The 57,671-nt window shown below is 58.5% G+C and carries 51 protein-coding genes and 3 pseudogenes (2 of these 54 cut by a window edge); 18 read left to right on the top strand and 36 right to left on the bottom strand.

The window, feature by feature from the left end; all coding sequences use genetic code 11:
- From IF204_RS17950 to IF204_RS17920, 7 genes are all read right to left on the bottom strand, one after another.
- Positions 1-129: the beginning of a DUF6878 family protein gene (locus IF204_RS17950; RefSeq protein WP_194098501.1), read on the bottom strand. It extends 363 nt beyond the left edge of the window; 129 of the gene's 492 nt are visible here — the first part of the coding sequence; the start codon lies at positions 127-129; its stop codon lies off the left edge, out of view.
- A gap of 102 nt (positions 130-231) precedes the next feature.
- Complete coding sequence (locus IF204_RS17945) at positions 232-750, bottom strand: DNA repair protein RadC (protein WP_068242596.1); 519 nt, start codon at positions 748-750, stop codon at positions 232-234.
- Positions 751-859: 109 nt separating this feature from the next.
- The gene (locus IF204_RS17940) at positions 860-1,300 is read right to left on the bottom strand and encodes a JAB domain-containing protein (protein ID WP_068242599.1); all 441 of its coding nucleotides are present in this window, start codon (positions 1,298-1,300) and stop codon (positions 860-862) included.
- A gap of 125 nt (positions 1,301-1,425) precedes the next feature.
- Positions 1,426-2,625: a hypothetical protein gene (locus IF204_RS17935; RefSeq protein WP_068242602.1), complete on the bottom strand. Its 1,200-nt coding sequence runs from the start codon at positions 2,623-2,625 to the stop codon at positions 1,426-1,428.
- A 173-nt stretch (positions 2,626-2,798) separates the two neighbouring features.
- Positions 2,799-3,938, bottom strand: a complete 1,140-nt coding sequence (gene tcmP, locus IF204_RS17930) for a three-Cys-motif partner protein TcmP (protein ID WP_068242605.1) — start codon at positions 3,936-3,938, stop codon at positions 2,799-2,801.
- Positions 3,939-3,950: 12 nt separating this feature from the next.
- Positions 3,951-4,706, bottom strand: a complete 756-nt coding sequence (locus tag IF204_RS17925; protein ID WP_068242608.1) for a DUF5131 family protein — start codon at positions 4,704-4,706, stop codon at positions 3,951-3,953.
- Positions 4,707-4,946: 240 nt separating this feature from the next.
- A complete protein-coding gene (locus tag IF204_RS17920) occupies positions 4,947-5,351 on the bottom strand; it encodes a single-stranded DNA-binding protein (protein WP_068242612.1) in 405 nt (134 codons plus the stop codon).
- 424 nt (positions 5,352-5,775) lie between these two features.
- Between IF204_RS17920 and IF204_RS17915 the strand changes: the two genes are divergently transcribed.
- Complete coding sequence (locus IF204_RS17915; RefSeq protein WP_194098500.1) at positions 5,776-6,096, top strand: H-NS histone family protein; 321 nt, start codon at positions 5,776-5,778, stop codon at positions 6,094-6,096.
- A 215-nt stretch (positions 6,097-6,311) separates the two neighbouring features.
- Here the strand turns inward: IF204_RS17915 and IF204_RS17910 are convergent, their stop codons facing one another.
- From IF204_RS17910 to IF204_RS17870, 9 genes and pseudogenes are all read right to left on the bottom strand, one after another.
- Positions 6,312-9,662, bottom strand: coding sequence for a DEAD/DEAH box helicase (locus tag IF204_RS17910; protein WP_068242617.1), 3,351 nt, complete (start codon positions 9,660-9,662; stop codon positions 6,312-6,314).
- A gap of 396 nt (positions 9,663-10,058) precedes the next feature.
- Complete coding sequence (locus tag IF204_RS17905) at positions 10,059-10,223, bottom strand: hypothetical protein (RefSeq protein ID WP_165595903.1); 165 nt, start codon at positions 10,221-10,223, stop codon at positions 10,059-10,061.
- A gap of 386 nt (positions 10,224-10,609) precedes the next feature.
- A complete protein-coding gene (locus tag IF204_RS17900) occupies positions 10,610-11,083 on the bottom strand; it encodes a hypothetical protein (protein ID WP_068242620.1) in 474 nt (157 codons plus the stop codon).
- Between the two features lie 100 nt (positions 11,084-11,183).
- Positions 11,184-13,367: pseudogene (locus tag IF204_RS17895) on the bottom strand (ParB/RepB/Spo0J family partition protein).
- A 178-nt stretch (positions 13,368-13,545) separates the two neighbouring features.
- Positions 13,546-14,628 (bottom strand): helix-turn-helix domain-containing protein, encoded by a 1,083-nt coding sequence (locus IF204_RS17890; RefSeq protein ID WP_322743311.1) that lies wholly within the window; start codon positions 14,626-14,628, stop codon positions 13,546-13,548.
- 122 nt (positions 14,629-14,750) lie between these two features.
- A complete protein-coding gene (repB, locus tag IF204_RS17885; protein WP_068242626.1) occupies positions 14,751-15,821 on the bottom strand; it encodes a plasmid partitioning protein RepB in 1,071 nt (356 codons plus the stop codon).
- Positions 15,821-17,008, bottom strand: a complete 1,188-nt coding sequence (gene repA / locus IF204_RS17880; protein ID WP_068242629.1) for a plasmid partitioning protein RepA — start codon at positions 17,006-17,008, stop codon at positions 15,821-15,823. Before repA ends, repB begins: the two co-directional genes overlap by 1 nt.
- Before the next feature lie 282 nt (positions 17,009-17,290).
- On the bottom strand, positions 17,291-18,172 hold the full coding sequence (locus IF204_RS17875; protein ID WP_068242631.1) for a recombinase family protein: 882 nt from the start codon (positions 18,170-18,172) through the stop codon (positions 17,291-17,293).
- Positions 18,173-18,592: 420 nt separating this feature from the next.
- Positions 18,593-19,732, bottom strand: coding sequence for a tyrosine-type recombinase/integrase (locus IF204_RS17870; protein WP_228069615.1), 1,140 nt, complete (start codon positions 19,730-19,732; stop codon positions 18,593-18,595).
- Positions 19,733-19,852: 120 nt separating this feature from the next.
- Here IF204_RS17870 and IF204_RS17865 point away from each other — a divergent pair, with 120 nt between their 5' ends.
- From IF204_RS17865 to IF204_RS17855, 3 genes are all read left to right on the top strand, one after another.
- The gene (locus tag IF204_RS17865; protein ID WP_194098499.1) at positions 19,853-21,499 is read left to right on the top strand and encodes a Mu transposase C-terminal domain-containing protein; all 1,647 of its coding nucleotides are present in this window, start codon (positions 19,853-19,855) and stop codon (positions 21,497-21,499) included.
- Positions 21,490-22,209, top strand: coding sequence for a TniB family NTP-binding protein (locus tag IF204_RS17860; RefSeq protein ID WP_228069609.1), 720 nt, complete (start codon positions 21,490-21,492; stop codon positions 22,207-22,209). Before IF204_RS17865 ends, IF204_RS17860 begins: the two co-directional genes overlap by 10 nt.
- A gap of 78 nt (positions 22,210-22,287) precedes the next feature.
- A complete protein-coding gene (locus IF204_RS17855) occupies positions 22,288-22,578 on the top strand; it encodes a metal/formaldehyde-sensitive transcriptional repressor (RefSeq protein WP_194098498.1) in 291 nt (96 codons plus the stop codon).
- 150 nt (positions 22,579-22,728) lie between these two features.
- On the opposite strand, the gene IF204_RS17850 is transcribed toward IF204_RS17855, so the two are convergent.
- The 8 genes from IF204_RS17850 to IF204_RS17815 all read right to left on the bottom strand — a co-directional run bounded on the left by IF204_RS17850 (position 22,729) and on the right by IF204_RS17815 (position 33,544).
- Positions 22,729-23,199, bottom strand: coding sequence for a c-type cytochrome (locus tag IF204_RS17850; protein WP_194098497.1), 471 nt, complete (start codon positions 23,197-23,199; stop codon positions 22,729-22,731).
- A gap of 280 nt (positions 23,200-23,479) precedes the next feature.
- The gene (locus IF204_RS17845; RefSeq protein ID WP_194098496.1) at positions 23,480-26,137 is read right to left on the bottom strand and encodes an excinuclease ABC subunit UvrA; all 2,658 of its coding nucleotides are present in this window, start codon (positions 26,135-26,137) and stop codon (positions 23,480-23,482) included.
- A gap of 99 nt (positions 26,138-26,236) precedes the next feature.
- Complete coding sequence (gene uvrB, locus IF204_RS17840) at positions 26,237-28,213, bottom strand: excinuclease ABC subunit UvrB (RefSeq protein WP_194098495.1); 1,977 nt, start codon at positions 28,211-28,213, stop codon at positions 26,237-26,239.
- Between the two features lie 151 nt (positions 28,214-28,364).
- Complete coding sequence (locus IF204_RS17835; RefSeq protein ID WP_228069607.1) at positions 28,365-29,681, bottom strand: DUF3422 family protein; 1,317 nt, start codon at positions 29,679-29,681, stop codon at positions 28,365-28,367.
- A gap of 4 nt (positions 29,682-29,685) precedes the next feature.
- On the bottom strand, positions 29,686-31,023 hold the full coding sequence (locus tag IF204_RS17830; protein WP_228069606.1) for an NAD(P)/FAD-dependent oxidoreductase: 1,338 nt from the start codon (positions 31,021-31,023) through the stop codon (positions 29,686-29,688).
- Positions 31,020-31,850 (bottom strand): S-formylglutathione hydrolase, encoded by an 831-nt coding sequence (fghA, locus tag IF204_RS17825; RefSeq protein ID WP_194098494.1) that lies wholly within the window; start codon positions 31,848-31,850, stop codon positions 31,020-31,022. Before fghA (IF204_RS17825) ends, IF204_RS17830 begins: the two co-directional genes overlap by 4 nt.
- Before the next feature lie 152 nt (positions 31,851-32,002).
- Positions 32,003-32,401, bottom strand: coding sequence for a VOC family protein (locus IF204_RS17820; protein ID WP_194098493.1), 399 nt, complete (start codon positions 32,399-32,401; stop codon positions 32,003-32,005).
- A gap of 33 nt (positions 32,402-32,434) precedes the next feature.
- On the bottom strand, positions 32,435-33,544 hold the full coding sequence (locus IF204_RS17815) for an S-(hydroxymethyl)glutathione dehydrogenase/class III alcohol dehydrogenase (RefSeq protein ID WP_194098492.1): 1,110 nt from the start codon (positions 33,542-33,544) through the stop codon (positions 32,435-32,437).
- Between the two features lie 428 nt (positions 33,545-33,972).
- Here IF204_RS17815 and tnpA point away from each other — a divergent pair, with 428 nt between their 5' ends.
- From tnpA to tnpC, 3 genes are read left to right on the top strand one after another with little or no spacing between them, the layout of a single operon-like run.
- Positions 33,973-34,383 carry an IS66-like element accessory protein TnpA gene (gene tnpA / locus IF204_RS17810; protein ID WP_194098491.1) on the top strand — a complete coding sequence of 137 codons (411 nt, stop codon included), beginning with the start codon at positions 33,973-33,975 and terminating at the stop codon, positions 34,381-34,383.
- Complete coding sequence (gene tnpB / locus IF204_RS17805) at positions 34,377-34,730, top strand: IS66 family insertion sequence element accessory protein TnpB (protein WP_076623781.1); 354 nt, start codon at positions 34,377-34,379, stop codon at positions 34,728-34,730. The genes tnpA and tnpB overlap by 7 nt, the downstream gene beginning before the upstream one ends.
- A 54-nt stretch (positions 34,731-34,784) precedes the next feature.
- Positions 34,785-36,335, top strand: coding sequence for an IS66 family transposase (gene tnpC / locus IF204_RS17800; RefSeq protein WP_194098490.1), 1,551 nt, complete (start codon positions 34,785-34,787; stop codon positions 36,333-36,335).
- A 1,171-nt stretch (positions 36,336-37,506) separates the two neighbouring features.
- Here tnpC and IF204_RS17795 read toward each other — a convergent pair.
- The 5 genes from IF204_RS17795 to IF204_RS17775 all read right to left on the bottom strand — a co-directional run bounded on the left by IF204_RS17795 (position 37,507) and on the right by IF204_RS17775 (position 41,610).
- Positions 37,507-37,827, bottom strand: a complete 321-nt coding sequence (locus IF204_RS17795; RefSeq protein WP_228069604.1) for an antibiotic biosynthesis monooxygenase family protein — start codon at positions 37,825-37,827, stop codon at positions 37,507-37,509.
- A gap of 170 nt (positions 37,828-37,997) precedes the next feature.
- On the bottom strand, positions 37,998-39,092 hold the full coding sequence (locus tag IF204_RS17790; RefSeq protein WP_228069602.1) for an ABC transporter ATP-binding protein: 1,095 nt from the start codon (positions 39,090-39,092) through the stop codon (positions 37,998-38,000).
- Positions 39,055-39,855, bottom strand: a complete 801-nt coding sequence (locus IF204_RS17785) for an ABC transporter permease (RefSeq protein ID WP_194098489.1) — start codon at positions 39,853-39,855, stop codon at positions 39,055-39,057. Before IF204_RS17785 ends, IF204_RS17790 begins: the two co-directional genes overlap by 38 nt.
- Positions 39,848-40,672 (bottom strand): ABC transporter permease, encoded by an 825-nt coding sequence (locus IF204_RS17780; RefSeq protein ID WP_194098488.1) that lies wholly within the window; start codon positions 40,670-40,672, stop codon positions 39,848-39,850. The genes IF204_RS17785 and IF204_RS17780 overlap by 8 nt, the downstream gene beginning before the upstream one ends.
- 23 nt (positions 40,673-40,695) lie before the next feature.
- Entirely contained in the window at positions 40,696-41,610 is a 915-nt protein-coding gene (locus IF204_RS17775; RefSeq protein ID WP_194098508.1) for an ABC transporter substrate-binding protein, read from the bottom strand.
- A 169-nt stretch (positions 41,611-41,779) separates the two neighbouring features.
- Between IF204_RS17775 and IF204_RS17770 the strand changes: the two genes are divergently transcribed.
- The 3 genes from IF204_RS17770 to IF204_RS17760 are packed head-to-tail and all read left to right on the top strand — an operon-like array spanning position 41,780 to position 45,085.
- Positions 41,780-43,414 (top strand): Mu transposase C-terminal domain-containing protein, encoded by a 1,635-nt coding sequence (locus IF204_RS17770; RefSeq protein ID WP_028288640.1) that lies wholly within the window; start codon positions 41,780-41,782, stop codon positions 43,412-43,414.
- Positions 43,374-44,297, top strand: a complete 924-nt coding sequence (locus tag IF204_RS17765) for a TniB family NTP-binding protein (RefSeq protein WP_245897677.1) — start codon at positions 43,374-43,376, stop codon at positions 44,295-44,297. Before IF204_RS17770 ends, IF204_RS17765 begins: the two co-directional genes overlap by 41 nt.
- Positions 44,294-45,085, top strand: coding sequence for a TniQ family protein (locus IF204_RS17760; protein ID WP_038147409.1), 792 nt, complete (start codon positions 44,294-44,296; stop codon positions 45,083-45,085). Before IF204_RS17765 ends, IF204_RS17760 begins: the two co-directional genes overlap by 4 nt.
- 52 nt (positions 45,086-45,137) lie before the next feature.
- Here the strand turns inward: IF204_RS17760 and IF204_RS17755 are convergent.
- Positions 45,138-45,449: pseudogene (locus tag IF204_RS17755) on the bottom strand (phytanoyl-CoA dioxygenase family protein); the annotation flags it as partial.
- Positions 45,450-45,529: 80 nt separating this feature from the next.
- Between IF204_RS17755 and IF204_RS17750 the strand changes: the two are divergent.
- Positions 45,530-46,408, top strand: coding sequence for a LysR family transcriptional regulator (locus IF204_RS17750; RefSeq protein WP_040181364.1), 879 nt, complete (start codon positions 45,530-45,532; stop codon positions 46,406-46,408).
- A 154-nt stretch (positions 46,409-46,562) separates the two neighbouring features.
- On the opposite strand, the gene IF204_RS17745 is transcribed toward IF204_RS17750, so the two are convergent.
- Positions 46,563-47,699, bottom strand: a complete 1,137-nt coding sequence (locus tag IF204_RS17745) for a DmpA family aminopeptidase (protein ID WP_040181251.1) — start codon at positions 47,697-47,699, stop codon at positions 46,563-46,565.
- A gap of 182 nt (positions 47,700-47,881) precedes the next feature.
- Here IF204_RS17745 and IF204_RS17740 point away from each other — a divergent pair, with 182 nt between their 5' ends.
- A complete protein-coding gene (locus IF204_RS17740) occupies positions 47,882-48,748 on the top strand; it encodes a MurR/RpiR family transcriptional regulator (protein ID WP_082035343.1) in 867 nt (288 codons plus the stop codon).
- Between the two features lie 104 nt (positions 48,749-48,852).
- On the opposite strand, the pseudogene IF204_RS17735 reads toward IF204_RS17740, so the two are convergent.
- The 4 genes and pseudogenes from IF204_RS17735 to IF204_RS17720 form a co-directional block, all read right to left on the bottom strand.
- Positions 48,853-49,188 (bottom strand): annotated as a pseudogene (locus IF204_RS17735) (transketolase); the annotation flags it as partial.
- Positions 49,189-49,228: 40 nt separating this feature from the next.
- Entirely contained in the window at positions 49,229-49,930 is a 702-nt protein-coding gene (locus IF204_RS17730; protein ID WP_194098487.1) for an IS6 family transposase, read from the bottom strand.
- 234 nt (positions 49,931-50,164) lie between these two features.
- On the bottom strand, positions 50,165-51,070 hold the full coding sequence (locus IF204_RS17725; RefSeq protein WP_040182691.1) for a bestrophin family protein: 906 nt from the start codon (positions 51,068-51,070) through the stop codon (positions 50,165-50,167).
- A gap of 31 nt (positions 51,071-51,101) precedes the next feature.
- Positions 51,102-51,971 (bottom strand): LysR family transcriptional regulator, encoded by an 870-nt coding sequence (locus tag IF204_RS17720; protein ID WP_040182693.1) that lies wholly within the window; start codon positions 51,969-51,971, stop codon positions 51,102-51,104.
- Between the two features lie 138 nt (positions 51,972-52,109).
- Here IF204_RS17720 and IF204_RS17715 point away from each other — a divergent pair, with 138 nt between their 5' ends.
- The 6 genes from IF204_RS17715 to IF204_RS17690 all read left to right on the top strand — a co-directional run bounded on the left by IF204_RS17715 (position 52,110) and on the right by IF204_RS17690 (position 56,929).
- The gene (locus IF204_RS17715) at positions 52,110-53,225 is read left to right on the top strand and encodes an S-(hydroxymethyl)glutathione dehydrogenase/class III alcohol dehydrogenase (RefSeq protein WP_172976612.1); all 1,116 of its coding nucleotides are present in this window, start codon (positions 52,110-52,112) and stop codon (positions 53,223-53,225) included.
- A gap of 58 nt (positions 53,226-53,283) precedes the next feature.
- Positions 53,284-54,123: an S-formylglutathione hydrolase gene (fghA, locus tag IF204_RS17710; RefSeq protein WP_040182696.1), complete on the top strand. Its 840-nt coding sequence runs from the start codon at positions 53,284-53,286 to the stop codon at positions 54,121-54,123.
- 39 nt (positions 54,124-54,162) lie between these two features.
- Positions 54,163-54,501 (top strand): HIT family protein, encoded by a 339-nt coding sequence (locus IF204_RS20155; protein WP_228069601.1) that lies wholly within the window; start codon positions 54,163-54,165, stop codon positions 54,499-54,501.
- Between the two features lie 42 nt (positions 54,502-54,543).
- Positions 54,544-55,245 (top strand): IS6 family transposase, encoded by a 702-nt coding sequence (locus IF204_RS17700; protein WP_194098487.1) that lies wholly within the window; start codon positions 54,544-54,546, stop codon positions 55,243-55,245.
- A 41-nt stretch (positions 55,246-55,286) separates the two neighbouring features.
- Entirely contained in the window at positions 55,287-56,054 is a 768-nt protein-coding gene (locus IF204_RS17695) for a TniB family NTP-binding protein (RefSeq protein ID WP_322743310.1), read from the top strand.
- An 83-nt stretch (positions 56,055-56,137) separates the two neighbouring features.
- Positions 56,138-56,929: a TniQ family protein gene (locus IF204_RS17690; protein ID WP_040183014.1), complete on the top strand. Its 792-nt coding sequence runs from the start codon at positions 56,138-56,140 to the stop codon at positions 56,927-56,929.
- 10 nt (positions 56,930-56,939) lie between these two features.
- Here IF204_RS17690 and IF204_RS17685 read toward each other — a convergent pair whose 3' ends face one another.
- Positions 56,940-57,671 carry the end of an ISL3 family transposase gene (locus tag IF204_RS17685; RefSeq protein ID WP_418287803.1) on the bottom strand. It continues 885 nt past the right edge of the window, so the window shows 732 of its 1,617 coding nt (coding positions 886-1,617); its start codon lies beyond the right edge, outside the window — the gene reads right to left on this strand; the stop codon is at positions 56,940-56,942.

Raw genomic sequence — 57,671 nt, 5'->3', positions numbered from 1 at the left:
GCGGTCCTTGTTGCCCGGGCGAAGGGCGAGGATCCGGGCGGTGCGTTCGGCATGCGCGGCAAGGATCGCCCCGAAATCGACGGTGGAAGGCCGCAGCGGGGCGGCCAGAGTGGGTTCAGTCTGGGTCATGGATAACTCCGTTCGGTGAGGACAGGTCAGACCCCCGGGTGGCGCACTCCTCTGCCCCCCGAAGGCTCAAACCCATCCCATCCCTCCTCTGTCTCTCGGGCGTCACGCCGCGATCTGCAGCGCCCGGGCGGCAAAGGCGCGCCAGAGCGGGTCGACCAGACGCGCATCCAGCAGATCGGCACGGTGATGCAGTCGCTGCGCCAGTTCAGGCTCGTGCCAGTCAATGGCACGTCCAGCCTGGGCGCGAAGTTGAACAGCCTCGGTCACGACGGCCCGCGCCTCAAGAGCATTGGCGACAGGGTGGCACCAAGCCACAGCGCCATGACTGGCGGCCCCGGCAAGAACCAGGCGCTGGTCGCAATCAAGGATGGCCAGAAGCTGCGGCGCTGCATCGGAGCCGTTGTCCTCGGCAAGCTCAAACGCCCCCTGCATGGCATCGGCCAAGATCGCAAAACGCTCAACGACCACGGGGGCAGCGGTGCCCGACATCAGGGCTGCAGGCGTCCGGTGCATCCGCGTCAACGCGAAAGGCAGGCTGGGATCAGGAGCGACAGCTGGGCCATTTGGGACGGGGCCCATCGGGCGCGGGCTCGGCTGAATCGGCAGGGGAAGATCAAACATAGCAATGTCTCCAACGGCGCGGGAAGCCACTCTCCCCGCCTCATCCGTCAAAGACCAAACCGCCGCCCTCTTGCTCGAAGGGGCGACGGTAGCAAGTCTGGTGCCACGATCAGAGCTTGCCGAGGGCCCGCAGGCTCAGCTCCGTTCCGGCACCGACGATGATGTGGTCATGCAGCGTCAGGCCGAGATACTTGCAGCCCTTCTGGATCTCCTTGGTCATGCTGAGATCGGCCTCGGACGGCGTCGGATCGCCCGACGGGTGATTGTGGATCAGGATCAGGGCGCTGGCGTTCAGCATCAGCGCCCGCTTGATCACCTCGCGCGGATAGACAGGGACATGATCGACTGTGCCGGTCGACAAAAGCTCATCGGCGATGATGCGGTTCTTGCGGTCGAGATAGAGGACATGGAATCGCTCGATGGGACCTCGGACGGTCAGAGCGCAATAGTCCATCAGCGCCTGCCAGCTCCCGATGACCGGGTTCTGGCTAAGGTAACGGCCGAGGATATCGCGGGCCTCGAGGACGATGGTTTCTTCCTGGGGGGTCATGGGGGTCTCGCTGAAATGCGCAGGCCGAAGCCCCCCTGCCCTCTCGGGCGGGGCCAGTGGCATGCATTTGGAAGGGGAAAGCGCGACCGCCGCCGATGCAGGCGGTCGCGTTGTCGAGCCCGGCGTCAGCCGACCCGGTCGAGGAGCTTCTTGGCGCGCCCCTCCATGTCGAGGCGGGCATCCTGCTGGGTCTTGTCGCGCGCAAGCCGCGTGATGCCCTGCACGAAGTCGAAAATACTCTCGGGCGGGCGGCCCTCTTCCATCAGCACTTTCTCGATGATCTTCCCGGACTCCGCCTTCGAGAAGCCCCGCTTGCGCAGGAAATCCGCGCGATCCTCGTCGCTGCGCGCTACGATCTGCTGCCGCGCTGCCTTGATGCCGTTCACGAAGCCCTGCGGCGAGGAATTGGCGAAGCGCGTCAGCGCCGGTGCCGCCTCATGGGCAAAGCGGGAAGCGGCGTATTTCGAATGGCGGATGCGGATCTCCTGGAAATCCTCGACGCCCCACAGATTCCTGTTTTGACACACCGCCCGCAGGTAAAAGCTCGCCATGCCGAGGGTCTTGGCACCAACTTCGGAGTTCCAGCAGTAGAAGCCGCGGAAGTAGAGATCGGGGGAGCCGTCCGGTAGCTTGCCCGCTTCGATCGGGTTGCGATCGTCGACCAGGAACAGGAAGACGTCGCGGTCCGAGGCATAGAGCGTGGTCGTGTCGCGGCTGATCTCGACATCGGGGTTGTAGACCCCGGTCGACCAATCGAGCACGCCCGGCACCTTCCAGCGCGTGTCGCCGGTGCCATTGCCCGCGATGCGCTGCACCGCCTCGACCAGCTCGAAATCGTGGATGCGGCCGTAATCGGGGCCGGTCACGGCGCGCAGTTCTTTGCGGCCATCTTCGGTCTCAAAAGTCTTCACCTGTTCGGCGCGGTGGTTGGTCAGACCATATTGCAGGTTGATCCCCGCCAACGGCGCGGGCAATTGCCGCAGATAGGAGGCCGGGGCGCCGACGATGCTGGCAAGCTGGCCGAACGCCCAATGCGTGGGCGCGACCGGTTCTTGCGCCTTCGGCAGCATCAGGTGCAACCGCTCGGGGTTGTCGCGCGCGGCCTCGACGCGGATATCCGCCGTCTGCACCACGCGGCTACGGCTGCGCTCCGACCGGCCTTTCACATTGGCCCAGAGATCATCGAGTGACAGATACCGCTCGTCATCCGGCCGGTTGAACCATTCGGACGACACCCGCCCGTTCCGCTCACCCCGGCTCACATCCACTTTCCAGCCACCCGCCCGCGCCGGTGCGACCGGATCCAGAACTTCCACAACACCCATCGGTATTCCTCCGTGACAGGCGCCGGAAGCCACTCTCCCAGCCTTTAACCTGTCGCGAAAGCAACCAGCCTTTCTCTCACTCTAAATCGGTTTGGGAAGAGGGTGGGCGTCTGATGAACATGCGAAGGCCAGCTTGCGCTTGGCGCGAGCCGCTATTCGTGGCTTTAGGTCTCTCAGACCAAGAAGATTGCGGTATCCGGCTGGGGAACTCGCTTTCTCGGCGGAAGTTCGAAATTGATGACGCCCCGCTCCCGCATATCCAAAAGGACACTGTTCAGATGCTTGCGGCGAATTGGAACTTCCTCCATCGCCTGATTGAACATCGGGCCAGGAAATGCCCGCATTCGGCCTTTCAGGAAACTCACGATTATCTCCTCAGCCCGTTTTCTATTCGCTTTGCACCCGACGCCTTTCTGTTCCTGCTGGATCGCTGCGATGTCGGCAGAAGAGAACAAGCTGACTTGCGGGCTGTCACCTTCGCGGAGGTTGTGACGCATCACTAGTTCCTGCTTCTCGACCTTCTCTTGAACGTCGCGGAATACTTCCAACCCGGACGGGCTCTGCGTACCGAGTATTAGACGCATCTTCACTCGCTCGCGCCTCGGCACCATGATCGAGAAATCGGGTAGATATGATGCCACTTTGTTCGAGCGCATCGCGGCCTTCATCAGGTACAGCATCTTCTGCTCGTTGCTCCAGCCGGCGGGTAGGTGCGCGAACTCATCAGCCCATGCCGCGTCCGCTAGGAACCGCCCGAAGGACGCCTCAACCTCGTGATATTCAGCATGTCGGTTGATGTGGTCCGACATGAAATTCAGCATGAACTCGCCATTCTGTTCACGCAGGAAGCGGAACACCTCTTCGTTACGAATGTTCCATCCGGTCGGGTCAATGAAGGTGAACGTGAAACCGTCAGTCACTTTGGTGGCGATCGCATTGAGGTTGTCTTCGAATGCACCTTCGAAAACGTGTATCTCGAACCGCCCTTTCGAAGCAGCGTACTCCCGAAGGCGCGCAACCGCTTCTGGACGCTGTTCGCAGAAACAGAAGCGAATTTTCAGTCCACCGACGCCGCGCTTTTCTAGATCAGCGCGAACAGCTTCCAAAGTGTTGATTGCCTGATCGAACGACGCATCTGAATACTTAGCGTCATCAGATATGCGCCAAGGTCCGGCAAAGGCATCTACGAAATTGAATGTAGGAGAATGGCCTTGCAGCGTCTTGTATGCCGCTGCTTGGAGGTATTTCGTCAGGAACTGGTGCTTAATGAATGATTGTTCGCGGTCGCGGTAAAGGTCTAAATCTGCTTCCATACGTGTTTCTCGCTATTGCAATTCGGCCATGATCGCCTTCGGCACGATTTGCCACGGGAACCCGTTCCATTCTTCGCCTTCGAGCAGACGACCGCCGGATTTCGGCCGCGCACCGCCCCACTGTTTGAAGAAGAAAGCAACTTCGTATCGCTCACAGGCAACGCGCAATTCGGTCGCCCACGCCGCTTCCATCGGACGAGCGCCGGGCCCACTTTCGCCGCCGACAATCGCCCAAGCAACACTTGTCAGATCGACCTCGCCAATCGGGCCTAGCAGCGGTTCGAATGAGATGAAGCGCGCATCCGAGTTGATCTGCCGAAGGTGTTCAATCCGCCCTTTGTGTGCGGCATCCTCGACGGACACGCCAAGCCAGATATGCGACGGCACTCGCCCACCGTTGTAGCGGCGGCGCACGTAGTTGCGCATCAGTGATGAGCGCTTGGTCAGGACTTGATAGACATGCCAGTCGGCGGCCTCCATCGCATCGAACACGTGGTCGATGAACTCACGCGGAATATCCTTGTGGAACAGGTCGCTCATCGAGTTGACGAAGATCATTCGCGGCTTCTTCCACTGTGCGAGCTGCCCAAGGCGTGACGGCCATAGGCGCAAGTCGAAACCTTGTTCGTATGGATGTCCTTGAATACCGCGCCAGCGTTCAGCGAACCTTTCTGCGTAGCAATGGTCGCAGCCGGGACCGACCTTCGTGCATCCCGTCACAGGATTCCATGTCGCATCCGTCCATTCGATTTCAGATTTCTGTGCCATCCTGCTCCACCTCTTTTTGTGGATAACTCTAATGGCATATACACAGATGAGGAACTCCTAAGTTTGTTGAACATCGATCTACGGAAACCCGCGATGCAAACTTTCAATCTTGGAAATGTTGTAAGTTGCGTCAGCGGCAGGTCGCTAGAGGTCAATTTGTATAGGCGCCAGACCGGTTTGAGCCAAGATTGGCCAATCCCGGCGGGTTTCCCCGCCGGGCCTAAGGGGAAGGCCCCGTTCTCAGAACGGGATCTCGTCGTCGCGGTCAACCAGCTCGGGGTTTTCGTTCTCGGCCGACTTCGGGCGGCTCAGGAAGTCGACCTTCTCGGCGATGATCTCGCAGCCGTAGCGGTCGTTCCCCATGCTGTCGATCCACTTGCTGTAGTGGATGCGGCCATGGACGAGGACCTTCATGCCCTTTTCGCAATGCTCCGCGACCGTCTTGCCGAGACCGTTGAAGCAGGTGATGCGGTGCCATTCCGTGTCCATGACCCGGTAGCCGTTCTCGTCGCGCAGGACGCGACCTTCCGAGAGGCGGGGGCGGGAGGTGGCGAGGCTGAAGTTGGTGATGTTGGTGCCGCCTTGGGTGGTGCGGACTTCGGGGGTCTGACCGATGTTGCCGGCGAGGATGACGATGTTCTGCATGATAAGCTCCTGTGTGTCCTGTCTTCGGGACCGTCCCTTCGACAAGACCCGGAAAAAGCCCGTCGGGCGACGCGAGCACGGTGGACAGCATGGACGCCGGAAACCCCCAGAGGACCGGGGTGGAGCGGGCAGCCCCAAAGGGGCAACTCGGCCCGGACTGACGCGGGGTTGCGCGCGAGAGCCCGAACGGGATTAGGGGATTGTCAGTCGAAGGGATGGCCCGGGAGACAGAGATGCGCGGGGAGCCCATGCCAGAACCCGTCACCCGGCCAATCGAGACCGCCTGACCCCAAGTTCAGCACCTGCCTGGCGGCAAAACGACGGTCACCAGCCTTTGCCACCCCTGCCCCAGCCTTCCGGGAGTTGCGGCGCCCTGCATCGACGGGCTATCGATACCGGGACATTCAGGACACGGACCGCACAAATGGCTGATTGCGATCTCGAGCCACTGTCGCTCGGCGAGCTGAAGAAAATGCAGAAGGACGTCGCCAAGGCGATTGCCACATTCGAGGATCGGCAGAAGGCGGAAGCCCGCGCCAAGGTAGAACCTGTCGCCCGGGATCTGGGCTATTCACTGGCCGAACTCGTCGGGACAGATAGCAAGACCAAGCGCGCTCCAGTCGCACCAAAATACCAGCACCCTGAGAACCCGGCCGTCACCTGGTCTGGTCGCGGGCGGAAACCGCAGTGGTTCGTAGACGCGCTGGCTGCTGGCACAACGGCTGGTGATCTGGAAATTCGCTGAAAGATTACCAACCCTGTGGCTAAAGAGTCCGAGGCGGATCGGTGCCCGACCCAGTCATTCGGGCCTGGCGCCGCGTATGATCGGTGCGGCTTCACTTTGGCCGCCAATGTCGTGCCGCGGCCCACATCGAAAAACTTTCAGAGTTGCCGATATTTGCTGCAAACCGTCTCAATGCCGGCTCATAAAAATATCCAACACTTGCTTCGCTGAGTCACCTAATTGGAACAATAGAACTTCAGCCGCGTGCTTGCTCTGGCACAGGCCGTCTGCATGGCATCCCAATGCATCAGGAACTGCCGCAGGCGGTTCGGCCAACGCTCTTGGTTCAGGCCCTCCACAAGCGCTTGCCTGCGCGCCATCTTCGCTCCGACAATCCAGATTTCACGATCAAAGGACGGATTTCGACACGACGCGTGGAGCAGATCGTTGAGTTGAGCAGATGTGAGACCGTTAGGATTCCGAAAGATGCGGCTACGACCATGTAGCCTGACTTGATTAGCCTGTACGTCGGTTTCCCATCGATCGGGCGTCCAGACCGTGGATGGCTGTCCGCGCGAGATAAACCCGAGGCTTGCGAGTGCTTGCCGACCGACATCCTGTAGTCCGCCGACATGATATCCGGTGCCGCCCCGCCCCACATCGCCGACCTTTGCGTGAACAAACACGATCTTCCTGTTATCAGGATCAAAACCTATGAAGTCCGCGGCTTCACGGCTATCGTCATCACACAACCAGACCGGTATGGCTTCAATTTCGGCGGTAAGTTTGTCATCCGCGATCCCGTTGGCAGCGCGCTGGCCTTCGCATGTTACCGAAAAAAGCCCGAAAATGGATTGCCTGTACCAATGTGCACGATTTGCGGCGTATTGATCGTCGCCCTTCTCGGTCAGGACATCATCGAGCGTGGGCGATGCGTGGATATATTCGAGAACCGGTTTGACGCCACCGTCCTGAACCCACTGCATCTTCGGTTCGTAGAAATTGCCCTCCGAATACACGACGCTGTCACGCTGTGTGAGAATTCGGAAGGCCTGCCCTTTGTTAAGCCGCTGTACGAGCGTCAAGGCCTGACGCCTATCCTCTCCTGCCTGCGCGGGAGCAAGCTCATCCAGCCTTGGGCTGGTAACCCTGTATTTGCGGGTTTCCGAAACGAACTCGACGCTACACGGCACATCCTCGTCGCCGATCTGGATCGTGAATCCGCCTGTTGCGCCATCCACCTCGGCACATAGATCAAAGTAATCGATGTCCTCAAGGAGAACCCAGGCCGCACCACCGGCCTCGTCGTCGCGCATGTCGTCAAGCGATGGGTCAAGCAGGATCGAAACCGGCTGGGCTTCTTGGTCATCGATATCTTCGACCAAGGCAGCATATCGATTAAAGACATGGCTTCGTTCCCGATCGGCATCCGCCAGCTCGGCGGCGATTTCTGTGGTCCATGTAACATAGTCTGCAACCGAAACATGGCGCTCCGAAGCATCGCGCAGGCGCGAGCGATTAAAGCCAACATACCGGGCGGTCCCGTTTACAAAACCGGCGGCAGTTGCAGGAACGAGCGAAGGATCAAGCAAATCGGTAAAAGCATCTGCAAAAGAACGAGTCCGCAGAGCCATTGCCCGGATCGCATGTTGGGACATGTCGAGAGAGGAGAAGGACATGCGGGAAAGTCGGGACGGATTGTCGTCACTCTCGGGGAAGGCCTTTTCCATGACCGACCTGCCCGCTCGTTTGAGGCTTAGGCCGTCCATATCCACCACAAGGCCTTCTGTATCGTGCATGAAAACGAGTTCACCCTGTTGGACAGCAAGGAAAACCCCAAGCTTCCATTCAGAAAAGAACCGGTCGATCAGGTACGGCGAGTTTCGCCACGCATAGTAGGAAAAACCGATCGAACCATCCGGCATGCCTTCAATCGGCGTGATCTTAAACCGGTCCTTGTCCATGATTGCTTCTTCGATCACCGTGGCGAACACACGGATGTCGGGAAGCGGTGCGGCAGTTCTCAGAACAGCGGCGGTTCGGGGAAGCTGGATGTCGCCTGCGGCGAGTGGCTGTTCGAACTCGAAGCGCCCCCGAAATTCACCGCCAATATATTGATACTCGGCCATGTATTCGAGCAGGCGGTCCGGAAGCGTAACCTCGTTCGTGACGATATGCGCGGTGTTCCGCGCCGCATAATCCTCGTAGCCTTGGTATCTCTCCCAAGTAGTCCGAATACGCTCGGCATTGGCAGGAGTGGAAAGAATCCAACCTGCCTGGGGTATACCATCCTCACCCCGCGAATATCTGGTCGCACGTCCAATCTGCTGCACGAGTTGTCGTGCATTGCCCATGAGATCGAAGATGGCGACGGCAACGAATGACGGATCGTCAATCCCCTCCATGAGCTTGTTCTGGTGAATCCAGAACTTCGCGTCAGGGCGGGACCGAAGAGCGGACGCGACGCTGGTGAACATGTCCCGGTTCTGCTGCGTCTTCTTCGCGCGGTCATGGATCACGACAGCTTGCGTTTCGAAGACGCGGTTAATCTCGGTCTGTAAGAGCGTGAGGGTCTCAAGGTCATCACCGCGCACCATGACTTTTGGCGTTACGCCGTTCAAAAACCAGCGTTCGGCCTCCCGCAGGCGCTCGAGCAATTCCTTGTGCAGAATGCCGACAAACTGTGGGATTGCAGCTTCCCGCACAACTGGTCCGACGTCGCCTTCTGGCACGATGATATCGGCGGGACGGATAATACGCCCGTCAACTGCCTGCCTGTAAGGGAAGTTGAAGAGATAACGTCCGCGCACACGAAACGACTTGTAGTCGTTCCTGTAAGGCGTTGCGCTCAATAGAAGAGTCGGCAGATTGAATTCTCGAACGCCGCGTGACCACGAGATAGCAGGCTCGTAATGACCTTCATCGACGATCACGAGATCAAACTCGTCCCGGATATGCGCTAAAATAGCTGCTGCAACTGCCGAACCGCCATCATCAGGATCTTGTGCCGTCTTGCGGATGTCGCCGAGCGCCTGATGCGTGCCGACCAGAATGGCGCGATCAGTGGCCTGATCGCCCAGATGCTGCACCACCATGCCGACATTCTTGGGCAAGAATTGTTCGACATACACGTTGTCAAGCGTGGTGCCGAACACGTCGGCCTCCGCGGTGAAGAGCGCCGAGCCGTTTGCCTCATACCCAAGGTGAGACCAGAAACGGTAACGGATGTCCGCCAGGAGTTGCTCAGTCAGCGCAGTGCGTGGCGTCAATACGAGAACACGGCGGACCTCCGGCAGACACCGCGCAAGGATCGCAATGATGCCAGACTTGCCTGTGCCGGTGGGTAGCTTTAGGAGCGCAGCTTCTGTGTGCTCGGGCCGCTCCGGTATCTGCTTGTCCCCGTGCAGATAGGCAACGACCGTGGCGATAGCTGCTTGCTGGTGCCCCCAGAGGTGTGGCGCATCGTCGACACCCTCCCAGAAGTTGTAGCTTCGAAGGTGCCGGAGGGTCCGCGAATAGGCTCTGTTATCGATTCCCTGTCCCGTAATCGACGTCCGCTCATCCGAAATTAGTTCTTTTAGATTCACTTTTTGTTTTCCTTGGCCGGATGGCAGTACGTCGATCGGCTTGCATACTTCGCCTTATAGTTGAAGCGTAACCACTTATTTTTTTGGCGGAAAGAGCTCTTACGAATATTCTAAGTCATTCAACTATCAAAGCATATGACATTGCAAAGGCCGCTTCGAACGCTGCATGCAGCACCGAAAGATAGAATTAATGTTCGGTCCGGCCCGGACATGTCGATATTCTTGGCGTTGTGGCAGTCGCGTTGCAACTGGCACCTCTACAGCTTCAGGCCATCTGGCGCTGCGCCATCGGCGGTCCACTGTTCCGAATATTTCACCGGCACCGTGCGAGAGCGCAACGACGCAGCAGAAGACGCTTCTGCGCCTCCGCGTGAGCCTGCCGGGGTAACCGTGGGCCTAAGCCCACGGGTCAATCTCAACCAGCACCTGAACCTCGTCGCCGTCGATTTCATCGGCGGGGACGGCGCCGAAGGATCCATCCCCTGCCTGGAAGACGACGATCGAGACCATGAGCGTGGCGGCGAGGGAGGCTGCGAAGGCGTGTGCATCTTTGCGGGACATCTGTTTGGCTCCTGTCTTGGAGGCGGGGGACCATCCCCCGCGCGACAGGACCTCGAAGGCCCGAATACTGGCTGACATCACCGGGTGCGTTCGGCTCGTCCGAATCCACCCGGCGGCACGGGCTTGCCCGTAGTCCGACCCCTCGCGGGTTGATCTCGAAGACAGAATTCGGGGCAAGGAAGGGAATGGCGAGCGGGGGATGGTCCCCCAACGTCAGGAGCGGATTGTCCCGCTGATGCTTCTAACGCCGCCAGCCTCCCGGCCACGCTCTTGGTTGAAGACTCCTTCTTTGGGGATGGATCCTTTGGTGCCCCGCGAACTCAAAGGACAAGGTTGTGATGGATGAGAGGCCCACGCTTGGGCGGGCCCCTCGATTTCAGTTGGGCTCAGGCGGCCAGGTCCGCGCACCCTGCCCTATCACCGTCCTCAGTGCCGACGATCTCGAGCCGCGCATTGCGGTATCCTTCCTTGGCGATCCAAAGCTCGGCCGCAGTGACGGACTCCGCCAGATACAGCAGCTCAGTGTTGCCGGCGAAATCGAGAAGCACGCGCACCTGCCCGGGCTTCGGATCCTCGGCCACCTCGAAGACGAGGGCGCTGTCAGCGGAATGGCTGCGCATGATGGTGACGAGGATCACCCCGTCCGAGGAGAAATTGCCCTCATGCAGCGTGAACGACGCGGGTGCCGTCCATGTCGGGTAAGGTCGGGGTGGCTCCTTTTTCACAAGACGGCCAACGCCGTTCGAGCGCTCCCAAGCCGCGAGCTTCTTGGTGAAGCGTGCAGGAGGCTTGGGGCTGCCGTCGGTGTAGCGAATGAGCGCCCCAAGGGGCGCGGTGTCGATGATGGTTGTTGCAGACATGATTCCTCATTCCGAATGCGAGTAATCGCACTCATCTTATTGATATTGTTATGTTATAGGGTGATTGGGGGCGGAATGCCCGCCCCCCTGCTGGAACACGTTACTCTGCGGCCAGCATCGACGCGCCTTCAGCAGGCAGGTCATCCGTCAGGAATGCAGGAAGGTCAGCCTCACTGACGCTGTCGGCCACTTCGGCATCGACATCCGCCCCCTGCCCTTCGGCATGGCCCTCACCGTCCAGCGCCACGAGATCGTTCCGGCGCAGGACCTCGGGCAACCAGCCGCTGCCCTTCAGCAAGCGCTCGGCCTCACTGGCCATCTCGCCTTTCTTCAGGTGATCGAGGAGTTGGGCAGTCCCCTCCCCTTTCGCCTCGCGCACGGCCTCGAGGATGCGGGCCTTGGGCACGCGGTTGAGATAGGTGTCCACCGTCGGCTCCCATCCCGCCTCCACCATATCGAGACCTGTCGCGCGCGCCACGAGATCGGCATGCGCCATACGACGGGTCAGTCCGCCTGCGGAGATGCCTGCCCCGTATGGGTTCACCTTCTCATGCAGCGCATTGACGCCGAAGCTGAGGCAATGCGCCAGCAAGGCCAGCCGACTGCCCTGGTCGAGGACCGTCAGATAGTCCCAGAGTGCTGCATCATCGCCAAGCGGCAGATCGGCTTCCCATTCCGCGTGACGCTCGTCGACCAGCTTGGCCACCACGCTGTCCTTGAGATCGGGCGCCTGCGCCGACATGTAGACGTGACGCACTGAGGCTTCGAGACAGCTGCCCGAAGCAGAGGAGGTGCGGAAGGTGTCCGTCACCAGCTTCAGCAGCAGCAGCGTCAATGCCACGTCGGGAGAGCGCCCGATCGCTTCACGCAGCGCCAGCGTCCGGTGGGCCGTCAACTCAATGACCAACCGCTCGGGCAGTGGCTTCAACGCCCCGTCATCCTCATCCTCTGGCAGGTCGCCACCAATTGGCTGACCACCCGACATGATGATGGTTCCGACATGAGCGGCACTGTCATAGCTATCGATGGGATCACGATCATCCCCCTGCCCCGCCACCGCAGGATCAGTACCGTCCTGGACCGCGGTCTCGTCAACGGGCTCATCCTCTGGACGCACATACCCGCGATAGACTGCCAGAGCGCCGTAACGGTCGAGCGTGACGAACGCCCCGGCTCGCCCGATCTCCTCCGCATGGAAGATCAACGGCCGGGTCTCGATCTTTTCCATCTCCGTTTCCAACACGCCAAGTCGCGTGTCGACCTCGTCGGGGATTTCATCCTGACCCGCGTATTCCTCCTCGAGCGCCCGGTACTCGGCGAGCAGCTTGGCATGGGCCGCACCTTCGTCATCCGTCATAGGTGCCGGATCGCCGGACAGGGATCGCAGGCCATGGCTGTAGCCGTAGGGCAGGTCGAGTGCAACCTCGATCCACTTCCAGCCCTCAACCGCAACTGTCTCAGCCTCGGCCTGGAGTTTTTCCGTCACCAGCCGATCGAGCAGGGCTGGGTCCTCGAGCCACCCACCGTCATCGCCCTGGAAGAGATCATGCAGCATCGTGCCGCCCGCCGCTTCATAGGCATCAACACCCACGAAGACCGCACGCCGGTCTGACGCCCGGACCGAGGTCTCGGTCAGCATGCGTCGGATCTGGAATGGCTCCTTGTTCCAGGATGAATGGATCACATCCCAGACCTGAACCTGACGCGCGTGATCAGGGTTCACGGTGAAGGCCATGAGCTGCTCCAGCGTCATGCCATCCTCGGCATAGATCTCAAGCAGGGCAGGGGCGACGGAAGCGAGTTTGAGGCGCTGCTTCACGATCTGCGGCGTCACGAAGAAGGCTGCAGCAATCTCTGCATCGCTCTGCCCCTTGTCGCGCAGCGCCACAAATGTGCGGAACTGGTCGAGCGGGTGCAGGGCGACGCGCTGCATGTTCTCGGCCAAGGAATCGTCCTCGGCCAGGATGTCGGACGCAGCATCCCGCACGATGCAGGGAATGGGCGTGGTCTTTGCCAAACGCTTCTGCTTCACCAGCAGGGACAAGGCTTGGAAGCGACGACCCCCGGCCGGGATCTCGAAGTTGCCGGTCTCGGTCCCATCGTCAGCCAACACGGGCCGCACGCTCAGGCTTTGCAAGAGACCGCGGCGGGCGATGTCCTCGGCCAGTTCCTCGACGGACACGCCAGCCTTGATGCGCCGCACATTGGACTAGCTCAGCACCAGCTTGTCGAAAGGGATATCCCGTGAAGGGGACAGGGTGATTTCCTGGACAGCTTTGGTCATCAGATCTTCTCCACGACGGGCGCCGGAAGCCACTCTCCCGATCTCACTTCCCGTCACCCTCAAACCAACACTCCTTTCCCTCTCGATGACCTTATGGTTGGAACTATCCGGGAAAATTTGCCGGAGGATCGAAGACTACGCTCAATTACAAACTGGTTGAGTGAGCGTGATAAGACCATCACGTCCCTTGCCTCATCATAGCGTCGAGGTAGGCGTTGTTGTTTTTCACCTGTCCTGTGCTGGCTCTCAAAATTAATTCGTCGAGTGCAATAAGGAGCTGCCCTGGACCTCGTTCTCTAAGGTGTTTCATGATCCTGCCCTGTTCTATTCTTAGCAATCTTCCGACATCGGCCAATATTTCGAGAACTGATTGATGATCTCTTGGTTCATGCGGGAAGAAGTCCGATACGTTTTTCAGGTCCGTCCATGCCATAATTGTTGGATCTCGGCGTTCCTGAAAACCAGATGTGCAGTGTGCATCTGCTCTATCTTTTTTTATATTCAATCTTGTGGGTTCTACGTGCCGGACATTTTGTCCGTCGTCGCCGGACATTTGGTCGGGCATTGTTTCCTGAGCGTCATGGTTTCCGGCCGGAAACTCTCTGATGGTCGCTCCGACCAACTCTGCCAGCCTCTTGATAAGCTCTATGATTTCGTCGGCTTTGAGAGTTGCACGGCGTAGGATGTTTCGTACGTTCTGGAGAAATGAGACAGTCTCAACATCCTTTGCTTGGCGCAAAGCCTCGACACGAAGAGCCAGTGCCTCCGCCTTGAGTGACCGTAGCTTTTCCTGATCGCCCACAAGCTGTTCTGCGTGTTCGGTGAGCTCTCTTTCCCGATTATACATTGGCTGCAGATCGAAGCCAAAGGCATCTCTGATCAATCCACCGTAGCGAAGAGGGAACCGTTTGCGGGTTGCGCTATCCCTGCGCTGGATCAGCCCGGCATCCACGAGGTGTCCGATACACCGTCGAATCGTTCTCTCGTTCAGGCCGTTCGTTCTCTCAGACAATGATGCGTTTGAGGGAAAGACGATAGTCATTGGAGCTGTTTGTCCGGCCTTCTTCGGCATGAAGCTGATCAAGGCCTGCAGTGTTACCAGGTCATTTGGTGTCAGACCGAGTTCTTTGCGAAGCGCTCGGATCGGCTCGATTACCCTGTACGGGTTCGTACCGGGTACAGACGATCGTTCCGCCAAGGCGGGTGTGTGAGAAAATACCTGTCTCATGATGATTTCGGCTGAAAAAGCTTCCCCGTTCACCGCGAACGGTGTTGAAAACGATTCGGCTTCGGGGTATCAATCAGGTGTCTAAGCTAATCGAGGCCCTTCGGAAGCACTGCTTTCGGGGGGTCTTTCCTTTTCTGGCCTGTCCTCCTTTCTGCTCAGTTTTTGTTATCGTCTATGTCAGGACCATCAAGATCCTGATCCCTGCCGGAGACTGGGTTACCTATGGGTTCCATTTTCTCTGGGGTAATGATCTGCCCTGGACCAGCGGCCTTCGCGTTCGCCAACGCTAGAAGAGCGGCCTCTGGATTCTCAGAGATCCACTTATGAAGCCCGTCATCTCCGTTCTTGACGGTGATGATCACGTTTCTTTTGGTGACCTTCACCATCCCGAGTTTTGTCTTGATCGCCGATGGGGCAGGGGGCTTGTGCTGTTTCAGGAGCCCTTCGAAGATCGCAAAGCGTTCGTCGGAGGTCTTGCCTGAACCTCTGGATTCCATGAGAGCGTCATGGAATTCTCGGTTTCCGGCCGGAAACCCTTCATCTCCAGAGAAGCCAAGGCTCTCATAAGACTTTGCGGCAGCATACCAACGATCCCGTCCAACCCCGGGTGCCGCCCCGATCTTTTGGATGAGTTCAGTCGGAATACAGGAAGTGACTTGTTTCATGCGAGCAAGTCCCGTGAGCTTGTCACCGGCTTTCCTGGCTTTCTGATCGATGTTGAGGGCGTCACAGACCAGTCCCTCATCCTTGCCGGACTCTATGAGAGAACGTGCAAACAGGGCTTTCTCGATCCAGCTGAGGTCTTTTCGGAAGCTGTTCTCTTGGCCTTGTGCAAGAATCGCTTGATCCTCATCCAAGCCTCTGATGAGAGCCTTTGCGGGCTTGCCAATAAGTCGAAGGGCCGCTAATCGCCTGCGCCCATAGATGATCCTGTACCGGCCCCCTTCGGGACTCAGAAGTATCGGGATAAGCTGTCCCTGCTTGTCAATGCTTTCAGCCAGTTCCCTGATGTCATCTTCGTCATCCAGGGCCAGACGATCCTGGAACTCGGAATCATCAATAAGGTCGGTACTGATTTCTTGAATTGAAGATTGTGCCGCATCCTGAAGAGAACGGGCCATTCCCGAAAGGGCAGGGGCTCGTGACTGGGTTCGAGTCGGAGAAATCGACGAGCTCTGCTGCTTTTCTTCATCCTCGGGAATGTCGAATGTGACTTTGCGGGCCATTACTTACGCCCCCATGCCGTTTTGATGAGCCCTTCGACCTCCGCCACAACCCCGTTGATGGACTCGATAGCCCGATCGTACGTCTGGCGATGAAAATCCGTTCTAGCGATCTCGAACAGTGTCTGTTGCGTGAGCCCAGCGTCAGAGACTGCAGAGGATTTCAGGAAAGGCTGAGTAAGAACGTCATCCGTGAACATGGTCCGCAGGAATGCCGCCATCTGGGTTTGAGGGCCGTCATTGGGCTCGAAACGAGTGATTAGAAATCTCATGAAGTCCCAGTCGGGCGATGCGCCCACATCAGCAATTGTTGCCATGAGGCTGGATGTGAGCTGCAGGAATTGGGCCATCGAGGCGACGTCAAGCATGCTTGGAATGACAGTGACGACTAGGGATGTCGACGCCACCAAAGCCGATAGTGTGGTAAACCCGAGTTGCGGTGGGCAGTCGATGACGACAATATCGTAGTCTGGCTCAACTTCATTAATGCAAAGGGCAAGCCGCTGATAGAACGGCGGCCTGATATTGTTTCGAAGGGCGTGTGCGGTTTCGGTCTCGAACTCAGAGAGCAACAAGCCGGCCGCGGCTAGATCGAGGTTGTGGAAATACGTTTTGCGCACAACGTCTCTAAATGGGATAGGGTCCTCGTACCGAAGGGCATCGTACACCGTTCCGGCCTCAGGGAAGTCGATTTCCGGCCGGAAACCGAACATGGTGGTCATTGAGGCTTGTGGGTCGAGATCGATTGCCAGAACTCGATAACCATCAAGGGCAAGCTTTTGGGCCAGATGGATCGCCGTTGTCGTCTTCCCAGCGCCCCCTTTGAAGTTGGCGATCGAAATGATCTGGATATGCTCCCCATCCCGACGACGAGGAACGATATGCTGGAACTTGGTGCTTGACCGGGCTATTTCGTGGCGCGCTATATCGATTTGCTCTGCAGTGTAGAACCTGCGGCCGCGGGCGTCTGTCTCGATATCACCGAGATCGAGCTTGTCCTCGAAAAACATCTTCCGCAAAAAATCTTGGCTTACACCGAGGATCTGGGCAACTTCCGTGGATGAGAAGCGTCTGAGAGCCTTTCGTTCATCAGGTAGAAACGACTTGCGCATATTCACATCAAGCGATTTGCTTAGACGTGTCGCCATCGTCTGGATCTTTTGATCCATTCTGATCCGCTGCTCGTTCATGCCCGTCCCGCCGCCCGTCTTCCGGGTCTATCTTGAGAAGGAACGCAAAACCGCCGGAAACTGATGGTTAGCGTTCTTCCGCAAAAATGTCAGGAAAGCGTTTGACAGGCAAGGATTTTTTCAGATGGTGGGCCGGTATCCGGTGAAATCATTTATTTACAATGACTTATCTTATTTCTCGGATCCAGCGCGTCAAGTGCTTGTGTCGCTGCCATCACTTAAACGCAAGATGTACCCGATTCACATAGGCGGTTTTGCTTCCAAAGAACGAATCTGAGTCTCTTAAATCATTCCCAGTCTCTCAGCCCGTTCCAGCAGCATCTTGACCGATGAGGGCTGCCATCTCGTTCGGCCACGTGGTGTGCGTTCGCGCATAGATTCCAGCCGTTCACAGATCGCTTGAAGCGTGATGTCGGGATCTGCGCCCTTGATGCCAGCAATAATTGCGGGCAGGCGGTCGTCGGTTTCGCGGCGCCCGGCGCGGGCCAGCACCTCGGCAGGCAGGAAGCCGTCGCGGACATAGGCCTTCACAGCGCGCAGCAGGCGGCTTTGGGTCCAGCGACGCGCCTCGGGCAAGGGGCCGTTGACGATGCGCACCACGTCTTCCCAAGCCAAGTCGGGGCGTAACCGGCGCACATGGGGCACCCAATCTTGTGCCGTCTCGTTCAGACGCTCCATGTAGCCGTCCTGTCGCGCCAGCCGCACCTTGCGAAGAGCGGTTGGGTCTTTGGCCCGCAGCCCAGGGTTCCCGCCCACGCGGCCCTTTGTGCGCGCGCTGGCGAGGCCGGCCTTGGTTCGTTCCCGGATAAGGGCGCGCTCAAACTCGGCCGCAGCCCCCAGCACTTGCAAAGTGAACTTGCCCTGCGGGGATCCGGTGTCGATGGGGTCTTGAATGGAACGAAAGAAAGCACCCTTGGCCTCCAGCCGCTCGATCACCTCCAGCAGATGTGACAGGGACCGCGCGAGGCGGTCGATCCGTACGACAACCAGCGTGTCGCCCTTGCTAATGCGCTCCAGCAAGCGGGCAAGCACCGGCCGGGCACGATTGCCGCCTGAGGCGTGCTCTTCGAAGATCTCGACGCATCCCGCAGTTTGCAGGGCCTCAGACTGGGGCAGGGGGGTCTGATCCTCTGTGGATACGCGCGCATAGCCTATCAGGGGCATGAAAATCGGCCGTTTGCAATTTCATATACCGTTACTAAACGACCGTTTGTAAACGAATGCAAGCAACTACTCTCTCGTTGTATTCGTCCATAATCCCTTGGTTTCCTTGCGCTGAGCGCGATCTGAGAGGTTTCACCGGCAGTCGCGCGCGCATACTATATAAAGAGCGTCGGCAACCGCCACATAATTACTTGAGTAATGTGCAAAAGATTAGTATTTTGCACATATGAAACCCCAACCGTCCGCATTGACTGATGATTTCGATGACCCCCTCATCACAATCGAGGAGGATGAAGAGTCTCACGAAGAGGATCTCTGGTTGTCGCGTTTAGTTCCCGATTTCAATTGAAGCCGTAAGCTGAAACTGAAGCGCCGGAATTTCACCTTAGCGCTTCATCAACACGTCAAGAATCCTGAGCGTCACAGCCCTGCGGCTTTGGTCAGGTTCACCCGGAACCTGTCGCGGCGGCGCTGATAACGGCGGGTCATTTCGGCCGACGCATGTCCGAGTTGCTTTTGAACATAGCGCTCATCAACCTCTGCCGACGAGGCGAGTCCGGCACGTAAGGAATGGCCGGAGAACATCGCTAGCCGTTTGGCTTCCGGCAGATCGGCCCTGACACCGCTCTTCAAAACGGTCGCCTTGATCAGCCGTGCGATGTGCTTGTCGGAAAGGCGGGCCTCGAGCGCATGTTTGCCATCACGCGATGTGCGCACGAAGACCGGGCCAAAGTCAATCTTGGCGAAGTGTAGCCATTTCTCCAGCGCGTGGACGGGACAGGTCTGGTCGCTTGAGCCACGCCCGACCTCGACCTCGCGCCAGCCAGTCTTGGCATTGAGGGTGAGCAGGGCGCCGCCGTCGAAGACCTCGACCCAACCGCCGGAATCCAGTGTATCGTCCTTATGCACATCGAGGCAGACCACCTCCGACCGGCGCAGGCCACCTGCATAGCCCAGAAGCAAGATCGCCCGGTCTCGGAGCCCGCGGAGATCGTAGGGAAGGGTGGCCACCATGGCCTGGATGTCCTCAGGCAGGATTGCTTCTTTCTGAACCGGTGGGCGCGCATGCTTGCGTTTGATCCCAGCCAGAACGGTAGCGATGTGGCGGTCCTTACGATCAAGAGTGAGCCCGCGCTGCCTGTAGTTCCAAGCGAGGCCGGAGAGGCGGCGCTCAATGGTGGAGACCGAGAGAGCAGGGGACGCCCCGGTCGCGGCGGCCAGATCTGCCACATAGAGCCCGACCATCTCGGGCGAGGGGGGCAGGGGATCCGTGCCTTTCAACCGGCACCAGCGGGTGAAGTGTTTCCAGTCGACCGCGTAGGCCTTGTTGGTGTTCTCGGCCGTCGAGGCTTCGGCGTAGTCGCGGGCGGTGTCGATCAGCCGGTCGAGCGCGCCGGAGCCGGCCACATGAGCGGGCAGGGTGATTGAGACTTGGTCCCGAGAGGTTCTCACGTCGCGCTCATCACTGTTCGGCACGGCATGGGGTGCTGAGCTTGAAATGTCAGACTCAGTTCCGCTCGAACCCACAATTTTGGTGCCGTTATTCGTGAGACTGCTCATGTCGTTCTTGTTCCATGAGTGGACACTAACGTATTGATATCATTGCGTTCATGTTCTTGTTTCATTCCCGGATTATAGTTTCATTATCGGACATAAGACACTTATTTTCCGGGTTTGGCCATGGTGGATCGATCAGACATCAACGCCGTCGACGATGCTGCGTGGGAACAGGCGGTTGCGCGGGAAGCTGTGATCCGCCGCCTTGCAAGCAAGGCGTCACCGAACCGTGCCGAATTCCTAAAGGCCTGCCGCGATCTTGGTCTCAAGCGCTCTCGCCTGTACGAATTGATCTCAGCGTACAAGGCGCGCCCGGTCGCCAGTTCCTTGCTGGCGGCTCAGGTTGGGACACCGACGGGCAGCCGCCGGCTGCCTGACGAGATCGAAGCGGTGATTTCGGGGGCGATCGAGGAATTCTACAAGTCCCTCCAGAAGCCAAGCATCAACGCCCTGCAAAAGGAGGTGCGCAGGCTGTGCAGTCAGAGGGGTCTACGTCCCCCGTGCTGGACCACGCTGCGGGACCGTGTGGCGGCGATAGATCCGGCGGAGCTCACGGCAGCACGTGAGGGCGCCAAGGCCTCTCGCCAGCGCCATCACCCGGTGCCGGGCAGCTATCAGGTCGAACGGGCCTATGAGGTGGTTCAGATCGACCACACGCTTGTGGATGTCATCGTCGTGGACCGAGTTCATCGGAAGCCTTTGCAACGGCCCTGGCTGACGCTCGCCATCGACGTCGCGAGCCGTATGGTGGCAGGGTTTTATCTGACGCTGGAGCCACCGTCGGCCTTGTCGGTGGCGCTGGCCATTCAGCACCTGGTGCAACCCAAATTCGACTGGCTGGAGGGCCTGGGTATCGACGCGGACTGGCCCGCGGAGGGATTGCCGGAGACCATTCACCTCGACAATGCCAAGGAGTTCCGCTCGAAGGCGATGAAACGCGGGGCGGAAGAGCACGGGATTTCGCTGCAGTACCGGCCGATTGGGGCGCCGCATTACGGCGGTCACATTGAGCGGCTGATCGGCACAATGATGGGAGCGGTCCACCTGCTGCCGGGATCGACCTTCAGCAGCATCAAGGACCGTGGCGACTACGATTCCGTGGCAAAGTCGACGATGACGCTTGACGAGTTGGAGCACTGGTTGGCGCTGGAAATCACCCGTTATCATGCTGAACGGCACCGTTCGCTCGGCATTCCGCCAGTCGCGGCCTGGAACGAGGCCTATGGGCGGCGCGAGGCACCATTGCGCCTGCCTTACGACGCGGAGGGGTTCCGGGTCGACTTCCTGCCGAGCACGGAACGCATGGTGCGCCGCGACGGCATCCATCTCTTCGGCCTGCGGTATTGGGACGATATCCTGAGCCTCTGGGCGGGCCGGCAGGACCGGCAATTGCGGGTGTCCTACGATCCACGCGACCTCTCCACAATCTTCGCGCGGAGTCCTCAGGGCCAGCGCTATCCTGTCCGGTTTGCCGATCTGCGCCATCCGTCGATCACGCTTGCGGAGCATCGCCGTGCGCAGGCGATTTTGCGCGAGCGCGGGCGGGCGCTCGAGGATGAAGCCCTCATATTCGCGGTGATCGAGGAACAGCGCGCCCTGGTTGATGCTGCCAGCAGCAGGACACGGGAGGCAAGGCGGTTTTCCGAGAGACGGGACCGAGCGCTTGATGGGGTAGGGGCCTACGAGGCTGTAGATGCCGGTACGGAGCCCAAGGAAAGCGAGAATGTGCTCAGGGACCACCCGGGGTTCGAAGTTGAGGAATGGTCGTGACCGAAGGCAGCGCATTTGCACATCTCGATCCGACCTACCGCCGGTTTGCGGCGCTGCCGGATGATGAGCGCATTGCCTGGATCCGGGCCGACCGCTGGATCGGTTTCGATCAGTCCGGGACCGCTCTGGCACGTCTGGAGAACCTATTGACCTATCCGCCGCGGGACCGGATGCCCTGCCTGCTGATCTACGGTGACACCGGCATGGGCAAGACCAAGATCGTCCGCAAGTTCGAACGCGACCACCCGCCGAAGTTCAGCCAGATTACCGGCGTTGACCACCGCCCGGTGGTTGTTGCGCAAGTGCCATCCGAGCCCATCGAGCGCGATCTTTACCGCGAACTTCTGGCCGCCATGGGCGCGCCGGCGATGACAGGCTGCACGCTCGCCCGTGAGAAGGATATCTGCCGGTCGTTGCTGCGGACCGTGGGCGCGAAGATGATCATCCTCGACGAGGTGAACGGCATGCTGGCCGGTACCTTCCGTCAGCAGCGGATTTTTCTCAATGCGATCCGGTTTCTGGCCAATGACCTGCGGATTCCACTGGTTTGTGCCGGAACGGACTTGGCCCGGCAGGCACTGCTGACCGATGCGCAACTCGCCGAGCGCTTCGAGGCGTTCCATCTCAAGCCCTGGCACTTCCGCGTTCATCACTTTACATATTGCGGGCGACATGCGCCCAAAAAGCTGTCAACGGCAAATGACGCCTGATCCAAAACACGTTCAGTTGAAGCGGTTGAAACTCCCCTCCTGTATAGTATGATCTAAATTTGTTTCAGGAGCGTACGAATGCCACATTCACCAGAAGAAAAGAAGCGGGCCATAACCCGCCTGCGCCGCATCAAGGGCCAGGTAGAGGCCCTGGAACGCGCGATCGAAGCTGGCACTGACTGCGCCCCACTGCTCCAGCAAATCGTGGCCATGCGTGGCGCCACAAACGGTCTGATGGCTGAGGTCATGGAAAGCCATCTGAAAGAGACCTTCGTACCTGGGGTGAAGCCGGATGGCGAAAGTGGTTCTGGCGCCAATGACGACGGCGTGCAAGGTGTTATGAAGATCTTGCGTACCTACCTGAAGTAGACCGCGACATTACGCTGTGCCCCTCCCCGGGAAAGGAACCGTTCACAGCTGCTTGCCGTTCGAAACTTGCTTGTTCTCGGAAGGGGTCTGCGTTCCACCCCCTATCTATTCTCCGACCCTTTCTGCTTCCGTCCGCGCTGAGGTCCACCTCTACCAAATCAATCCAGGCTCTCCATTCGGGCTGGCGCTGAAGACTTCAGGCGCCAGATCGATCGCACGCCGCTGTTCGCGGAGATCTTCTTTTTGCCAATGCGACTTGATCCAATCCAATAGCTCACGCGCGTCTCTTTCAGAAAAGCTCTTGTACATGGACGGTCCTGCATGACCCTTTCCACGGATTGCCATGCTCTGAATGGTCTTCAAGAGCTCGTGGTCAGTGTGTTGCATCGTATGCCCCGTCCCGTTGAGTGGTGGCGCAGCGGAACGGTAGTCGAACACGGCTTCTTGCCATCCCTGTTGGCCTTCAAGAGAAGTGCCGTGGCAGCCAGCGCATTCGCGCCAGTAGAGCTTTGCCGAACGGGCGGCGCGCTCCTCTGCGCCCCAAGTCAGACCGGACGTACGGGCGATCGCGACAATCCCCACGGAAACCGCCGCGGCCACGAATATGATACGTGTCGCCATGGCTCTATCTTTCGGGAGCGAAATGCTTGAATTTCCAAGATCCGTATGGTCTTGGCGCGTTTTCGGTCTTGCAGGTCATTGATGATCCGTTTGATCGCCCAGGTGTCTTGTCCAGTACTTCGATCATGTGCCTTCTGTGCTTTCTGGAGGTGACACCATTTCCTTCCTCAAGAACCTCGCCGCACCGACCGAGAGATTTCCCGGACGTGTCCCAAACCGTGATTTCGTAGGCACCTCGTGCGACCTTCCCGGCTCGCTTCACCGCGGCTGTAGGGGCCAGCTATAGCGCCGCCTTAAGGTATTGTGCGGTGAAGCTGCCCGGTGTGCTAGCAACAACACTAGGGATGCCACTGGCAATGACACGCCCGCCCTCGTCTCCGGCCCCAGGGCCCAAATCGATGACCCAGTCTACTTGGGAGACGATGCGCATGTCGTGTTCGACGATCACGACCGTATTTCCTACGTCCACAAGGCTCTGAAGATGCCTCATGAGCCGATCCGCATCCGATGGATGCAGTCCCGAAGTGGGCTCATCGAGGATGTAGATCGTGTTGCCGCGCTGCGCACTCTGGAGTTCCGTTGCGAGCTTGATGCGCTGCGCCTCACCACCAGACAGTTCTGTGGCAGGCTGTCCGAGCTTGAGGTATCCGAGACCAACGTCTCGCAGCACATCCAACGAGCGCATGATGGATGCCTCCCCCGAGAAGAAATCGCACGCGGCATCCACTGTCAGCTCGAGGACCTGGGCGATATTGCGACCGTTCCACTCTACTTCCAGCGTCTGAGGGTTGTAGCGGCTGCCGTGACAGGTCGAACAGGGTGCGTAGACGCTGGGAAGGAAAAGGAGCTCGACCATCATGAAACCCTCTCCTTCACACACGGGGCAACGGCCCTGCGCCACATTGAAGGAAAATCTGCCGGGCCGATAACGACGTTGACGCGCAAGAGGGGTCTCCGAAAAGAGCTTTCGGACATGGTCGAACAAGCCGCTGTAGGTCGCTAAGTTTGAGCGCGGCGTCCGCCCGATCGGTCGCTGATCGACCTGCACCAACCTCCGAATATGCTCCATTCCAGCGACGATGCGCCCTTCCGTCTCTTCAGCCACTTCGTCCGTCAAAGGATCACCATCCTCGTCTTGAGCCAGTGGCGAGGGGCTGCCAAGATGTTCGGCAACGAGCTCGGGCAGCGCCTGGCTCACCAAGCTGGACTTCCCAGACCCTGATATTCCCGTGACCGCAGTGAAGCAGCTCACCGGGAAGGCTGCATCCACACCCCGCAAATTGTTGCGCGTTACACTTTCGAGACGTAGCCATGCCCTGGCCTCGCGCGGCGTTCTCTCTTCGCGGACTGTATCGGCGTACAGGTAGCGGCGCGTGGCAGACTCCTCTACATCGGCCAACCCTTGAGGCGGCCCACTATAGATTACCTTGCCGCCATACTCTCCAGCACCCGGGCCGACATCAATCAGCCACTCGGCATGACGGATCACGTCGAGGTCATGCTCGACGACAAAGAGCGAGTTCCCAGCCGCCTTGAGCCGCTCAAGGATCGAGAGCAATGCTTCGCCATCCGCTGGATGCAAACCCGCTGAGGGTTCGTCCAGCACATAGACCACTCCGAAGAGTTGCGACGACAATTGCGTGGCGAGGCGCAGACGTTGAAGCTCCCCAGAGGAAAGCGTTGGAGTGCTGCGATCAAGAGAAATGTAACCAAGGCCAAGGTCGACAAGAGGCGCGAGGCGTTCAAGCAATTCGGCCGCGAGGAGTTGGGCGGCAAGCCTCTTTTCCTCCGAGAAATTGGGCGTACGACGCACATCTGGAGCGCTCTTGTGCGCCGAACCACCGGCCGCAACCCGACGTTCGAGCGCTGCGTCACGGACGGCCTTGTCGAGAATGTCGCCGTGCCCGCTATCCGGCTCTGCACCAAATTCACCCGCAGCAATTGGTGAGAGCAAGTCTCGAAGTCCAAGCAGAGACAGATCGCCGAATTCGGCGATATCCAACCCCGCGAATTTCACCGTGAGGGCCTCGCTCTTGAGACGTTTGCCATGACAGCTGGGGCATTCGTCACCGAGGATGTATTGCGACACACGCTTCTTCATCAGCGCGCTCTTTGTATTGGCAAATGTTTCCAAGAGATAACGACGCGCACCAATGAAAGTGCCCTGATAACTGGGCTCCAATCCGCGCTTCTGCGCCAGCCTAGTCTGATCAGGCGTCAAGCCGGCAAAGACCGGCACCGTCGGTTGTTCGTCGGTGAAGAGAATCCAGTCCCGATGTTCCCGCGGCAGATCGCGCCAAGGAATATCCACGTCGTACCCCAGCGAAACGAGAATATCGCGCAGGTTCTGTCCGTGCCATGCAGGAGGCCAGGACGCAATTGCGCGTTCGCGAATGGTTAGCGAAGCGTCCGGCACCATCGTCTTTTCGGTTGCCTCATAGACGCGCCCGATACCCTGGCAAGTCGTGCAGGCCCCTTCAACAGTGTTGGGTGAAAAATCCTCGGCGTAAAGCATCGGTTGGTCAGCAGGATAGTCACCGACGCGCGAGTAGAGCATACGTACCAAACTTGAAAGGGTGGTTATGCTGCCTACCGACGATCGCGCATTGACAGAACCTCGCTGCTGTTGAAGTGCCACCGCAGGGGGTAGACCCTTGATCTCATCCACCTCCGGCACACCGGCCTGGTCAATCAGCCTGCGCGCATAGGGAGCAACGGACTCGAGATAACGGCGTTGCGCCTCGGCATACAGCGTCCCAAAAGCAAGAGATGACTTGCCTGAGCCCGATATACCCGTGAACACGACAAAAGCGTCACGCGGAATATCGACAGTGACATTCTTCAGGTTATTCTCACGCGCTCCGCTAACCTGAACACATGAAGCTCGATCAGGAGTGTCAAAACTCGAACTGATCGCGTCAGGCGCTTGGTTCTTCATATTCAATCCACTTTCTCACGCCCGCCGCCTAGATTTTACCCTAGGCGCCATGGGTATAGCGGCCCCAATATGGTCCATGGAGCCGCCATATCTCTTGACTTACAGGTAGATGAACTGCCGGTAGAGACCATCCAGCCGACTTCTGATATCTTCCACCTGAATGTCGTCACCGATATCCACGGCTTCCAGAAGCCGATGCTCTGCTGAATTGATCTGATTGCACAGATCAGAGAGGTTTTCACAGAATGCATCGGAATGGACTGAGGTCACATCTGATGCCGCCTCCTCGGAGCTGAGCTTTCTCACCGAGGAAGTCGGCGTAACATGATGCTCGTTGTTGAAGGCTATCTGCCGCTCACGTCGATCATTGGTCTCCGCCATAGCCCGCCGCATGGACGGCGTGGTCGAATTTGCGTACAGCACTGCTTTGCCGTTCTGGTTTCTGGCCACCCGTCCAATCATCTGAATGAGAGCCGGCGGCGTCCGCAGGAAACCAGCCCGATCTGCTTCGAGAATTGCGATCATGGATGCTTCTGGGATGTCCAACCCCTCGCGGAGGAGGCTGATACCAATAAGTACGTCAAACTCACCTGCCCGCAGCCCGTTAATGATCTCGACCCGATCTTCGGTCTTGATATCCGAATGCAGATATCGCGCCCTGACACCTTTGCTTTCTAGGAACGCGTGCAGCTCCTCGGTCGCGACCTTGGTCAGCGCCGTCACCAGGACTCGCTCATTTTTTGCAGCGCGCTCCCTGATCTCTTTCAAGAGATCATCAATTGCACCCTCCGATGGCCTGACTTCAACTTCCGGGTCCAGAAGGCCCGTCGGCCTCAGAATCTGTTCGACCACATGTTCTTTTGAAACGTTCAATTCATATGAACCGGGCGTGGCGGAGACAAATATGGTTTGCGGCTTGATGGATTCAAACTGCCTGAAATTCAAGGGGTGGTTGTTTTTAGAAGATGGCAAGCGGAAACCAAACTCGATGAGTGTATCCTTTCGACTCTGATCACCACTGAACATGGCCGTAATCTGCGGAATCATCACATGAGATTCATCAACGAAAAGCAGGCCGTCTTTGGGAAGGTAGTCCAGAAGGGTGATCGGAGGGAGCGAAGGGTCACGTCCATTCAGGTAGCATGCGTAGTTCTCCATCCCTGAGCAATAGCCCACGTCCTGAAGCATCTCGATATCGTGCGTAATTCGCTCGTAAAGTCGAGCCGCTTCCACAAGGCGCCCTTCTCTGTTGAGCTGAGCGACGCGCTCTTCCATCTCGCTAAGGATCGCCTTAGCAGCAATTTTCGCCTGGCTAGCTGAAGTCGCGAGAACGGTTTTTGGTGACACGCGATAATCGTCGATGGGATCCAAGATTTCACCAGTGGCCGCGTCAATCCAGTGAAGGGCACCAATGGCGCCATTCTGCAAGCCGATCCTGATGGCCTTGTATTCGGAATCCGCCGGGAACACCTCGACAGTATCCCCTTCCACCCGATAGGTACCCCGCTTGAGCTTATTTTCCGTGCGATCGTATTGAAGCTTTGCAAAGCTCTGCAGGAGCGAGTCCAGACTTGTCCTGTTTCCTGGGGCAAGATGAACTTGTAGTGCCCGATAGTCTTCCGGGTCGCCCATTCCATAAATCGATGAAACGGATGCGACGACAATTGTATCACGTCGCTCAATGAGAGATTTCGTGGTAGACAGGCGCAACCTCTCGAGATGATCGTTTATTGCCGAGTCCTTCGGTATAAAGCGATCGCTACCCGGCAAATACACCTCGGGCTGGAAGTAGTCATAGTAGGAAACGAAGTACTCCACAGCATTCTCAGGGAAGAATTGTTTCATCTCGCTGTAGAGCTGAGCGGTCAGCGTCTTGTTCGGCGCCAAGATTAGAGTTGGACGCTTCAGGCGATGAATCACGTTCGCCATCGTGAAGGTTTTTCCAGACCCAGTAATCCCCTTCAGGGTTTGATGGTGCGCGCCACTTTCAATGCCGGAGATAAGCCTAGCTATAGCTTCCGGTTGATCCCCTGACGGGGTATAGCCAGAGTGCAGAATGAAAGTATTGGTCGACACGAGAGTACCTCCAGCTATTTTTAATTTGTAGTGCGCCGAATAACCACCCACAGGATCGCCGTTTCTGGAGACAGGAATCGGAGCACATTCGATACTCCCGTCTCCAAATAAGTTCACCGATCTCCCCGGGCGGAAAGGCGCTGATCCATATCTATTCAGTATCGACGGACTGTTCGTGAAGGCTATGAGCCTGCCGGATCCGACGGACGGTCCACCAGACCCCGATACAAACCAAAGGAACGAGAACCGAGATTACCAACTCGGGCTTCGCGACGTCATAGAAGCCCGGAATACCCTTAATGAGGTAAGACAGCAGACCGATGACATAGTACGAAATAGCGGCAACCGACAGGCCTTCCACAGTCTGCTGAAGTCGCAGCTGCAACTTCGCTCGATCATTCATCGACGCCAACAATTCGCCATTTTGCCGTTCGAGCTGAACATCGATCCACGAGCGAAGCAAAGTGGTGGCACTGGCCAACTTCTCGGAGAGACTGGCTTGCCGCTCCTCGATAGACCTACAGGTGCGCATTGCCGGAGCTATCCTGCGATGCAGGAAGTTGCGCCAGCGATAACAGCCAGGAACAAAGGTCTCACCCAGAGATGTCAGGCGTTCCTCTACGATCTCGTAATAGGCTCGACTAGCCCCAAAACGGTAGAGACTCGAGGCCGTGTCTGCCTCGAGTTCTGCTGACAGGTCAGTGAGCTCTGCAAGAAGCGTTTCGCTGTCGCGGCGTGCGGTTTGCCGCATTTCATCGGTGATAGCGGCAAGGCGCTTTTCGATATCGCGCAATTGCGGCCCAAGAGCGCGCGTCATGGGTATGCTCAGCAACGCCAACGTACGGTAGGTCTCGATTTCCAGCAGTCGCTGAGCGAGTGCCCCGAGTCTCGTCGGGCTTAAACCGCGATCAAGGATCAGAATGCGCGTGAGCCCATCATCATCTTGGCGGAAGTCCGTGACAATTTCGGCCGATCCTTCTTCGACCAGCGAGTGACAGCGACTGATCGGATCAAATCGATCAATGTACTTCGCAGTCTCCTCTGTCCACTTGACTACATCCAACCGGACGCCGCTTACGACAGCGCCCGGAGGAGTAAATCCGGTTTTGAATGGATTGTCTCCAATCGGACTTTCGGTATCCATGTCTCTGGGCGCGCACCACAAATACGTGGAGAACTCGGAGTGCTTCTCGCAGTGCAGATCACCCTCTTCGAAAGTTAACTCGTGACGCAAAGCATCTTGCGCCGGGAGCGAAGCGCCCATTCGCTTTGAAACTTCCTCGAGAGTTTCCCGATCTTTGTTCAGATTGCCCTCGTTCATGAACGCTAGCTGCACGAGCGTCCGCGGGGCTTCGACGAAAGGGAATGGGCGTGCATGGACTTCATCAACGGCAATCTGCCTGAGCGAATAGGCCGGAAACCCATAGACCTCCAGATTGCCGTTCGTTGTGCTGCTGGCGTCAGTCAATCGATCAATCTTCCTTATCGTGTGCCGGCTCCTCGCCGCGCTCTCCCGAGCTACGGTTGGTGATCAGGCGGGAACCTCGGTATCCGATACCATGAGTCCACATCCAACTGAGTGCAACGCTAAGTCGGTTTTGTACGCCGATCAAAAAGTAAATGTGGACGAGTTTCCACATCCACCACGCCAAGGCGCCACGAAGCTTGAAGCGCCCCATGTCGACAACTGCCAGGCTGCGACCGATCGTTGCGAGATTGCCTTGGTGCTTGTACTGGAACGGCGCTGAAACCCGGGAGCCACTCAGGCGCTGACGAATAACCTTCGCAACATATTGCCCCTCCTGTTTGGCGGCCGGAGCGAGGCCTGGGACCGGCTTCCCATCTGCCCCCTTTGCAGCGGCGGTGTCGCCGATCACAAAGACGTCGCTGCGGCCCGGGACAGTGAGGTCCGGACCAACGACGACACGACCTGCGCGATCCGCCTCTGCATCCAGCCAGCGCGCCGCCGGTGACGCCTGTACGCCGGCTGCCCACAGGATCGTTTTGGCCGGCACCAGTTCGCAATCGACGATGACCCCCTCGGATGAGCAGGCCGTGACCGGCTTTCCGAGCTTGATTTCGACACCAAGCTTCTCGAGCGCCTTGCGGGTGTAGTCAGATAGGTCTTCAGGAAAGACCGAAAGAAGCCGCTGCCCGGCCTCAATGAGTACGACCCGGGTCTCGCGCGGGTCTATCGAACGGAAGTCGCGCTTAAGCGTCAGGTGCGCAAGCTCAGCGATGGTGCCCGAGAGTTCTACTCCGGTTGGACCGCCCCCAATGATCACAAAAGTCTGCAGGGCGGCACGGCGCGCAGGATCTTCTTCGCGCTCGGCCTCCTCGTAAGCCAGAAGCACACGCCGACGAATGGTCGTGGCGTCCTCTAGCGACTTCAGGCCTGGAGCGAACGGCTCCCACTGGTCATTTCCGAAATAGGAATGCCGGGCGCCCGTGGCGATAACGAGAGTGTCGTACCCGATCGTGGAGCCGTCTTCCATTTCCACGGTTTTCGAGTCCGCATCTACGTTGACAACCTCCCCCAGCAGAGTCCGGACATCGTCCCGCTTGCGGAAGATCGATCGGATCGGCCAGGCAATTTCAGAAGGCGCAAGGGACGCCCCCGCCACCTGATACAGGAGAGGTTGAAACAGATGATGGTTTCGGCGATCGATCAGAGTAATGTCAGCACCGCTGCCTGCGAGACTTTGAACGAGATCAAGCCCACCGAAGCCAGCTCCCACCACAACCACTCGATGGTTTGTGTCGTTCGGGGATTTTCCCTTGCGGCCATTCTTAGACATGAGCCCGTTCATTTTTTCAGCTCCGCAGCATGATGAGCGATATGGTCGCCAATGAAGCTGGCGATAAAATAGTAGCTGTGGTCGTAGTCTGGCACCTTGTGAAGCGTAAGCGGGTTGCCTGCCTCGCTGCAGGCAGCCTCGAGAAGTTCGGAGCGGAGTTCTCGCTCCAGAAATTCGTCCGAGAGCCCCTGATGCACCAGGATTGGCAAACGTTCACGTGCGGATTTGATGAGCTCGACGCTATCGTACTCAAGCCATGTATTCCGGTCAGGGCCGAGATACGCGGTGAACGCCTTCTCACCCCAGGGAACCTGGCTCGGCGCAACGATCGGCGAAAAAGCGGATACGCTGCTATAGCGCCCAGGGTTTCGAAGCGCCGCGACGAGTGCGCCGTGCCCACCCATGGAGTGACCAAAGATCGAGCGTTTACGACTTGCTGGGAATTGACTCTCTATCAGATCGGGCAGCTCTTCCACGATGTAGTCGTACATCCGGTAATGCTTGGACCAAGGTTGCTGCGTCGCGTTCACGTAGAAACCGGCGCCTTGACCGAGGTCATATGAAGGGTCGTCGGCGACGTCATCCCCTCGCGGACTGGTGTCCGGAGCGACGAGTATTATGCCGTGCTCAGCCGCAAAGCGCTGAGCGCCCGCCTTGGAAAGGAAATTTTGCTCGGTACATGTCAAACCCGACAGCCAGTACAGCACAGGCGCCGCCCCATCCTTGACTTGCGGGGGCAAGTAGACGCCGAATTTCGTCGGACAACCCAAGCTGATTGACTCATGCTCATACACGTCCTGCCAGCCGCCATAGCTGGCGTGATGTTCGACACGTTCCATGTTGTCTTCCTTGCTTTTCCGTTCCTGGGACGGCGTGGGACTTCTATGGATGCCCTGCCATATAGAGGCGGGATCATTGTCGCCGGCGCCTCTTTTGGCGCCGGCGACCGTTGCTCATCTCTCAGCGAGAGTTGCCCTGGTCCTTGTGAGGATCAGACGAAGGCGTACGAGCACACTTTGTTGCCTGCGGGGTCGCGGAGATATGCCGCGTAGGCACCCGGCAGGTGATCGCGGGGACCGGGCTTACCTTCATCGGTGCCGCCAGCCTTAAGACCGGCAGCGTGGAATGCATCCACTTCGGCCGGGGAGGCCGCCGCGAAGCCGATGGTCGCGCCATTGCTGGAGGGCGCCTCGCCATTGCCCGGAGGAGCAATAATGAACGCGGGCTTATCGCGACCATACAGAACCCAGTTTTTGGCAAACGGGCCGAGGTTCTTGATTCCCAGGGCGCCCAGGGCGGCATCGTAGAATGCGACCGATTTTTCGAGATTCTCGGCGCCAAGGAAGACATGCGAGAAGATGCCGTTGCCCGAAATTACAGGATCAGCCATTGGTAGTTCCTTTCAAGTTAGATAGTAGTCGTATTAGTAGTGGATCACGGTGCGGATCGACTTACCCTCGTGCATCAGGTCGAATGCCTCGTTGATATCGTCGAGCCCCATGGTGTGGGTCACGAAGGGTGCCAGATCGATCTCACCCTTCATGGCATCTTCAACCATACCGGGAAGCTGGGTCCGACCTTTGACGCCCCCGAATGCCGAGCCTTTCCAAACCCGACCGGTGACAAGTTGGAACGGACGGGTGGAAATCTCCTGCCCGGCGCCAGCGACGCCAATGACGATCGATTGACCCCAACCGCGGTGAGCAGCTTCCAGAGCAGATCGCATGACGTTTACGTTCCCGATGCACTCGAAGGTATGGTCCACACCCCAACCCGTCATCTCGATCAGCACTTGCTGGATCGGCTTGTCATAGTCCTTGGGGTTGACACAGTCCGTTGCACCGAACTGACGCGCCAGGTCGAACTTAGTCGGGTTGGTATCGATCGCGATGATACGACCGGCCTTAGCCTGACGAGCGCCCTGGATAGCGGCGAGGCCGATACCCCCCAGGCCGAACACGGCGACGGAGTCGCCAGGTTGCACCTTGGCGGTGTTGTGAACAGCGCCGATGCCGGTGGTGACACCGCAGCCGAGCAAGCAGACGTGCTCGTGGTTCGCATCGGGGTTGATCTTTGCGAGCGAGACTTCTGCGACAACGGTGTATTCGCTGAAAGTGGAGCAGCCCATATAGTGGTACAGGGGCTGGCCATTGTACGAGAAGCGCGTGGTGCCATCAGGCATAAGGCCCTTACCCTGCGTCTCACGTACTGCAACGCATAGGTTGGTCTTACCGGAACGGCAGAACTCACACTCGCCACACTCAGCGGTGTAGAGCGGGATGACGTGATCGCCAGGCTTTACGCTGGTGACACCTTCGCCGACTTCTACGACGACGCCCGCACCCTCGTGACCCAGAACGACCGGGAAGATGCCCTCCGGATCATCACCCGACAACGTGAATGCGTCGGTGTGGCAGACACCGGTGTGGCTGACTTTGATAAGCACTTCGCCCTTACGGGGCGGCTCCACGTCGATCTCAACGATTTCGAGTGGCTTGCCAGCTTCAAATGCTACGGCGGCTCGAGATTTCATTTTCTTGATCTCCCACAGTGATGGAACGGATGGCCAGCGGAATGGGTTGCTGAAGTTTTCGACTCAACCCGATACTGGGTAGGAATATGTTTACGATACCCCCCCACAGTATGCAAGCAAAGATTTTGAGGAGTGTGAGTTTGGATGAGTGCAGCTAGCCAGAGAAGGCACTTCGATAGCGCTAGCTCTCCAGTAAAGTCTGCGTCGCAGAGCGCCATGGCGATCTGCTCGGGCCCATGTGAGCCGGCAACTCTACAGTACCTACCCCCGTCGAAGCAGAGAGATGGCTGCATCCTGCGGCAGGCATTTACCATCTTGATAGGTCAATTCAGGCAACCCATGCGTAAACGCTGTCGCCGCCCCACATTGCCGACGGGATCAGCCATTGCGAGTTGATACGCATTCAAAGAGAAGGAGTGCGTTTCGCAATGTTCGCAAAGAGTTCGTTTCTCACGGCGCTTGGTGTTGAAGTCTTCGCTTCCGGCCAGAGGCGTTGGCCGGATCACGTTAAGGCGCAGGCGGTGGCCGAGACGCTGGAGCCCGGGGCGACGGTGTCGGGTGTCGCGGGGCGCTACGAGATCATGCCGAGCCAGCTGACGGCGTGGCGGCGGCTGGCCAAGGAGGGCAAGCTCGTCTTGCCCGCGGTGGAGGTCAACGAAGCTGTCTTCGCACCTCTGGTGGTCTGCGACGAGATCACGGCGGCCTCTGAAGCTGAACCGCCAAGCGCCGGGACGCCGATCAGGATTGTGCGGGGTATGGTCATCATCGAACTCGCGAAGGATGCGCCCGCCGCCCGGATCGCCGAGATCGTCCACGCCTTGGAGGCGCATCCATGTTGATGCCCTCGCAGGGTGTGCGGATCCTGGTGGCGACGAAGCCGGTCGACTTCCGCAAAGGCCATGATGGCCTCGCGGCGCTGGTGCAGTCGATGCTGGCCGAGGACCCGTTCACTGGCACGGTCTTCGTGTTCCGCTCGAAGCGCGCCGACCGGTTGAAGATCCTGTTCTGGGACGGCAGTGGTTTGGTCATGGCCTACAAGCGGCTTGAGGAAAGCACATTCACCTGGCCTTCGATCCGTGACGGGGCCATGACCCTGAACCGCGCACAGTTCGAGGCCATGTTCGCCGGCCTGGACTGGCGCCGGGTGCGGTCACTGGAGGTCCGCCGTCCGGCTGTGGCAGAGTGACTCACCGCGCTGAATAGCCGGACATCGGCACCCCGGGCGCAGTATCATCCGCCCATGTCCAGCGCCCCGCCCATCGACCTGTCCGCGATCCCCGAGAGCCAGCGCGCCGCCGTGCTGGCGCTGTTGCAGGAGAACGGCGCGCTGAAGGACGCCAACCGGCGACTGGAGCACCTCGTCGCTGAACTGAACCATGTCGTGCATGGCAAACGCTCCGAGAAGCTGAGCGAGGACGACCGGCAACTGGCCTTCGAAGACCTGGAAACAGCTGTCGCCGAGGTCGAGACCCGCAAGGAGCAGGCCGCGCCGTCTACCACGACGCCGCGCCGGACGCGTCAGCGCAACCTTGGCCATTTGCCCGCGGGCTTGCCGCGTATCGAACGGGTCCTCGAGCCGACCAGCCTCGATTGCCCCTGCGGTTGCGGCCGGATGCACCGGATCGGCGAGGACCGCACCGAGCGCCTGGACATCGTGCCTGCGCAGCTCCGCGTGCTGGTCGACATCCGGCCGAAGTATGCCTGCCGCATCTGTTCGGATGGCGTCACTCAGGCACCTGCCGCGCCCTGGCTGATTGAAGGCGGTCTTCCAACTGAGGGTGCCATTGCACATGTGTTGGTCTCGAAGTTCGCGGACCACCTGCCATTTTACAGGCAGAGCCAGATCCTGGCGCGCTCCGGCATCCAGGTCGACCGCAGCACACTGGCGGACTGGGCCGGCACTGCAGCCTTCCATCTTGGCCCCGTGGTCGATTGGCTAACCGAGCATCTCAAATCCTCGGGCAAACTGTTCATGGACGAGACCACGGCCCCGGTGCTGGATCCAGGCCGAGGGCGAACCAAGACGGGATACTTCTGGGCGCTTGCCCGAGATGACCGCGGATGGGGCGGAGAAGACCCGCCCGGTGTCGTGTTCACCTACCATCCCAGCCGCGCCGGGGCGCATGCAGAGCAGATCCTCCAGGGCTTCGACGGCACCCTCCAGCTCGACGGCTACACCGGTTACGACCGCCTCACACGCACGTCCCGCAAGGGCGGCGCGCCGATCACGGTTGCCCACTGCTGGGCACACGCTCGCCGCAAGCTGAAGGAAGTCTTCGACCGGGATGGATCCGAGATCGCCGCCGAGGGGCTGCGCCGCATTGCCGAGCTCTACCGCATCGAGGCCGAGATCCGCGGCATGGGCCCGGGCCAACGCCTGTCGGCCCGCCAGACCCGCAGCGTGCCCCTCGTGGCCGAGTTCGGTGATTGGCTGCAGGCACAGCGCCTGCGTATCTCGGCCAAGTCGCGCCTGGGCGAAAAGCTGACCTACATCCATCGCCAGTGGGGCGGCCTGCAGACCTTCCTTCACGACGGCCGCGTCGAGATCGACTCCAATGCCGTCGAGAACCTGATCCGCCCGATTGCGCTCACGCGGAAGAATGCTCTCTTCGCCGGCCACGACGAGGGTGGCCGCACCTGGGCCCGCATCGCCTCCCTGATCGCCACCGCGAAGATCAACGGCGTCGAGCCCTTCGCCTACATCAAGGCGACCCTCGAAGCCATCGCCGCCGGTCACCCCGCCAGCAGGATCGACGAGCTCCTGCCATGGAACTTCAACCCGTCAAGCTGAACAGGCGTGCCGCGGTGACAGCGCTTACACCCATGCGATAAACATCGCAAACCAATCATCGCCCGATAGGCTCACAAGCTCCAAAACAATATGGAGCGAACAAAAAATAAGGCCCTTAAACCGGTAGACTTCTTTAAATGGCGTCTCCGAGAATGCATCCCTTTGATCAAAGCGGATACACGCTTTAAACGCTACGATAGCGCGTTGAGCGCCCTACCCCCGACCTCCCCACGTCGGAACCATCGTCTGCCTTCACCAGGTGAAGGTATGGGCTGATTTGCTCCACCGGGTACCAGTACGCCAGCTCATCGGTCCGGACTTTGAAAAATGGGCCAGCAGCAATGAGCAGGGGACCATCGGCGATCAAACCCACTATTGGCTCATGCGCTCCATCGGGCTGAACAAGGACTCGCGTGCCTAGCGTGAAGCGGGCTCTCGTCATGCTTGCTAACTCCTCACAATGGAACGGAATTTGTCATTCAATCGTAGGCTACATTTCGATTCCGCTTTCGGAAAAGTTGTGTCAGGCAATCCCATCGGCGAAAGATTGCCGGCTCACCCGCGACTGAGGTTCTCCTGCTTACATTGCCCCATTCGCGCCCCTCCCCCGGCACGCAAAGTCTTCTTATCACGCGAACAAAGTGGATCACGCTCACCGTCGCACCCAAATCGGGCTGGACCTCAAAGCAGATTGCGCAGTCTGAAATGCGACGCACAGCAATTCGCCGCGAGGCATAGAGACATTTCGCCGAAACATTTTACATCCCCTGAGCTTGCCATGTTCCAAATAAGAATTTCCTCCGAACACCCACATCACGTGACATCAAGCCACATATGTCCAACATGAGCAGTCAACACAGCATTGAATCATAGAGATAAATCGTACGATGGTCCGCAGCGTCACTCTCCGCCGCTATACCTATTTTCTTGACCACCGGGGTACTCGGCAGAGCTGTGTACTCTAGCCAATCCGCCCCCGATGGCCGCAGAAGCAGTATCAGGTCACGCCTGCTCGCCTACAGATTGCTCCGAGCCGGGAGCATGCAGATGCTTGGCTCAGATATGCTGACGAGCTCGATGTTTTCGGGCATGTTGCCGTGAAACTGCTCTTCCGCCGCAGGCCCACCCGGCATGAAGATTGCCCATTGAGCCTTGCGGCGCCCGCCCTTACTCAAGGGCACCAAGTCGCCTCAAAATGTACCGAGGAATCGTCGAAACGAGTAAGGTACGCTTGAGTTTCGAGCGGCACGACTGCCTTGGTGCAGTCTGCTCCGGCGAAGGCAATAATCGAATCCATGGATTCCCAGAAGGTGATCTCGACGAACTCGACATCTCCATCGTCAAGCTCTCGACGCATGAAGTATGAACCCTTGTATCCCGACACCCGGTGCAATGCGGGAAGAGTTTCCTTCGTCAGCAGTTCCTCATAGCCATCGGCAAACTCGGGCTTCGCCCATCCACGCCAGACACGTCCTATCACAGTATTTTCCATTTCCGTTTTATATTCGCATTATGCAGAGATGCAGAGGTGCTGACTGGGGATTTACCAGCACCTCCCAGTCAAAGATTCATCCGCCTATCCCATGGACTCCCTCCAATCTGCGATTACGATATTTCAGATACACTACGTCGCCGATCGGAGACTTTTCAGCACCTATTCGCTTAATGCTTAGCCATTACGATCACCGAAGAGGGAGAAATTTCCAGGCTCAACCTTTGGTGCTCACCATGTATTAGGTCTGCATCTCCAAGGCAGCGAATTGACTGCCCTCCGAGATTGAGCACGTATCGGGTTCGCGCACCTAGAAAGACCCTGGTCTCGACTGTCGCGGTAACATCCTGTGCATTGATGTCTGGCGACAGCCTGATCGCTTCCTGCCGCAACATCAGCGTTACGCGATCACCATCGCTCAGTTCGCGCTGGCCAAGCGGGAGGCGCTGATCGCCGATCACGGCAAAGGCATTCGGACCGGAACACTCGATGTCAGCGTCAATCAGGTTTCCCGACCCCATGAAGGAGGCCGCAAAGCGCGTGCGAGGTTGGTTGTAAATCTCGCTCGGCGTCCCCTCTTGCTCAATGTCACCCTTGTTGAGGAGGATCACCCGGTCCGATAAGCTCAACGCTTCTTCCTGGTCGTGGGTGACGAAGATCGTAGTGAGCCCCGTCTGCATGTGCAATTTGATCAACTCTTCCTGCATGTTCTCGCGCAACTTGGCATCGAGATTTGACAGAGGCTCATCCAGCAGCAGCACTTGCGGCTCAGAGACCACTGCACGGGCAATCGCAACACGTTGCTGCTGGCCACCCGACAGCTCACGGGGCTTTCGGTCGGCCAGATGATCCATTTGGACCATCTTCAGCACCTGCTGTGCGCGATCCTGCTGTTCACTCCGATTGCCGATCCGGCGCATTTGAAGTGGAAACAGGATATTTTCCCGGACGCTGAGATGCGGGAGCAAGGCGTAGGACTGGAACACCATTGCGATGTCGCGGCGTTCGGGAGGCAGTGCGGTGGCGTCGGCGCCTCCGATCACAATGCGTCCTGACGTCGTGCTTTCAAGGCCGGCGATCATGCGTAGCAGCGTGGTCTTGCCGCATCCAGATGGCCCCAGAAGGCTGACAAACTCCCCCTTCTCAATCGCTAGCGAAATGCCCTTGATCACCTGGACGGTTCCGAAGGATTTGGTCACGTTTTCAAGTGAAACCACAGTAGTCATGTCAATTTGCCACGCGTTGAATGCCAAGAATTCGATCAATGACGACAATCAGCAAAATGGTCATCATGATCATGAGGGTGGAGACTGCAGCAATCGAAGGGTCTGGGCTGAATTCAAGCTGCGTATAGATCTGGATCGGCAAGGTAACGACCTCCGGCGAGCGCAGGAAAAGAGATAGGATCGCTTCGTCGAAGGAGATGTTGAAGGCAAAGAATGCTCCCGCCGCCACGCCAGGCAATGCCTGAGGCACGGTCACGTGCCGCAACGCCTTCCATGGTCCCGCCCCCATGGTACGCGCTGCCTCTTCCAAGAAGCGGTCTGAGGTGGACAGCACCGCCAGCGTGGTTCTCACCACATAGGGGATAGCGATAACCGTATGCCCGAGCCACAGGACCGTGAAGGATGTCGGACCGACCCAAGCACTCCAGAACATCAGCAAGCCCAGAGCCAGAACGATCGTCGGCAACACCAGAGGGGCGAGAAACAATGTCGAGATCGCTCCGGACCCTGGCAGGAGCCGCCGGTTCAAAGCGATGGCGGCCGCAGCTCCGATCAGTGTTGCGCTTATGGTGACGGCGATCGCGAGCCACAGGCTGGTCAGGGCGGTTCCTGTATAAGTTGAAGATGACAACACGGCCTTATACCAACGCAGGCTGAAGCCCTGGGGTGGAAAGGATATGTAGTCTCCCGCCGTAAAGGACACACCAATAACGATAATCAGCGGCCCAAGAACGAAAAGCAGAGTAAGTGCAAGGAACAATGCTGCGGCTACTCGAACACTCATGGGTACAGCTTTAACCATTGCTCTGCCTCGTGAGTTTTGCATAGGGGATCATCAGCGCCATGACACCCGCCAAGAGAATAATCGCCTGTGCCGCCGCGAACTGCCAATCGAGAGTTTTGGTCGCGGCCTCGTAGATTGAGCTGGCGAGCATGGGCACCCTGGGACCGCCCAAGAGTGCGGGGGTGATGAAGTAGCTTGCAGAAAGCGTGAAGACCAAAAGCGCACCCGCGACCACCCCCGGAGTAGACAAGGGCAGCACAACGCGCCGCAAGGAGGTTAGGAAGGAGCAACCCATTACGCGGCTCGCTTCTTCCAGGCGAGGGTCGATCCTCATAATGACGCCGAGAATAGACAGCACCATGAACGGAAACAGCACTTGCACCATGCCGATGACCACCGCTGTCTCGGTCTGCATGAGCGTGAAGTTGCGCCCAACCAAGCCCAGGCTGTGCAGGAAATCGGGAAGCAGTCCGTTGCGGCCGAAGATGACCATCCAGCCAAATGTGCGCACGACTACGCTGGTCATAAGGGGCAGCGTGACAGCGATGATCAGCCACATCCTGAGCCGGGGTTTCCCCCTTGCCATGATATAGGCAAGAGGGAAGCCCGCCACCGCACAGATCACAGTGATGATCAGCGACAGGCGCACGGTGCGCCAAGCGACGGACAAGTAGTAAGGATCACCGAGAAACCGCGCGAGGTGCTCGGTAGTGGCCTGCCCCTCAGAGTCCCGAATGCCGAGGAACAGGATACTCCCTACTGGCACGAGGAAAACCAAGCACAACAATACCAAACCGGGCGCGACGAGAATTAAGTCGTTTCTTGCGCGATTCATGCGCGTCTCCTTTCCTGCGCCAGTTAGCGGGAAATCAGCTTCTTCCAGTCTTCGACGAGCTGATTTCGATGCGCATCCATCTCCAACGGATCGAAGCGGACGAGCGAGGACATGGCGTCACCATGCAGAATCTCGTCCGCAATATCGTCGTCGAGAACGGCTTTGGAGTTGCTCGGAGAATACCGCATCGCACGCGCAAAAGCTTCTTGCACCTCGGGCGACAGCTCGAAGTCGATCAACTTCTTTGCCAAGTCCTGATTGGGCCGGTTCGCGACAAGGTTGGCCGTGAAGTACACCCCCGCAACGCCCTCCTCGGGCACCACGAACTTCACCGGGAGACCAGATTCACGAATGACGTGCGCATAGTCTTGGGCGAAAGGAGTGATCCAAGCATCGTTCTGTGCAAAATTTTGCTGAATTTCGGGCGAGGTGGTTACGATCATCGAATTTTCGATCAACTCGCCAACCTTCTCCAGGCCGGCAGTCGCATCTTCAATCGCGCCACCCCAGACCCTGTTCATCATCAAGAAGCCAAGGAGACCGAAGGAGTTCGACAGATCCGTCAGGACGATATGGTCGCCATATTCAGCATCCCAAAGGTCCTTCCACGAAGTCGGCACACGCGGTGCGGTTTCTTCGTTGTAGAGCAGCCCGACAGTCGTAACCAGGTGGACCGGCCCTTCGCCACGCGTCATTCCCTCGCTAGCAAAGGGGTAAAGATCCGGTGCGTTCTCCAGCTCCGCAGGTTCGATCGGCGCCAGAAGCCCTTCCCGAGCGGCGATGACCTCCTGCCCCCCGGAGAAATGGATGACGTCATATTGCGGCGCTTCCTTTTGAGCGCGCAGCTGAGCGAGTGCGTCCGCGGAGTACAGCGTGACGACTTGGATCTTAACGTCGTGAGCCTTCTCAAAAGGCTCGAAGACGAGTTCGCGGTGCAGCTTTTCGTACGGGCCACCCCAGGTGTCGCGTAGCCCTTAATTGTGAGATGGGAAATCCAACGAAATCAACGGCTGAGCTTTGCCCTTAAATATGAGATTTTGCCTTTAATTCTGATATTTTTGCCCTTAAACCTGAGACAGGGTTCACAGACATTTGCGGCAAATATCGATGAATGATGATGGCGAAGACTGCGTTGCTGTTGGTGCTGAAGAGGCGCGCAGGGCCGCGGTGCTGCGCCCTCTTGTTCAGGCATATCTCAATGGGACTGGCAGCCTGGAACGTGGCATCAATGACGCCGTTTGGGAGCTTGGTGTCAGCAGGGCGACGGTCTGGCGTTGGATAAAACGGTTGGCGGAAGAGGGTGGGCGCACCAGCGCTCTGGCTCCGCGGAAACGGGGCCGCCCGACCGGGACGATGTTAATATCCAGCAAAGTCGAAGCGGTAATCGAGGAGCACCTTCGCCGCTATTTCTTGCGCCGGGAGCGTTCGAGCTTGTCGCGCGTCGTGACAGAAATCCGCAGCGCTTGCTGGCAGGAGGGCTTGCAACCGCCGACACGGCGAACGGTTCAGCGTCGTCTGGATGCGATGGATGCCCGCGAAGTTGCGAAGGCACGAGAGGGCGCAAAGGCGGCCCGCCAGAAATTTGCGCCGGTCACAGGTGAGAACAAGGCCAGTATGCCACTGGAGATCGTCCAAATTGATCATACACCGGCGGACATCATTCTTGTCGACGGCTTTGAACGCAAACCAATTGGGCGGCCTTGGGTCACGCTGGCGATCGACGTCGCAACGCGGATGGTGACCGGATATTACACCTCTCTCGAGGCACCTTCGCGTCTGTCAGTGGCGCTTTGCCTGACACAGGCGGTGGCCCTCAAGGAGGAACTTCTTGCGGAATTGGCGTGCGATGTTCCTTGGCCGGCACAGGGCAAACCGCACAGCATCCACGTCGATAACGGTCGCGATTTCCGGTCGCGCGCCTTTCGGTCGGCCTGTGCGGATTGGGGGATCGATCTGGTCTATCGACCGCCAGCAAGTCCTCACTTCGGTGGTCACATCGAACGGTTGATCGGCACCATGATGGGGGCCGTTCACCTGTTGCCGGGAACAACGCAATCCTCGATCGCGGCAAAGGGCGACTATGACGCCGAAAGCAAGGCCACGATGACGTTGAGCGAATTCGATCGCTGGTTTGCTCTGGAAATCTGCCGTTACAACAACAGCATTCATTCAAGTCTTGGCTGCACGCCCGTTGCCAAATGGGAGGCGCTCTCAGAGCAAATGACAGGCGACATCCCCTTCGAGATGGAAGCCTTTCAGGTGAGCTTCCTGCCGAGTGAACTGCGCAAGATCAGGCGTGACGGCATCCATCTGTTCCAGATAAGGTACTGGTCCGATGCCCTTGCAGGCCACATTGGGCGCGGGGATGGAAAGGTGGTCGTTCGCTACGATCCTCGCGATATCTCAATGATCTGGGTCGAACTGGACGATGGCCGGTATGTTGAGGCGCGGTACAGAAACCTGGAAATTCCGCCCGTCTCGCTCTGGGAATATCGCGAAGCGATGAGGAAGGCCCGTGCCCTTGGCAAGTCCGGGTCTAATGAGCTGGTGCTGGCTGAGCTGATCCGACAGCAACGCCAGATCGAAGCTGAAAGCCGGGGCCTGACGAAGGCCGAACGCAGAACCCGTGAAAGAAAAGGGACATTGAAGGGCACGAACTCGGCCGTCTCGACAACCGAAGGGCTGCGCCCGATCGATACGGGTGATACATCGCGCCCATTGTTCAAGGTGGAGAGATGGTGAATTGAGGGCAGGGACAACTGAAGAAGACGGCCGGATCGCCCTCATTCAATCGGATATCTGGATCGGCTTTCCTCGGGCGGAACAGGTGTTGGACCGCTTGCAGGGCATGATCGAAGCGCCACGACAAACCCGTATGCCTGGGCTTCTTGTGCATGGCGCCTCCGGGATCGGAAAGACGATGATTGCCCGAAACCTGTCGCGCAAGTACGCACCAGAATACGATCCGGCGTCGGGCATCACCCGCACACCGCTTCTGCTGTTGCAAGCGCCGCCCGCACCTGATGAACGGCGGTTTTACCTGCACATCCTGGCCGCCGTCGGCGCCCCGGCGACGGCTCTTAGCGCCCGCGCTCAAAATGTGGCTTCCCTCGAAGTCCGTGTCATCGCGCTCTTACGCGACCTTGGCCTGCGGATGATCATGATCGACGAGGTCCACAATCTCTTGGCCGGGACCCACCGCGAACAGCGCCGATTTCTCAATGTCCTGCGGTATCTCAGCAATGAACTCGAGGTGTCACTGGTCTGCCTTGGGGTCAGCGAGGCCGTCGATGCTATTCGCGGTGATATCCAGCTTGCCCGACGGCTGGACGAACATCATCTGCCAAACTGGCGCGACGATGCCGAGTTCTCGGACATGATCCAGACCCTTATTGCTGCCATGCCACTGGAAAAGAAGTCCAACCTGAAGGTCAAATCTCTCAAGCAGGTCTTGGCACTGACCGGTGGGGTGACCTCGCGCATCTTCGCTCTGGTCAAGGATCTTTCCATCGACGCCATTATCACAGGCGAGGAATGCATCACCGATGACGCAATCGCAAAATGGACGCCGGTTTGGTCGCGCCATGCGAACCCCCATCGGCGGCTCCAGAAGTCCCGGGTGTGAAGCCGCACCCGCTGCCCAAGACTGTCGCGCCGCTGCCAGACGAGTTGTTGTCAGGTTGGTTGTCTCGGCTGGCGGCGGCCAACTACTGTGATGATGCGGAACTACTGGCTCATCTCAGAATCGATACCGCGCATGGCACCGCCTTGGACTTCAACGTCGACGCGGCTGCGGCGGCGAAGATTGCCAACGCCGCACGGGTTAACCCAGATGTTGTTCGATCTTTGACCTTTCCGGCAATGACGCCACGAGAAGCCTCGCTGACGGCTCAGATGCCATTCCAGCATTGCATGCAATGCGCCAGAGAGGGTCTTTCGCTCAGGCATTGGAGGCGGGCCTGGGCATTTGACTGCCAAGTTTGCGGGACGAGACTTGTGCAGACCCTTGGCAAACTCCGTGAGGAACAAATATCTGGAAAACTGATATACCGAGCGCGCCGCGGGGCAGAGATGCTTGAGTGCGCCGCGCGCTCGCGCGGCCCCAAGCAACTTCGGCGCGCAATGCGCGCAGTCACCTTTGCCATGTCACTCAAAACCTTCCGCGGGGATCCGTCGTTCGCTGTCCAGAACCCCAGATCGGAAGTTAGGCTGTTCTGCCTCGCCGCAATCGCCGCCGCTCGATCTCATCCCTTGGCTAAGGCAGCCATCGTCAGCAAAAGCATCGACGACTATGCAAGGGTTGCTCTCTTGCGCGCCTTCGAGAAGGAGCCTCGATTGCTTGCCGCGGTTGATCACATCGCGCAAAGGTGCGCGAGAAACAGGGGCCCCATGACAGCCGTATCTCACAATTAAGGGCAAAAATTGTCGCCAAACGCGTCGCGTCTCAGATTAAAGGGCAACGCGACACCAGCACATGATCGTGAAACACCTGCACCTTATTTGACTGCATCAGATCCGCCGCCACCTCGGCTGCTGGCGAATTGCGAATGGCATCTTCGAACTCGGGGATACGGGTCCAGTTGCAGTAATCGTCAAAAAAGCGCCCACCTTCGCCCTCCTTGAGATTTTCGGCAGCATAGGGGCCTGGCTCTGCCATGTTGCGCTCGATTCCTTTGCGGATTTTCTCAACATGGTCCTTGAAAAGCCCTTTGATCAGGACGACTCCATCGCGCTGAAAGGTGTCAATGTCGTCTTGGGTCAAAAGTGTGTGCATCACGTTTCTCCTCTGTCTCAGTGTAATGTAAATCCCCTCATAATTAATTCCCAATAATGTCTAGTCATAGTATGTATAGTTTCATGCTATACATTACCCTACGCCAGTACGAATACATCGTGACCGTTGCCGAAACATGCAGCCTGACCGACGCAGCTGCCCGTTTGCATGTCTCGCAACCCTCATTATCGGTTGCGATTACCCGCGTGGAAGAGCGGATCGGACGAAAGATCTTCGACCGGCGCAAAGGTGCCGGCATCATGATGACGCCGTTCGGGCACCGGTTCGTGGAAAAAGCGCATGCACTTCTTGGCATGGCGAGCGATATCGAGTTGGGGCGCGACACAACGCGCCCCTTTGTGTTGGGTTGTTTCGAGGACATCGCGCCTTGGTATCTTGCGCCAGTGATGGAAAAGCTGAAATCACGCTTCCCTGCAATCACCTTCCAAGGCCTTGAGGGACGTTTTTCTGGCCTTGCATCCGATGTCGCTGAGGGGCGCGTGGACGTGGCGATAACCTATGACATTGGATTTGAAGGGAGATTTAGGCGCAAGAAACTACGAGAGGTTGCCCCGGTCGCATTTCTCTCGTGCGATCACCCCTTGGCGAAACAACGCTCTGTCGATCTAGCACAGTTGGTCGATCATCCGATTATCCTCTTCGCCGAAGATTTGTCGGAAGGGTATTTGCGAAACCTGTTCAATGAGCTTCGCGTGTTGCCCCAGGTAGCCCATCGGGCGACGTCTTTGGAGATGATGCGCTCCCTGGCCGCGCATGGAAGCGGCGTCGGTATCAGCTACTCGCGCCCACCAGGCAATATCAGCTATGACGGGAAACCATTGGTGACAATTCCTGTTTCGACGCCCAATGCAACGGCCGGCATCATTCTACTCTGGTCGGCTTTGCGCGAAGAGGACTCGCAGTTCAGGGAAATCCTGGAGACAGTTGCACAACATTTGTGATGTCCGTTTTGGGCAGAGCTCGCCTTCGCGGACGGTCAGCGAGAGGCCCTTCAAAACCTCGAGTTGTCCGAAACGCTTTTGCAAGCCGTACACGACCGGGGTTGGAGCAATAGTTTCGGCGCTCATCTCGATCTTCTCTGCCTTCCTCTCGAAATCACTCCTCTGCCCGCGCCGGTTCGGCGGTATCGGCCAATTGCCGCAGGACGTTATGCGGGATGGCGGGGACGGTGTTACCGTCGCGTCCGACCATTGTTTCAGCGGCCACCATGCTGTTTATGATCGCCTCTTCAACCCCTTGAACCACCGCTTCGAAAAGCTGGTCGAGATGCGGGTCCGGGATGAATGCCGCACGTTGCGCGCTGGCTTCCTTCGCCGCCAGTGCTGTTTCGTTTGCGGTGGAGAAGGCGAGAAAAAGATCGCCTGAAGAGTGGTTTCCGATTGTACCAAGCCGCCCCATCCCCAAGGTCGCGCGACGCGACAGGCGTTTCAGCTGATGCGGCATCAGCGGCGCGTCAGTGGCAATCACCACGATGATCGAACTCAGATCTGTCGGCGGTGTGTGCGTCACGATCGCGGGTTCCGGCAGCCCGGCACCGATGTTTATGCCGCAGATAGTCAGATGCTCGCGCGTGCCGAAATTCGCCTGGACGAAAACACCAACCATGTAGCTTTCGTCGCCATAGCGGACCACCCGCGAGGCGCTCCCGGACCCAGCCTTGAATCCAAAACACTTCATGCCCGTCCCACCGCCGACGCTGCCTTCTTCGATAGCCCCGGAAGAAGCCGTTTCGATGGCTTCGAACACATGATCTTCGGTGACATGAAACCCGTTGATGTCATTGAGAAACCCGTCATAGGTTTCCGCCGAAACGGGCAAACCGAAGGCATCAGTCAGAGAGCCCGGATGCGCACGGCTCGCCCATTTCAGCGTGGCGTCGCGGGTGACGCCGCAGGAATGTGTGTTCGTGATGGTGACCGGAAAGGTCAGTTGGCCAACTTCGTCGAGGTAGTGCGCGCCAGACATTTCGCCGTTGCCGTTGAAATTGTGGTAGCCGGCGAAAACCGGGATAGAGAGGTTTTTGGGGCGTCTCGGTAAAATCGCAGTTACTCCGGTTCGAACGGGACCGTCACCAACGCGCAGCGCACCATCACCCTCGACGATCGTGGAGTACCCAACTGATACGCCGTCAACATCCGTGATGTTGTTGCTTGGACCTGGTTTTCCCTCGAAGTTCAAGCCCAGTGCGCGGGCCCTCGGTTTTCCCGAGCGAGTTATGTGTGTACTTGCCATAGATCGCCGCTCCTCCCCAGAACCTGTGGTTACGCTTGTAACGCCATAGAGTTCTAGTTACAAGAATAACATGGTTAGACATAACATACCCCGTTATTGCACAGGCGTTTGCGGCGGGTCACGGTTCGGACGGCCTTGGCCACCGGGAACTCCGAAGATCAGCACCGCAGTAAGATAATCGGATGAGCGCCTCATTAACGCAACGAATTCAGGAGCATTTGCCCAGCCTCTCGAAGGCAGAGCGGTCGCTGGCGAACTATCTGAAAACCAACCCCGAAGGTCTGATGGTCGAAACCAATGCCTCTCTTGCCGCCAAGGTCGGCGTCAGCGCGATGACGGTCAGCCGATTTGTCCGCAAGATCGGCTTCCGAGATTTTTCCGAAGCCAAGTCGTTCGAGCAAAGCCGAATATTCGTGACTGCCCTGTCGGAGGAGGGCAGCCTTGGTCAGCGCCTCGAACGCTACGGTCAGTCCGGCCGGTTGGAGGAATGGGCCAGCCAGAACTTGCGGCTTGAGATCGCCGCCATTGAGCAAGTGCACGGGTTGCGCAACGATCCGAACTGGCATCAGTGCGTCGAACTTTTGGCCGCCTCCGAGGCGGTCTATATGACCAGCTTCCAGATCATCCGGCACATCGCCATCGGCTTTGCGGCGATGCTCGAAAACGTGCGACCGAGAGTATCCTATCTCGACGGGCAGGACGAAGCCTACGGTGCGCTCTTCACCGATCCGGCGGAGAAAAAAACACTGGTGATCGTTGATACTTACCCCTACAGTGTACAGGCAGAGACCCTCGCCGGGCTGTCAGTTGAGGCCGGGATCGACATGATCGTGATCTGTGATGAATCCTGCCATTGGGCCTTGAAATACAGCCAGCACGTCCTGTCGGCGACGACCAACACCGGCCTCGTCTTCCGCTCCAAGGGGGCACTCAGCATCCTGACAAATCTGCTGACACATGACGTTGCCGGAGCCTTGGGCCAGCAGGCCGCCGATACGATCGAGACCGTCGCGGCCGCCCAGTCGCGCTTCAGCCGGACCACGAGGTAAGCCGAAGAGAGGATTGCGGTGGTTCGCGGTCTACAGTGCCAATCACCGGTCTGGTGTAACCCAAAGATGCTTAGGACCCTCCGAGCAGGCCAGGACGTCGGCTGTCAGTTGTAGATCAGCGACCCCAGAACGCCCTGGCTCACATGTTTCCCCGCCGTCAGTCCATTCACCTTTTCCACGATGGCGACGGCATCAATGCCGTGATGGCGGTAAAGCTCGCCGATGGTGCCGGTCTGGCCGAAGTGCTCGACGCCCATCGGGATGGTCTGGTGCCCGGCGACCGATCCGAGCCATGAAAGTGTGGCGGGGTGGCCGTCGATCGCCGTGATGATTTTGCAATGAGCGGGCAGCGCGGACATGAGTGTTTCGATATGCGCGCGGGCAGTCTGGTTGCCGCGAGACCGTGCCCTTTGGGCAGCGGTCCAGCCGGTGTTGTCACGTTAACCCGCCTAGTTTGCCAGTTGGCATGCCGTTCGTTGATCAACCGGCATGTGCCGCGGATTTCCGCGCCTCGAATGCTTCGAGCCGATTGTAGCGTATGGTGAGGGCAGAGCGGCGGCGGGCTGGGACTGAGAAACGATTGCGGGTTGCGGACTGCATAGATACGAAGCGTTGTAATCCACCCGGCGATCGGAAGCCTTGCATTACCCGCTCTCGTTTTCGGAAGGGCAAGTGGCTGTTTTCGGCGCGGTTATTGAGCCCCTTGTGTGACCAATGATCAAGGCCAGGCGCGACCTCGCGCTTGGCAGCCCCATATGAGCGCAGTTTGTCCGTAATGATCCTTTTGGGCACGAAACCCCAACGTTTAATCAGTTTGACCAAAAGCCGCTTTGCGGCGCGCTTGTCTCGCCTCGATTGAAGAATTTCTTCAAGAACGATGCCGCTTTGGTCGACTGCGCGCCAGAGCCAGTATGACCGTCCTGCGATCTTCATAACGACTTCGTCCAGATGCCAGACATCGCCAGGGCGCGGCTGCCGTCGGCGTAGAACGTGGGCGATCAGCGGGCCGAACTTGACGGTCCAGCGCCGGATCGTCTCATACGAAACGTCCACGCCACGTTCCAGCATCAGCTCCTCTACCTCCCGCAGGCTCAAGTTGAACCGGACGTAGAGCCAGACAACATGAGCGATGATCTGAGGAGGATACCGGTGGCGTTTGTAGCTGATCTTTTGTGTCTGCATCCACGTCGCCTACGCCCGGATCGATTAACCAGCAACCTCAGGCTAGTTAACGTGACAACACCCGAGGACGTTATGCACTATGACAGCCTGCGTCAATGTTGGCATCAGCAAGCTCACCGCGAGAGACACGTTTTCGAAGGGCGATCAACGCAGTTGGCTCTATAGACAGAAATTGCGGCAATAAAGCGCTCAACGATTGCCGAATCCGGCAACACGTCGGCGGCGTCGAAGGGGTCAGGTAAGGACGTATTTCTGGGGGGGCCAAGCCGGAGGCGGCTTTTGGTCGAGGGCTTCACAGGCAGACCTCTCGATGATCCGGCACATGGCGTCGAGCGGCAAACCATTTTGCACGTTTCGAAACGGCAGTTCGAGTTCGTTGGTAACGGCCTGCAGCCCAAAAAAAACATAGGCAACCGCCGCGGTGAAGACCGGCGCGAACCAGTTCGTCGCCTCGATCAGGGCAAAGGGCAGCAAAAAGCAATAGAGATAGGTCGTGCGGCGCACCAGAAGGGAATAGACAAAGGGCAAGGGCGTCGTCGCAATCCGTTCGCATCCGGCCTGCGCCATAGCCAGCGAAGACAGCGTGCTAGACAGGGTCATCTTCCCGAAGCCATCAACGGCGCCGCTATTGCTCAAGGTGCTTATCTGCTCCGCCATCGCCCGCAGGGCCGCATCTGCGGGATTGGTCTTTGCGAGCAAGGCTTGCGCGCGGGTTTCGTCTATCCAACCAGACAGATCCGCCCTTACCTCTGCGTTTCGCAGAAAGCCGCGGTGCAGATGGCTGAATGCCACCCCTAAAGATAGGATTTTCCGGCGGTCTTCGGCCTCAGGAACAAAGATGGTAAGCTGTCGCCCCAGATTGCGCAGGTCGGCGATCATTGTCCCCCAAAGCTTGCGCGCCTCCCACCAGCGGTCATAAGCAGCATTGTTGCGGAACCCGAGAAATAGCGACAGCGCGATGCCAAAGACGCCCATCGCCGCAATGGAGACGCGGGGCAGGGGGACGATATGTTGATCAACCAACAGCACCGCCGCCGTCAGCACGGCGACCCCGACAATTCTGCCCGCGATTCTGGGAACGATCGAGCCCTGCATGACAAAGAACAGGTTCAGCGCCTTCGGGGGATCTCTGACAATCATCTAAAGTTCCTCTGTGCCTTTGACGGACGATTCATCGCAACCCGTCCCCGATGTGGTCAATCAGGAACCGGACTTTTGGCGACAGATGCCGGTTTTGCGGATAGATCGCCCAGATGCCATCGTCAGGCGCGCGATAGGTTTCCAGAATCGAAACCAGCCTCCCTTCCTGCAGCTCTCCCTCGACGTAGTAATCTGGCAGCTGAATGATCCCCAGGTTCCTGCGTGCGGCATCGACCAGAGAGGCCCCGCTGTTGCAGCGCAGATTGCCCTTCACCCGAACATGCCGCATGGTTCCTTTTTCCTGAAACCGCCAATATCCCAAAGTACCCTGAAGGCAATTGTGCTTGTCGAGTTCGGACAGGGTGTGCGGGGTGCCATGGGCGGCGAGGTAGTCGGGCGCGGCGCAGGTGTAATGCCGGCGTGAACTCAGGCGTCTTGCCATCATGGAACTGTCCTCCAACTCGCCCAGCCGAATGGCAAGATCATAGCTTTCCGCCACGAGGTCGAGCAACTGGTTGGTTAGCCTTAGATTGATCTCCAGATCTGGGAAGCGCCGCAGGAAATCATTGACCAAAGGTGCGATGCGGCTTTCTCCAAAGGTCACGGGTGCGGTCATGTTCAAGCGTCCCTTGGGGTTCTGCTGCAGATCGGTGATCGCGCGCTCGGCCTCGGCCAGCCCGTCGAGCACTTGGCGGCAATGGTTGTAATAGACCTGCCCGGTTTCGGTGATCGTCACCCTACGCGTGGTGCGGTAGAAAAGCTTGGTGTCGAGCCGCGCCTCCAGTGCTCCGATCTGGCGGCTGACCTGTGCGGTGGAAATCCCGAGATTTCCGGCAGCGGCGGTAAAGCTATGGGTTTCGGCCACAGCTACGAATTCGGAAACCCCTTCCCAGCTCAGCACTGTGTTCCTCTTCAACCCCACAATTGTTGCATGATGGTAATAGTGTTTTGTAAATCAACTTGATTATCGCTTCTCTTGGGATAGTCTATTTGTCGGTCAGACATCAAGCAAAACAAAGCGAGTGCCATGACCGATATCATCAAATGCAAAGCCGCTGTCGCCTGGGCCGTCAACGAACCGCTCTCGATCGAAGAGATCGAAGTGATGCCGCCCAAGGAGGGCGAAGTGCGGATCAAGATCATCGCTTCGGGCGTCTGCCACACGGATGCGTTCACCCTGTCCGGCGAAGACCCCGAGGGGCTGTTCCCGGTCATTCTCGGCCATGAAGGCGGCGGCATCGTCGAATCGATCGGCGAGGGCGTCACCAGCGTAGCGGTTGGCGATCACGTGATCCCGCTCTACACGCCGGAATGCGGCGAGTGCAAATTCTGCGAATCCGGCAAGACCAACCTCTGCCAGAAGATCCGCGAAACGCAAGGCAAGGGTCTGATGCCGGACGGCACGAGCCGCTTCTACAAGGACGGCCAGCCGATCCTGCATTACATGGGCTGTTCGACCTTCTCGGAATACACTGTACTGCCGGAAATCTCCCTCGCCAAGGTGAACCCCGAGGCGCCGTTGGAAGAGGTCTGCCTGCTGGGCTGCGGCGTCACCACCGGCATGGGCGCCGTGATGAACACCGCCAAAGTCGAGGAGGGCGCAACCGTCGCGATCTTCGGCATGGGCGGCATCGGCCTTTCCGCCGTGATCGGCGCCACGATGGCCAAGGCCAGCCGGATCATCGTCATCGACATCAACGAAAGCAAATTCGACCTCGCCCGCAAGCTGGGCGCGACCGACTTCATCAACCCCAAGGATCACGACAAGCCGATTCAGGAGGTGATCGTCGAGATGACCGACGGCGGCGTCGATTATTCCTTCGAATGCATCGGCAACGTCAATGTCATGCGCTCGGCGCTGGAATGCTGCCACAAGGGCTGGGGCGAATCCGTGGTCATCGGAGTCGCCGGTGCGGGGCAGGAGATCTCGACCCGTCCGTTCCAGCTGGTCACCGGCCGGGTCTGGCGCGGCTCGGCCTTTGGCGGGGTCAAGGGGCGGTCAGAGCTGCCTGACTATGTCGAACGCTACATGCAGGGCGAGTTCAAGTTGAATGATTTTATCACCCACACCATGAGTCTGGAAGAGATCAACGAGGCTTTCGACCTGATGCATGAGGGCAAGAGCATCCGTTCTGTCATTCATTTTGACAGCTGACTGCCTCCGGTGCCGCGCCGCTTGCGGCGCGGTCCGAACAACTTCTGGGAGACCTGCCATGTCATTGGAACTAAAGAGCGCCAACAAGGTCTTTGGTGGCTGGACCAAACATTACAGCCATCATTCCGATAGGTTGAACTGCGATATGCGCTTCGCGATCTACCTGCCGCCACAGACCGCGCAGGGGCAGAAGGTCCCTGTGATCTACTTCCTCTCTGGCCTGACCTGTACAGATGAGAATTTCATGCACAAAGCCGGGGCGCAGCGCCTTGCGGCGGAACTCGGTATTGCGTTGGTGGCACCCGACACCAGCCCACGGGGCGACGATGTGGCCAATGCGGAGACCTATGATCTGGGGCAGGGGGCCGGGTTCTATGTGAATGCGACAGAAGCCCCATGGAACCGGCATTACCATATGTATGACTATGTGCTGAAGGAATTGCCCAGGCTGATCGAAGAGACATTTCCGGTAAGCGATCAGCGGTCGATCTTCGGGCACTCGATGGGCGGCCACGGTGCGCTGGTTCTGGCGTTGCGCAACCCGGAGCGATACAGGTCCGTCTCTGCCTTTAGCCCGATCTGCAATCCGGTGAATTGCCCCTGGGGCCGGCAGGCCTTTAGCACCTATCTGGGCGACGACCGCGGCGCCTGGGAGGCTTATGACGCAAGCCTTCTGATGCGCAAGACCAATGGCGGGCTCCCGACGCTGGTGGATCAGGGCGAAGCGGATGATTTCCTTGACGAGCAGCTCAGGCCCGGCGCGCTGGAAGCGGCGGCGGAGGCGAGCGGCTATCCTCTGACCCTGCGGCGGCAGGAGGGGTATGACCACAGCTATTTCTTCATCTCGAGCTTTGTGGATGATCACCTGCGGTTTCACGCCCTCCATTTGGATAGGTAACGGCTCCGACCCTTCGCCTTTTGGATGTAGGACTAAAGCATGTTGCTTTCGCCAGTCTTCCGATCCCATCGGTTGGAAGAGGAAATCATCGACAAGGCGGCCGAGGTTCGCTTGCGCTGCCTTTCAAACTGGCTAGCCTTGATTTTCAGAAGTCACCGACAGAGAGGCTCGTTGATGTCTGAGACCTGTACCTTCTGCCGAATTGCCGCGGCAGACTTGCCGGCTTACAAGTTGTTCGAGGATGAACTCGTGCTTGCCTTTCTCGATCTTCATCCGATCCGCGAAGGCCACGCACTCATCATCCCAAAACAGCACTATCCGTGGTTTGAAGACATGCCAGAGCAGGTGACCGCACGGAGGTGTTGTCACGTTAACTAGCCTGAGGTTGCTGGTTAATCGATCCGGGCGTAGGCGACGTGGATGCAGACACAAAAGATCAGCTACAAACGCCACCGGTATCCTCCTCAGATCATCGCTCATGTTGTCTGGCTCTACGTCCGGTTCAACTTGAGCCTGCGGGAGGTAGAGGAGCTGATGCTGGAACGTGGCGTGGACGTTTCGTATGAGACGATCCGGCGCTGGACCGTCAAGTTCGGCCCGCTGATCGCCCACGTTCTACGCCGACGGCAGCCGCGCCCTGGCGATGTCTGGCATCTGGACGAAGTCGTTATGAAGATCGCAGGACGGTCATACTGGCTCTGGCGCGCAGTCGACCAAAGCGGCATCGTTCTTGAAGAAATTCTTCAATCGAGGCGAGACAAGCGCGCCGCAAAGCGGCTTTTGGTCAAACTGATTAAACGTTGGGGTTTCGTGCCCAAAAGGATCATTACGGACAAACTGCGCTCATATGGGGCTGCCAAGCGCGAGGTCGCGCCTGGCCTTGATCATTGGTCACACAAGGGGCTCAATAACCGCGCCGAAAACAGCCACTTGCCCTTCCGAAAACGAGAGCGGGTAATGCAAGGCTTCCGATCGCCGGGTGGATTACAACGCTTCGTATCTATGCAGTCCGCAACCCGCAATCGTTTCTCAGTCCCAGCCCGCCGCCGCTCTGCCCTCACCATACGCTACAATCGGCTCGAAGCATTCGAGGCGCGGAAATCCGCGGCACATGCCGGTTGATCAACGAACGGCATGCCAACTGGCAAACTAGGCGGGTTAACGTGACAACACCCCCTCATTCAATCGGATATCTGGATCGGCTTTCCGCGGGCCGAACAGGTGTTGGACCGCTTGCAGGTTATGATCGAAGCGCCACGGCAAACCCGTATGCCTCGCTTCTTGTGCATGGTGCCTCCGGGATCGGCAAGACGATGATCGCCCGAAACCTGTCGCGCAAATACGCACCAGAATACGATCCAGCGTCAGGCATCACCCGCACACCGCTGCTGCTGTTGCAAGCGCCGCCCGCACCAGACGAACGGCGGTTCTACCTGCACATCTTGGCCGCCGTCGGCGCCCCGGCGACGGCACTGAGCGCCCGCGCGCAAAATGTGGCTTCCCTCGAGGTCCGCGTCATCGCGCTCCTGCGCGACCTTGGCCTTCGGATGATCATGATCGACGAGGTTCACAACCTCTTGGCCGGGACCCACCGCGAACAGCGCCGCTTTCTCAATGTTCTGCGGTATCTTAGCAATGAACTCGAGGTGTCGCTGGTCTGCCTCGGGGTCAGCGAGGCCGTTGATGCCATCCGTGGTGATATCCAGCTTGCCAGGCGGCTGGACGAACATCACCTGCCAAACTGGCGCGACGATGCCGAGTTCTCGGACATGATCCAGACACTCATCGCGGCAATGCCCCTCGAGAAGAAATCCAATCTGAAGGTCAAGTCATTTAAGCAGATACTTGCGCTAACCGGTGGGGTGACCTCGCGCATCTTCGCCCTGATCAAGGATCTTTCCATTTACGCCATCGTCACAGGTGATGAATGAATTACTGATGACGCGATCGCAAAATGGACGCCGGTTTGGTCGCGCCATGCGAACGCCTATCGGCGACTCGAGAAGTCCGGGGTGTGAAGCCGCACACGCTGCCGAAAACTGTCGCGCCGCTGCCAGACGAGTTGTTGTCAGGTTGGTTATCTCGGCTGGCGGCGGCCAACTACTGCGATGACGCGGAACTGTTGGCTCATATCAAAATTGATACCGCGCATGGCACCGCCTTGGACTTCAGTGTCGACGCGGCCACGGCGGAGAGGATTGCCAACGCCGCACGAGTCGACCCAGATGTTGTGCGATCGTTGACCTTTCCGGCAATGACCCCACGAGAAGCCTCGCTGACGGCTCAGATGCCATTCCAGCATTGCGTGCAATGCTCCAGAGAGGGTCTTTCGCTCAGGCATTGGAGGCGGGCCTGGGCATTTGACTGCCAAGTTTGCGGGACGAGACTTGTGCAGACCCTTGGCAAACCCTGTGAGGAACAAATATCCGGAAAACTGATATTCCGAGCGCGCCGCGGGGCAGGGATGCTTGAGTGCGCCGCGCGATCGCGCGGCCCCAAGCAACTTCGGCGCGAAATGCGCGCAGTCATCTTTGCCATGTCACTCAAAACCTTCCGCGGGGATCCGTCGTTCGCTGTCCAGAACCCCAGATCGGAAGTTAGGCTGTTCTGCCTCGCCGCAATCGCCGCCGCTCGATCTCAGCCCTTGGCTAAGACAGCCATCGTCAGCAAAAGCATCGACGACTATGCAAGGGTTGCTCTCTTGCGCGCCTTCGAGAAGGAGCCTCGATTGCTTGCCGCGGTTGATCACATCGCGCAAAGGCGCGCGAAAAGCGCCGGCCCCATGACAGCCGCATCTCACAATTAAGGGCTCTGCCTCAATCTGTGTGGCAGAACGGTAGCATTCTCGCCCGCAACAATTCTGGACCAGCCCGGCCGTACATGGCGCGTTTGAGGGTTTTCAGGCGGTTGATCTGACCTTCCGCCTGGCCGTTGCTCCAAGGCATCTCGATTGCGTTTTTGACCGCATCGAAGTCCCGGTTCAAGGTGCGGGCGAAGCGCATGATGGGCGCCAGGTTGGTTTCGATCGCGTCGTCGATCCATGCAGGGAGCGGGTCTGCTTGGCGGCCACGCATGATACCGTTGAACCGCATGGCGAGGCTGCGCATCGTTGCGAAGGCGGGAGAGCCGGTCTTGAGCGTGTCGACTTTCCGCGCCTGATCCGGGGTGAACTTTCCGCGCGGCTTGATGCACAGCGCGGCCGCGATGACCGGGGAGATCGCGTGCCCAGTTTCCGGGTCTCGGACTGGCTTAAGGATTTCGTGCTCTACCTTGGGGTCGCTCGCTTGCTGTTCGGCTCTGCGCCAACCCGCCAGCAGCCGCTGCAAATGCGACTGACTCCCCTCGTAACCACGCTCTTGGATCATATGGAACAGGGCGCTGCCAGTTCGAATGCCCTCCTTCCAGCTTTGGCTCAGGAACTCTTCAAAGTACCACGGCGAAGTTGGTTTCAAAGCGGCCCGCCTGCGGTCCGGTGGTGTTTCGAACTGCAGCCATTTCGCGATGCTACGACGCGGGAACCCTGTTCGTCGCCCGATCTCGCTGCAGGA

The organism is Marivivens aquimaris (assembly GCF_015220045.1).
GTDB classification, from domain to species: domain Bacteria; phylum Pseudomonadota; class Alphaproteobacteria; order Rhodobacterales; family Rhodobacteraceae; genus Marivivens; species Marivivens aquimaris.
The sequence above is the reverse complement of the archived record's forward strand: the minus strand, read 5'-3'. Positions and strand labels throughout refer to the sequence as shown.

What these genes read in the sequence shown, in the direction of transcription:
- IF204_RS17875 (WP_068242631.1), bottom strand. Translation starts at nt 18,172, where the DNA reads ATGCCCCTGATAGGCTATGCGCGCGTATCCACAGAGGATCAGACCCCC.
- repB (WP_068242626.1), bottom strand. Translation starts at nt 15,821, where the DNA reads ATGGCCCGCAAAGTCACATTCGACATTCCCGAGGATGAAGAAAAGCAG.
- fghA (WP_040182696.1), top strand. Translation starts at nt 53,284, where the DNA reads ATGTCATTGGAACTAAAGAGCGCCAACAAGGTCTTTGGTGGCTGGACC.
- IF204_RS17740 (WP_082035343.1), top strand. Translation starts at nt 47,882, where the DNA reads ATGAGCGCCTCATTAACGCAACGAATTCAGGAGCATTTGCCCAGCCTC.
- IF204_RS17920 (WP_068242612.1), bottom strand. Translation starts at nt 5,351, where the DNA reads ATGCAGAACATCGTCATCCTCGCCGGCAACATCGGTCAGACCCCCGAA.
- IF204_RS17915 (WP_194098500.1), top strand. Translation starts at nt 5,776, where the DNA reads ATGGCTGATTGCGATCTCGAGCCACTGTCGCTCGGCGAGCTGAAGAAA.
- IF204_RS17900 (WP_068242620.1), bottom strand. Translation starts at nt 11,083, where the DNA reads ATGTCTGCAACAACCATCATCGACACCGCGCCCCTTGGGGCGCTCATT.
- IF204_RS20155 (WP_228069601.1), top strand. Translation starts at nt 54,163, where the DNA reads ATGTTGCTTTCGCCAGTCTTCCGATCCCATCGGTTGGAAGAGGAAATC.
- IF204_RS17700 (WP_194098487.1), top strand. Translation starts at nt 54,544, where the DNA reads ATGCAGACACAAAAGATCAGCTACAAACGCCACCGGTATCCTCCTCAG.
- IF204_RS17785 (WP_194098489.1), bottom strand. Translation starts at nt 39,855, where the DNA reads ATGGTTAAAGCTGTACCCATGAGTGTTCGAGTAGCCGCAGCATTGTTC.
- IF204_RS17745 (WP_040181251.1), bottom strand. Translation starts at nt 47,699, where the DNA reads ATGGCAAGTACACACATAACTCGCTCGGGAAAACCGAGGGCCCGCGCA.
- tnpA (WP_194098491.1), top strand. Translation starts at nt 33,973, where the DNA reads ATGTTCGCAAAGAGTTCGTTTCTCACGGCGCTTGGTGTTGAAGTCTTC.
- IF204_RS17860 (WP_228069609.1), top strand. Translation starts at nt 21,490, where the DNA reads ATGGTCGTGACCGAAGGCAGCGCATTTGCACATCTCGATCCGACCTAC.
- IF204_RS17730 (WP_194098487.1), bottom strand. Translation starts at nt 49,930, where the DNA reads ATGCAGACACAAAAGATCAGCTACAAACGCCACCGGTATCCTCCTCAG.
- IF204_RS17725 (WP_040182691.1), bottom strand. Translation starts at nt 51,070, where the DNA reads ATGATTGTCAGAGATCCCCCGAAGGCGCTGAACCTGTTCTTTGTCATG.
- IF204_RS17870 (WP_228069615.1), bottom strand. Translation starts at nt 19,732, where the DNA reads ATGAGCAGTCTCACGAATAACGGCACCAAAATTGTGGGTTCGAGCGGA.
- IF204_RS17850 (WP_194098497.1), bottom strand. Translation starts at nt 23,199, where the DNA reads ATGGCGACACGTATCATATTCGTGGCCGCGGCGGTTTCCGTGGGGATT.
- IF204_RS17795 (WP_228069604.1), bottom strand. Translation starts at nt 37,827, where the DNA reads ATGGAAAATACTGTGATAGGACGTGTCTGGCGTGGATGGGCGAAGCCC.
- IF204_RS17820 (WP_194098493.1), bottom strand. Translation starts at nt 32,401, where the DNA reads ATGGCTGATCCTGTAATTTCGGGCAACGGCATCTTCTCGCATGTCTTC.
- tnpB (WP_076623781.1), top strand. Translation starts at nt 34,377, where the DNA reads ATGTTGATGCCCTCGCAGGGTGTGCGGATCCTGGTGGCGACGAAGCCG.
- IF204_RS17845 (WP_194098496.1), bottom strand. Translation starts at nt 26,137, where the DNA reads ATGAAGAACCAAGCGCCTGACGCGATCAGTTCGAGTTTTGACACTCCT.
- IF204_RS17925 (WP_068242608.1), bottom strand. Translation starts at nt 4,706, where the DNA reads ATGGCACAGAAATCTGAAATCGAATGGACGGATGCGACATGGAATCCT.
- IF204_RS17855 (WP_194098498.1), top strand. Translation starts at nt 22,288, where the DNA reads ATGCCACATTCACCAGAAGAAAAGAAGCGGGCCATAACCCGCCTGCGC.
- IF204_RS17770 (WP_028288640.1), top strand. Translation starts at nt 41,780, where the DNA reads ATGAATGATGATGGCGAAGACTGCGTTGCTGTTGGTGCTGAAGAGGCG.
- IF204_RS17940 (WP_068242599.1), bottom strand. Translation starts at nt 1,300, where the DNA reads ATGACCCCCCAGGAAGAAACCATCGTCCTCGAGGCCCGCGATATCCTC.
- IF204_RS17945 (WP_068242596.1), bottom strand. Translation starts at nt 750, where the DNA reads ATGTTTGATCTTCCCCTGCCGATTCAGCCGAGCCCGCGCCCGATGGGC.
- IF204_RS17905 (WP_165595903.1), bottom strand. Translation starts at nt 10,223, where the DNA reads ATGTCCCGCAAAGATGCACACGCCTTCGCAGCCTCCCTCGCCGCCACG.
- tcmP (WP_068242605.1), bottom strand. Translation starts at nt 3,938, where the DNA reads ATGGAAGCAGATTTAGACCTTTACCGCGACCGCGAACAATCATTCATT.
- IF204_RS17815 (WP_194098492.1), bottom strand. Translation starts at nt 33,544, where the DNA reads ATGAAATCTCGAGCCGCCGTAGCATTTGAAGCTGGCAAGCCACTCGAA.
- repA (WP_068242629.1), bottom strand. Translation starts at nt 17,008, where the DNA reads ATGAACGAGCAGCGGATCAGAATGGATCAAAAGATCCAGACGATGGCG.
- IF204_RS17935 (WP_068242602.1), bottom strand. Translation starts at nt 2,625, where the DNA reads ATGGGTGTTGTGGAAGTTCTGGATCCGGTCGCACCGGCGCGGGCGGGT.
- IF204_RS17750 (WP_040181364.1), top strand. Translation starts at nt 45,530, where the DNA reads ATGCTATACATTACCCTACGCCAGTACGAATACATCGTGACCGTTGCC.
- tnpC (WP_194098490.1), top strand. Translation starts at nt 34,785, where the DNA reads ATGTCCAGCGCCCCGCCCATCGACCTGTCCGCGATCCCCGAGAGCCAG.
- fghA (WP_194098494.1), bottom strand. Translation starts at nt 31,850, where the DNA reads ATGGAACGTGTCGAACATCACGCCAGCTATGGCGGCTGGCAGGACGTG.
- IF204_RS17830 (WP_228069606.1), bottom strand. Translation starts at nt 31,023, where the DNA reads ATGAACGGGCTCATGTCTAAGAATGGCCGCAAGGGAAAATCCCCGAAC.
- IF204_RS17780 (WP_194098488.1), bottom strand. Translation starts at nt 40,672, where the DNA reads ATGAATCGCGCAAGAAACGACTTAATTCTCGTCGCGCCCGGTTTGGTA.
- IF204_RS17865 (WP_194098499.1), top strand. Translation starts at nt 19,853, where the DNA reads ATGGTGGATCGATCAGACATCAACGCCGTCGACGATGCTGCGTGGGAA.